This window comes from Hydrogenophaga sp., assembly GCF_011772445.1.
Classification (GTDB): domain Bacteria; phylum Pseudomonadota; class Gammaproteobacteria; order Burkholderiales; family Burkholderiaceae_C; genus Hydrogenophaga.
On sequence record NZ_WVZN01000049.1, the window covers coordinates 1 to 55708 of the forward strand.

Consider the following 55708-nt stretch of genomic DNA (forward strand, 5'->3'; position numbering starts at 1 on the left):
CCCTTCATCGCGTGCGCCCTGGCCGCCGCGCTGGACGCGTTGCCGCCGTCGCTGGCGCAGGCGGCGGCCACGCTGGGCGCCTCGCCCGCGCGCGTGGCCTGGCGCGTGAGCTTGCCGCTGGTGGCGCCCGCGCTGCGGCGCGGCACCGCCTTCGCCGCCGCCACCATGCTGGGCGAGTTCGCGGTCTCGCTGTTCCTCACGCGGCCCGAATGGCTCACGCTCACCACACTGATCCACCAACGCCTGGGCCGCCCGGGCGAGACCAACCTGCAGGCCGCACTGGTGCTGGCGCTGCTGCTGCTGGCGCTCGCCCTGGCGGCCTTCGCGCTCATTGAAGGCGGCGCGCGCCGCCAGACGCCACCCCATGCTCGAACTGCGTGACATCCACCTGCGCTGGGACCGGCGCCCGTTGCTCGACGGCGTGAACCTGCGCGTGGACGCGGGCCAGACCGTGGCGCTGCTCGGGCCCTCGGGCAGCGGCAAGAGCACGCTGCTCAAGGTCGTGGCGGGCATCGAGACGCCCGAACGGGGCAGCGTGTGGTTCGACGGCGAGGACATCACGCGCACGCCGCCGCACCGGCGCGGCTTCGCGCTGATGTTCCAGGACTTCGCCCTGTTCCCGCACCTGGACGTGCGCGACAACGTGGCCTTCGGCCTCATCGAGCAGCGCGTGCCCCGGCGCGAGGCGCGCGAGCGCGCGCAGGCCCTGCTCACGCGCTTCGGGCTGGGGGCGCACGCCCAGGCGCGCGTGTGGACGCTATCGGGCGGCGAGCAGCAGCGCGTGGCGCTGGCGCGTGCGCTCATCACGCAACCGCGCGCCTTGTTGCTGGACGAACCCTTCTCCGCGCTGGACGCCACGCTGCGCGAGCAACTGCGCGCCGAGTTCCGCGAGCGCATCGCCGAGGCCGGCATGGCGGCCATCCTCGTGACGCATGACGAGGCCGAGGCGCGCGCGATGGCGCAGCGGGGCTGGGGGCTGGACCAGGGGCAGTTGCGCCCACTGTGGTGAGCCCAGCCGCGCCTTCACCTCTCAGCGTGGTGAGCTAAGCTGTGCCCGCACCCGATCGGGGTGGTCACCGGAGCACGCGCATGGGCTGGTTTTCCAAGGCACCCACGGGGTTCTTCCTCAGCACCACCACGCCGCCGGGCGTGGAACGCGGCCAGATGCTGGGCGTGGTGCATGGCGAGGCCATCATCGGCGCCAACATCTTTCGCGACATGTTCTCCTCCATCCGCGACGTGGTGGGCGGCCGCGCGGGCGGCTACGAACGGGCCCTGTCGGGCGCGCGCGACGCGGCCGTCGAGGACCTCATCGAATCCGCCAAAGAACTTGGCGCCAACGGCGTCATCGGCATCGACTTCGACTACGAGGTGCTCGGCGAGGCCAACGGGATGATGATGGTCGCGGTGAGCGGGACGGCGGTGAAGCTGTGACGCAGAAGGATGAGATGCGCGCCGGCCTGCTCGAAACGCGCCGCGTGGAACACGGCGCTTCACTGGGCGACCAGGCGCGCACGCATGAAGTGCTGCTGAAGGACGTCATCCGGGGTCTGGACGACGTGGATGCGGGGTGTGTGGTGCCCGCAGCCCGTGCCTTGCTGATGCTCCGCCAGCGTCGCCCCGGCGCCGCTGGTTAAGTTCAGCCCGCTTGCATCGCCGGCCGCGCCTGCACCCGCGCCAGCCAGGCCTGCACGTTCGGGTGCTTGTCGACCGGCGCGCCGATGTAGGCGCTGTAGCCGATCACCGAACCCACCGACAGGTCCACCAGCGAGTACGCCTCGCCCAGCATCCAGGGCTGCTTCGCCAGGCGCGCGTCGAGCAGCGCCAGCAATTGGTCCAGGGCCCGGTAGCCCGCCTGGCCGTGCGCATCGTCCGGCGTGCCCATGTCGCGCGCGGCCTGCAGGCGGATGAGTTGCGCGCCATAAGTGACGTAGGCCCAGGTGCACCACGAGAACGCCTGCAACTGCGCGGGCGTGCCCGGCGCCGGCCACAGGCCGTTCTTCACACCGTACCGCTCGCCCAGCCACAGCTCCATGGCCAGGGCCTCGAACATCGGTGCGCCGTCCACGGTCATCGTGGGCACCTTGCCGTTGGGGTTGAGGGCCAGGAAGCCGGGGCGGCGCTGTTCGCCGGTGGTGATGTCGACCTTCACGCGCTCGTGCGGCACACCCAGTTCGGCGAGGGCGCAGGCGATGGGGGTGGCGCTGGACATGGGGTGCCAGTAGAGGACGAGGGACATGGCGGGCTCCTGAAGTGAAGGGGTTGAAACCGGGCCGGCCGAGCGCCGGATCCGTGGGACGGACTGTCGCAGCCATTGCGGACAGAAACAGCCCTCGATAAGAGCTAGAGTGCACCCCATGCTGACCTCGTCCTCCCGATTGCTGAGGCTGCTCTCGCTGCTGCAGACCCGCCGCCACTGGAGCGGCGCCGAACTGGCCGAGCGGCTGGCGGTGAACCCGCGCACCCTGCGCCGCGACATCGACCGCTTGCGCGAGCTGGGCTACCCCATCCACGCCAGCAGCGGCGTGGCCGGCGGTTACGCGTTTCGCGCCGGCCAGGCGCTGCCGCCGCTGCTGCTGGACGACGAGGAGGCCCAGGCCGTGGCCATCGCCCTGCAGACTGCTGCGGCCGGCACGGTAAGCGGGGTCGAGGAGGGCTCGCTGCGCGCGCTGGTGAAGCTGGAGCAGGTGATGCCCGCGCGCCTGCGCAGGCGCCTGGAGGCGCTGCGTTCGAGCATCCTGCCGCTGGAGAGCCTGCGGCCCACGGTGGACGCGGGGGTGTTGGCCAGCCTGGCGCTGGCCTGCCGCGACCAGTTGCGCCTGGCCTTCGCCTACCGCGACAGCCGGGGCCAGGACACGGCGCGCACGGTGGAGCCGCAGGGCCTGGTGCACACCGGCAGCCGCTGGTACCTGGTGGCCTGGGATCCGGCGCGCGAGGACTGGCGCACCTTCCGCCTGGACCGCATCGAGGGCGCGCCCGCTCTGGGCCAGCACTTCGCGCCGCGCGCGGGGCCTGAAGGCGGAGACCTGCGCGCCTTCGTCTCGCGCTCCATCGGTGTCTCGGCCTACGTGGAGCAGGCGCGCGTGGTGCTGCACAAACCCCTGGCCGAGATGGCGCGGCAGATTCCGCCCACGGTGGCGCGGCTGGAGCCGCTGGACGACGCGCGCTGCGTGATGCACAGCGGCGCGAACCACCTGGAGTCGCTGGCCTACTGGCTGATGGCGCTGGACGTGGAGTTCGAGGTGCTGGAGCCGCCCACGCTCAAGGCCCTGCTGGAGAAGGCGAACGCGCGCGTGGCGCGGGCGCTGGCGCGGTCGGGGAAGCATTGAGATAAATAACTCAATGCTGGAAAGCCCGTCGCGGCGTGGCCTGCTGCGCAGGGCCTCACCCCCCGCGCAGCGCCTTCAACAGCTTCTGCCCCGCGCGACCATCGGCCTCCCAACCCAGGCGCGTCTGCTCCGCGCGCACGGCGGTGCGCGTCTTCTCGCCCAGCAGACCGTCCACCTCGCCGATGTCGTGCCCACGCGCCAGCAACAGGGTCTGCAGCTCGCGGCGCTCGGCGCGTGTCAGGCCCAGGTCGTCGGTGGGCCAGGGCGTCACGAAGGGACCGCCGCCGCGCAGGCGGTCGGCCAGGTGGGCGATGGCCAGGCCGTAGCTTTCGGCCGCGTTGTAGCTGTAGATGGCGTCGAAGTTGCGCGTGACCAGGAAGGCCGGGCCCTTGGCGCCCGCGGGCGTGAGCAGGCCCAGGCTCAGCTCGGGCGGCACGGGCGTGCCGTCGATGCGCGTCACCCCGCGCGCCGCCCACTCGGTGCCGGGGCGCTTGGTGCGCCGGCCCTCGCCCAGCACGGAGAAGCCCTCGGGCAGCTTCACCTCGAAGCCCCAGGGCAGGTCGCTGCGCCAGCCCGCGCGCTGCAGGAAGTGGGCGGTGGAGGCCAGGGCGTCGGGGACGCTGTCGATCAGGTCGGCGCGGCCGTCGCCATCGAAATCCACCGCCAGGCGTTCGTAGGTGCTGGGCATGAACTGCGTGTGGCCGAAGGCGCCGGCCCAGGAGCCCTGCAGTCGCTCAGGCGGGAAGTGCCCGGCCTGCAGCAGGCGCAGCGCGGAATAGAACTCGGTGCGGAAGTAGGCCTGGCGCCGGCCGAAGCACGAGAGGGTGGCCAGCGACTGCACGATGGGCGTCTTGCCGAAGCCCTGGCCGTAGTTGCTCTCCACGCCCCACACGGCCACCACGGTGGCCGGGTCCACGCCGAAGCGCTGCTGCACGCGCTGCAACAGCTCGGCGTTGGCCTGCAGGCGTTGCGCGCCTTCGTCCACGCGCTGCGGGTCCACCAGCACGGTCAGGTAGTCCCAGATCGGCGTCTTGAACTCGGGCTGCGCGTCCAGGTTGCCGATGACCGACATCATGGGCTGCAGGGTGTCGGTGTGGGTGCGGTAGGTGGCCTCGTTCACGCCGTTGGCACGGGCCGTGGGGCGCAGTCCGTCCAGGCACTGGCGAAATTCCTTGTCGGGTGTCTGGGCGAAGGTGGGGGCGGCCAGGGCGGCCAGAGCGGCCGTGAAGCAGAGGGTGGTGAGTCGTTGCATGGGAATGGGGTCGCCCGGAGGCGGAAAAGTTCAGGCGGTCGGCCTGTTCAGGCGGGCCAGGTGCTGCCGTGCTCCGGCACCAGCGCGGGCCAGCCCAGTTCGTGTTCGATGCGCAGGCGCAGCCCGTCGGCCGCGTCCATGTCACCGTGCGTGACGAAGGTGCGCCGGGGCGCCCGCGGCAATTGGCGCAGCCAGGCCATCAGTTGATCGGCGTCGGCGTGCGCGGAACCGGCGGTGAGTTGCACCACCTCGGCCCGCACCGGCCACTGCTGGCCGAAGATGCGCAGGCTGGGGATGCCCGCGGCCAGTTGCGCGCCACGCGTGCCGGGGGCCTGGTAGCCGGCGAGCACCACCATCGAACGGTGGTCGCCCAGGTGATGGGTGAGGTGGTGCAGCACGCGCCCGCCGGTGGCCATGCCGCTCGCCGCCAGGATCACCTTGGGCCCATGGCGCTGGGCGATGGCCTTGGACTGCTCCACGCTGGTGACCATCTGCGCGGTGCGCTCCATCTCGCGGCACTCGGCGGCGCTCAGGCGGTGCTGGCCCAGGTGGCGCTCGTACAGCTCCGTGGTCTGCACGGCCATGGGGCTGTCCAGGTACACCGGCAGGCCGCGCGGCAGATCGCCCCGCGCCTTGAGCCGCGCGATGGCCAGCAACACGGCCTGCGCGCGACCCACCGCGAACACCGGCACCACCGCCGCGCCGCCGCGCGCGGCGGCGCGCGCCAGCGCCGGGCCGAGTTCACCCAGCAGGTCTTCCTTGGGGTGCAGGCGGTTGCCATAGGTGGACTCGCACAGCACCACGTCGGCCTCGGGCGGCGCCTCGGGTGGGTGCATCAGCGCGTCGTCGGGCCGGCCGAGGTCGCCGGAGAAGAGGATGCGCCGCCCACCCACCGTCAGCAGCACGCTGGCCGCGCCCAGGATGTGGCCCGCCCCGCTGAACCGCGCCGTCCAGCCGGGCAGGGGCTCGAAGCTGTCGTGCGCCCCTGCCGTGTGCAGCCGCTTCAGGCTACGGCGCGCGTCGTCCTCGGTGTACAGGGGCAGGGCGGGGCGGTGCTTGCTGAAGCCCTTGCGGTTGGCGTACGCGGCTTCTTCTTCCTGCAGGTGGCCGCTGTCGGGCAGCATCACGTGCAGCAGGTCGCGTGTGGCCGGTGTGCACCAGGCCTTGCCCGTGAAGCCGTCCCTGGCCAGCAGCGGGAAGTAGCCGCTGTGGTCGATGTGCGCATGCGTGAAAAGCACGGCGCCGATCTGGCCCGGCACCACCGGCAGCGGCTCCCGGTTGCGCAGGCGGTACTGCTTGTAACCCTGGAACAGGCCGCAGTCCACCAGCAGGCGCTGGCCTTCGTGTTCGACGAGGTATTTCGAGCCGGTGACGGTGCCCGCGCCGCCGAGGAATCGGATGCTGACGCCCATGCGGGCATCTTAGCCCGGCGCCGCGTGGCACCGGGCTCAGGCCAGGGCGCTGTCCAGCCAGATCATGAAGATGAAGCCGGCGAGCAGCGTCGCGCTGGCCGCGCCTTCGAAGCCGTCGCGGTGCGTCTCGGGAATGATCTCGTGGCTGACCACGAAGATCATGGCGCCGGCGGCCAGCGCCAGGCCCAGCGGGTAGAACACCGGCACGCTGCCCAGCACCACCACGCCCAGCAGCGCGCCCAGTGGCTCGGCCAGGCCGGTGAGCGCGGCGACACCCCACGCCTTCGCGGCGCTCAGGCCCAGGGTGCGCAGCGCCATGGCCACGATCAGCCCCTCGGGCATGTTCTGCAGGCCGATGGCCAGGGCCACGGCGGCACCGTCGTGCACGCTGTCCGCCCCCGCCGGGCCCGCGTAGGCGGCGCCCACGGCCAGGCCCTCGGGCACGTTGTGGATCATCAGCGCCAGCACCATCAGCCAGGCGCGCTGCGAGGCCGCGTCGCGCGGCAACCAGGCGCTGGCGTGCGTGTTCGCCGCCGGGGGCATCACGGCGTGTTCGTGCGGCAGGGCGCGGTCGATGGCGAGCATCAGCCCCATGCCAAGCGCCAGCCCGGCGCCCGACAGCAGCGCGCTCCAGCCGCCGTCACCCACCAGCGCGCGGCTGGCGTCCAGCGAGGGCAAGAGCAGTGCGAACACCGCCGCCGCCAGCATCACCCCGGCCGAGAACGCCATGAAGGCCGACTCCTGCCGCTTGCCGATGCGCTGGACCACGAACACCGGCAGCGCGCCCACGGCCGTGGCAATGGCCGCCAGCAGCGAGGCCTGCACGCCCGCCACCAGCGCACTGCCACCTTCCACCGCCAGCCACCAGGCACGCGTGGGTGCCCAGAAGGTGGAGCCGGCGGCGATGCCCGCCATCAGCAGCAGGCCGGCCGCCAGCGCCAGCAGCGCGTTGCGCAGGGCGTGGGCGGGCACCGGCAACTCGAGCTGCTGCAACTGGGCCCAGACGGGCTGGATCTGACGGATGAGGGCGGGCATGGGTCGGCTCGATGAAAACACGTGGTCAGTTTGGCAAAAACTATCGGAGATGGCCAATCGATGTTGACAATGACGCAGATAGGGCGTGGCTGCGCCATCAACACAAGGAAGGGCAAGCGATGCGACTCAAAGGCTCCTGCCATTGCGGCAAGGTCCGATTCACCGTGGAATCGCACGAGCCGGTGCCGTTCATGCGCTGCTACTGCTCCGTCTGCCGCAAGACCGCGGGCGCGGGCGGCTACGCCATCAACCTGGGGGCGGCCGTGCAGGGCATGAAGGTGAAGGGCAAGCGCCACCTGCGCATCTACCGGGCCCGCCTGCCGGCCGACGATGGCCAGGGCACCCGCAAGAGCAGCGCGCGGCGCTACTTCTGCGGCCACTGCGGCAGCGCGCTGTGGCTGTGGGACCCGACCTGGCCCGAGCTGGTGCACCCGCACGCCAGCGCGATCGACACGCCGCTGCCCGCGCCACCAGAGAACGTGCACTGCATGGTGGGCTCGAAAGCGCCCTGGGTGCGGGTGGAAGGCCGGGCCGCAGACCCGCGCTTCGATGGCTACCCCGACCTGTCGCTGGCCGAATGGCACAGAGACAAGGGCCTGAGCGACTGAGGGGTCAGGGTCGGGGGCGGACCGGTGCATCAGGCCCCTGGGGCAAGCCGTTCGCCTGCTCCCTCGCGCGGTTCAAGCGCTCGTTCAGCGCGGGGTGGGTGGGCGCTGACAGGAGGACCGCACCCGCCAGTGTCGGGGCGTGCAGTTTGACCAGCACGCGCGCCATGGCTTGCGGATCACGGCCCGCCAGTCGCAGCAGCGCGATGCCGCGCGCGTCGGCCAGCAATTCCTGTGCGTGCAGCAGTTCGTGGGCGTCATGGGCCACGGACGAGTCGGGCCTGATCGTGGCCAGGCGGGCGCGCACCTGGGCGATGCCCGTGCTCGCGTCGCCCACGCGCAATTGCATGTCGCAGGCCTCGGCCAGCGCGTCGCGCACCTCCACGTGGGCCAGCTCGTGGGCGAGGACGGCCGCCAGTTCGTCCTCGCCGAGGCCGTGGCGCGGGTCAAGGAGGGCGCGGGTGAGGATCACCACGCCGTGGTCGGCCGCGAAGGCGTTGAGCTCGCGGTCGTCCAGCACCAGCAGCTTCACGGGCGGGCGTTCGCGCAGGCCCGGCGAGACGGCCACCAACTGATCGAGCAGGGTCTGCAGGCGTGCGGGGGGCGCCAGAGCGGGGCGAACCCGCAGCAGCTCGGCGATTTGCGCCTCGTCCAGCGCGCGCTGCTCGGCGGCGCGGCGCGGGTCGTCGTGGCAGGCCGTTTGCGCGTCAGCAGGCCAGGCGATCCCCCATCCTGCCAGCAGCAGAACCGTTCCCAGGAAACGAGGTATACGGTTCATACGATTTATACCGTTCGGCAGGAACGGTTTGTACGCCGATGGGAAGCGCTTGAAAAGCCCCCTTCGCCAAAGAAAAAGCGACGCCGAAGCGTCGCTTTGTCAGGGGTCGTGGTCCGGATCAGCTGAAGAAATCCTTCGCCTTCTCGAACCAGCCCTTGTCGTTCGGGCTGTGCTTGTGCCCGCCCTTCTTGAAGGACTCGTCGAGCTCCTTCAGCAGCTTGCGCTGGTGCTCGGTGAGCTTCACCGGCGTCTCCACCGCCACGTGGCAGTACAGGTCGCCCGGGTAGCTGCTGCGCACGCCCTTGATGCCCTTGCCACGCAGGCGGAAGGTCTTGCCGCTTTGCGTGCCTTCGGGCAGGTCGATGGTGGCCTTGCCCTGCAAGGTGGGCACGTCGATCTCGCCGCCCAGGGCGGCAATGGTCATGCTCACGGGCACCTGGCAGTGCAGGTCGTCGCCATCGCGCTCGAAGATGTCGTGCTTGCGCAGGCGGATCTCGATGTAGAGGTCACCCGCCGGGCCGCCGTTCTGGCCGGGCTCGCCGTTGCCGGTGGAGCGGATGCGCTGGCCGTCGTCGATGCCGGCCGGGATCTTGATCTCCAGCGTCTTCTGGCGCTTGATCTTGCCCTGGCCATGGCAGGTGGTGCAGGGCTCGGGGATGACCTTGCCGCGGCCCTGGCAGGTGGGGCAGGTCTGCTGCACGCTGAAGAAGCCCTGGCGCATCTGCACCACGCCCTGGCCGTGGCAGGTGCCGCAGGTCTTGGCGCTGGTACCGGGCTTGGCGCCGCTGCCGTGGCAGGTCTCGCAGTCGTCCCAGCTGGGAATGCGGATCTGCGTTTCCTTGCCGCTGGCGGCTTCTTCCAGGCTGATCTCCATGGCGTAGGACAGGTCCGCGCCGCGGTACACCTGCCGTCCGCCTGCGCCGCCTCGTCGTGCGCCGCCGAAGATGTCGCCGAAGATGTCGCCGAAGGCGTCACCGAAACCGCCGAAGCCCTCGGCGCCGCCCGGGCCGCCGCGCATGTTCGGGTCGACGCCGGCGTGGCCGTACTGGTCGTAGGCGGCCTTTTTCTGCGCGTCCGAGAGCATCTCGTAGGCCTCCTTGGCCTCCTTGAATTTCTCTTCGGCGCCCTTGGCCGCATCGCCCTGGTTGCGGTCGGGGTGGTGCTTCATCGCGAGCTTGCGGTACGCCTTCTTGATCTCCTCGTCGGAGGCGTTCTTGGGCACGCCGAGCACTTCGTAATAGTCGCGTTTGGCCATGGTCTGTGGGGCTGGTGTTTGAACACGAACGCCGCGTCAGCTTGCGCGGACGCGGCGGTGTGGCGGGCGTCGCGCGTCGCGATCAGCCCTTCTTGACTTCCTTCACTTCCGCGTCGACGACGTCGTCATCGGCCGGCTTGGCGGCCTGCGGCTGGGCGTCGGCGGCCCCGGCCTCGGCGCCGGCCTGTTCGGCCTGCTGCGCGGCGTAGACCTTCTCGCCCAGCTTCTGGCTCGCGGTCATCAGGGCGGTGGTCCTGGCCTCGATCGCCTCCTTGTCCTCGCCCTGGACGGCTTCCTCCAGCGCCTTGATCGCGTCCTCGATGGCCGACTTCTCGCCGGCCTCGAGCTTGTCGCCGTGCTCGCCCAGGCTCTTCTTCACGCTGTGCACCATGGCCTCGGCCTGGTTGCGCGACTGCACGAGCTCGACCTTCTTCTTGTCCTCGGCCGCGTTGAGTTCGGCGTCCTTCACCATCTGCTGGATCTCGGCTTCGGAGAGGCCGGAGTTCGCCTTGATGGTGATCTTGTTTTCCTTGCCGGTGCCCTTGTCCTTGGCGCTCACGTGCAGGATGCCGTTGGCGTCGATGTCGAAGGTCACCTCGATCTGCGGCACGCCGCGCGGCGCGGCGGGAATGCCCTCGAGGTTGAACTCGCCCAGCAGCTTGTTGCCGGCGGCGATCTCGCGCTCGCCCTGGAACACCTTGATGGTCACGGCCGGCTGGTTGTCGTCGGCGGTGGAGAACACCTGCGAGAACTTGGTCGGGATCGTCGTGTTCTTGGCGATCATCTTGGTCATGACGCCGCCCATCGTCTCGATACCGAGCGACAGCGGGGTCACGTCGAGCAGCAGCACGTCCTTGCGGTCACCCGAGAGCACCTGGCCCTGGATGGCGGCGCCCACGGCCACGGCTTCATCGGGGTTGACGTCCTTGCGCGGCTCCTTGCCGAAGAACTCCTTGACCTTCTCCTGCACCTTCGGCATGCGCGTCATGCCGCCGACCAGGATCACGTCGTCGATCTCGCCCACGCTCACGCCGGCGTCCTTGATGGCGGTGCGGCAGGGGGCGATGGTGCGCTCGATCAGCTCTTCCACCAGGGCTTCCAGCTTGGCGCGCGTGAGCTTGATGTTCAGGTGCTTGGGGCCCGAGGCATCGGCCGTGATGTAGGGCAGGTTGATGTCGGTGGCCGCCGCGGACGACAGCTCGATCTTGGCTTTCTCGGCCGCTTCCTTCAGGCGCTGCAGGGCCAGCACGTCCTTGCTCAGGTCGACGCCTTGCTCCTTCTTGAACTCGGAAATGATGTGGTCGATGATGCGCTGGTCGAAGTCTTCGCCGCCCAGGAAGGTGTCGCCGTTGGTGGAGAGCACCTCGAACTGCTTCTCGCCGTCGACGTCGGCGATCTCGATGATGGACACGTCAAACGTGCCGCCGCCCAGGTCGTACACGGCGATCTTGCGGTCGCCCTTGTCCTGCTTGTCCAGGCCGTAGGCCAGGGCCGCGGCGGTGGGCTCGTTGATGATGCGCTTCACGTCGAGGCCGGCGATGCGGCCGGCGTCCTTCGTGGCCTGGCGCTGGGCGTCGTTGAAGTACGCGGGCACGGTGATCACCGCCTCGGTGACCGGCTCGCCGAGGTAGTCCTCGGCGGTCTTCTTCATCTTGCGCAGGATGTCGGCCGACACCTGCTGGGCCGAGATCTTCTTGCCGCGCACCTCGACCCAGGCGTCGCCGTTGTCGGCGGCCACGATGGAGTAGGGCATCAGGTCGATGTCCTTCTGCACTTCCTTCTCGCTGAACTTGCGGCCGATGAGGCGCTTGATGGCGTACAGCGTGTTCTTGGGGTTGGTGACGGCCTGGCGCTTGGCCGAGGCGCCGACCAGCACCTCACCGTCTTCCTGGTAGGCGACGATCGAGGGCGTGGTGCGTGCACCTTCGCTGTTCTCGATCACCTTGGTGTTGTTGCCTTCCATGATGGCCACGCACGAGTTCGTGGTGCCGAGGTCGATGCCGATGATGCGTCCCATGTGAGTGACTCCGAGGATGTGGTTAAAGCTGTTGACGAGGTGTGGATAAGCCTGGGGAATTCAAGGGGGCGGGGCGTGCGCAAGTGCTGCGTCGGGCCCCTGGCCTCACTTGGGTGCCGCCACGGTGACGAGGGCCGGACGCAGCACGCGCTCGGCGATGAGGTAGCCCTTCTGGAGCACCGTGACCACCGTGTTGGGCTCCTGCTCGGCCGGCACCATGCTGATGGCCTGGTGCTGGTGCGGGTCGAACTTCGTGCCGGCGGCGGGCGCGATCTGCACGACCTTGTGGCGCTCCAGCGCGCTCTTGAGTTGCTTGAGCGTGGCCTCGGTGCCTTCGCGCAACTGTTCGCGCGTGGCCTCCTGGACGGCCAGGCCGGCTTCCAGGCTGTCGGCCACGGCGAGCAGGCTTTCGGCGAAGCTTTCCACCGCGAACTTGCGGGCCTTGCTCACTTCCTCTTCGGCGCGGCGACGGGCGTTCTCGGCCTCGGCCTTGGCGCGCAGGTACTGGTCGGCCAGGTCGGTGTTCTGGGCTTTCAGGGTGGCCAGTTCGGCCTCCTGGGCGGCCTGGGCCTCGGCCTCGCCAGCCGCCTGGGCGGCCTCGGCCTCTTCGGCGCTCACGGGCGCTGACTGAGGCGCGCTGTTGTCCTGGGGCGGCGGGGCGTTGGGGGGCGTCTGGCTCATCGTTGAGGGGCTCTTGCGGTTCGTGAAAAGGGGTGTCCAGGGGGCGTTTTGCCCGACAAGTCGGGCAACTGGGGGCGGTGCGGCGGATTTCAAGGGCCGCCCGGATGGGCGGGTGCGACGCGGCAGAATCGGCGGTTTTCACCTCACCGAAGCGACGCATGAAACTCATCCGCCACGGCCTGCCCGGCGCCGAATCTCCCGGTCTGATCGACGCCAGCGGCACGCCACGCGACCTGTCGGGGGTGGTGGCCGACATCGCGCCGGCCACGCTGGGCCCGGATTCTATGGCCCGTCTGGCCGCGCTGGACCCGCTGAAGCTGCCGCCCGTGCCCTCGGGCACCCGCCTGGGCCCCTGCGTGGGCGGGGTGGGCAACCTCATCGGCATCGGCCTGAACTACGCCGACCACGCGGCCGAGGCCGGCCTGAAGGTGCCGGGGCAGCCCATCGTCTTCAACAAGCACACCAGCGCCCTGAGCGGACCGCACGACGAGGTCTGGCTGGCGCCCGGTTCGCAGAAACTCGACTGGGAGGTCGAGCTGGGCGTGGTGATCGGCCGGCGGGCCTTCCACGTGAGCGAGGACCAGGCCCTGGCGCACGTGGCCGGCTACTGCCTGCTCAACGACGTGTCCGAGCGGGCCTACCAGATCGAACATGAGGGCCAGTGGGTCAAGGGCAAGAGCTACCCCACGCATTGCCCGATCGGCCCCTGGCTGGTGACGCCCGATGAGCTGGGCGACCCGCAGGACGTGGACCTGTGGCTGGAGGTGAACGGCCAGCGCCGCCAGAACGGCAGCACGCGCACCATGGTGTTCGGCGTGGCCACCCTGGTGAGCTACCTGAGCCGCTACATGGCCCTGCAGCCGGGCGACGTGATCGCCACCGGCACGCCGCCCGGCGTGGGCATGGGGCACAAGCCGCCGCTGTACCTGAAGGCAGGCGACGTGATGGTGCTGGGCGGGCGGGGGCTGGGCGAGCAGCGGCAGGTGGTGGTGGACAGCCCCGCCGCCTGACATCAGGCCCGCGCGCGTCTCGCGGGATGGCGCTGGTGCCAGCGGCTGGCGAAGCCGCGCACCTCGCCCAGCCGGCGCACCAGGTCAGCGCCCTGTGTCGTGAGCCGGTAGCCCGTGCCGTTGTGGTCCACCAGTTGCGCGGCGCGCAGTTCCTTGAGGCGGGTGTTGAGCGTGTTGGGGGTGACGCCGCCCACGCTGTCCTGCAGCAGCCGGAAGGTCTGCGGGTGGCCGTCGGCCAGGGCCCAGAGCACGCGCATGGCGTAGCGCGATTCCAGCAACTCGAACAGCTGGCTCACGGCTTCGTGGTCCTTGCTCATCGGCGGTCTCCTGGCGGGCCTGCACACGGCGCGTCGCGCTGTTTCAACTCGTGACAGCACTATAGGCAGCAAAGCGCCCGCTACCAAGTTGCTAGCTGTGTGCGGCGCAGCATTGTGGCGCCGCGGTCACCCGGGTTTGCCCCGATGGGCGCGCGGGGTGTGGCGCTTCAGATGGCGTCGTCGCCCAGGCCCTGCGCGGGGCCGCGGCGGTACACCTTGCGCAGCAGACCGATGAGTGTCTGCACCTCGTCCGGCGTGAGCGCCGAGGTGGCCTCGGCCTCGAGTTCGGTGGCCGTGGCCTGGGCCTGGCGGTGCAGCTTCTGGCCGGCAGCGGTGAGGTGCAGGCCCTGGGCCCGGCGATCGCTGGGGTGGGGCTTGCGCACCACCAGCCCGCGCGCCTGCAGCGCCTTGACCATGCCCACCAGGTTGGGCGGCAGGATGTCCAGCGCCGCGCAGATCTGCCGCGAAGTGACGCCCGGGTTGTGGGCGATCACGCTGAGGACGGAGAAGTCCACCGGCCGCAGGCCGTAGGGCGCCATGCGGCGCAGGAACACGGCGATGACGGTGAGCGCGGCGCGCCGCGCGTTGTAGCCCACCAGGGTTTCGAGGAAGCGGGTGTCGGGCAGGCCGTCACCCGCGCTGGCGGCTTCGTCGGCGGGCGCTGCGCCCTTGCGCGCGCCCCGGGGGCGGCGCATGGCGTTGGCGATGGAAGTGTCGGTCATCCGGCGTTCGGCGGGCTCAGGTGCACAGCGCCTTGATGTCCTCGGGCACGGGGATGGCGCGGATGCGCGAGGCGTCGGCCGGGTCGCGCTCGCAGAAGGCGCGCACCTCGGTGCCTTCGCACAGCAGGGTGTCGCCACGCATCACCCGGTGCTGGTGCTTGAACACCTTGGCGCCCCATTCGATGACGCTGGTGTGCACCTGCAGGCGCTCGCCGTAGGTGGCGGGCTTGCTGAACTTGGTGTGGATCTCCAGCAGCGGCGTGCCGATGATGCCGCGCGTCTTCACCAGTTCGCGCCAGGGCTGCACGCCGCACTTGACGAAGAAGTTGAGCGAGGATGCGTCCATCCACTTGCTGAAATTGGGAAAGAAGACGATGCCGGCGGGGTCGCAGTCGCCGAACATCACTTCCACTTCATAGGTCTGGGTTTTGCTCATCTGGGGTTTTGGCAGGAAAAACTGGCGGCGCTCTCGGCGTCGCCGCCCTGGTAACGGGCCACCGAAGGATAGGCGCAGAGCGGGCGGCTTCGTTGCGCGGACCAGTCCGGGGGCAATTCGTTGTTCACGCCGCCGGCGTTGCCCGCACCGCGCGCCGTGGCCTTCACGGCCTGCGGCGCTTCGCCGTGTTCGACCCAGCGCACCAGGGGCGTGAGCAGGTCGAACTGGTCGGTGGACGGGCCGCCGCTGCAATGGTTCATGCCGGGCACGGGAAAGTAGCGCGCGAAGTCGGCCGCGCGGCCCCCCTGGCTGGCGTTCAGGCGCTCCAGCCACTGGCGCGTGTCCTCGGCCGAGAAGATGGCGTCGCTCACGCCGTGGTACAGCACCATCTTGGCGCCGCGCGCGCGCAAGGGCAGCAGGTTGTCGGGCTTCTCATGGCCGGGTGGGCTCATCAGCGAGAGGCCCGATTCGCGGTAGGTGTCGGTGGTGGCCGAGACAGCGCCCAGCAGGGCGTCGATGTCGGCGCTGGCGAAATTCACCGGTGCGGCGGGCGGCGCGGTGAACACCGTGCCCACGGACAGCGGATCGAGCGCAACCGAGTTGACGAACTTCCAGGTGGCCCAATTGGCGCCCGCAATGCCCGCGTCCCACGGGAAGGCGCTGTAGATGGGCTGGCCGCTGCGCGCCTGGCCGCCGGCGTGCACCTGGCTCAGGGCGTCGATCTGCGGCGCGGTGAGGCATTGGCCGTCGCGCGCCTGGCCACCTTTGCAGGCGGGCAGGTCGCGCGCCGGGTTGAAGGCGGCCTGGCAGGCCTGCGTGGCCTGCACCAGGCCGTCGCTCAAGCCGTCCGAGCGCATCGCAGCGCCGCAGCACGGCGCGGGCCACGGTCTGGCGTTCGGCCGCCGTGAGCGCGCTGCCCAGATCGGGGATGCTGGCGTTGGGGTTGAGCGGGTGGCGCACCGTGGTACCGGGGGTGGCGATGGCGGCCCACTTCTGCGCGCCCCACAGTTGCGCCAGGGCCGCGTTGGGCAGGCGGTAGCCGGGCGCGCCGATGAGGTAGCCGTCGTACTGTTCACCCAGGCGGCTGGCCGCCACCATGGCGTGGCGCCCGCCGTTGGAGCAGCCGCCGATGTAGGAGCGGTCCGGGCCTTTGCCGTAAGCGCCCTGGATCAGCGCCTTGGCCATGGGCGTGAGCCTGGCGACGGCCTGGTAGCCGTAGTCCAGGCGCGCCTGCGGTTCGAGGCCGAAGTACGGCGTCTGCGCGCCGGTGTGGCCGGCGTCGGAGCTGATCACGGCGAAGCCCTGCACCAGCGCGCCGGTGAGCGGGCCGCCGCCGAGCGCGCCCTCGGCCGGTCGCACGGCGCCGTCCAGGCCGCCGTTGCCCTGGTAGTAGAAGCGCCCGTTCCAGGCCTGGGGCAGGCGCATCTCGAAGCCGATGGCGTAGTCGCGGCCGTCGCTGCCCTTGCGCTCGTGCATGCGGCCCTTGACGAGGCAGTGCGCGGCCACGGGCTGGCCGGCCAGCTTGAGCTCGCCCGCCGCCACGGGCGCGGCCGATTCGATGCGCGTGGCCGGGTGCCGGAAGGCGCCGGCCAGCGCTTCGCACTGCTGCAGAGGCGCGCCCACGGCCGCGCTCAGGCGGGCCGGGGGCGGTGAGGACGGCGGGCTGGCGCAGGCGCCCAGCAGCAGAGCCGCCGACAGGGTGGCGCCGACGGTGACGGGGTGGATGGTGGCGGTGTGGGGCATGGCGCTTGTCTCCTCGGGTGGCCTTGTCGGCTCTGTGGGGCGCGATCGTTTGGGCGGCGTGCCGCGCTCAGCGCGGCGCCATGCGCAGCGCGCCGTCCAGGCGGATCACTTCGCCGTTGAGGTGCGTGTTGGTCACGATGTGCGCGGCCAGGGACGCGAACTCCTCGGGCTTGCCCAGCCGCGAGGGAAAAGGGATGCTGGCCGCCAGCGAGGCCTGCACCGGCTCGGGCAACTGGCGCATCAGCGGCGTGGAGAACAGGCCCGGCGCGATGGTGCAGACGCGGATGCCGTGCTGCGCCAGGTCGCGCGCCATCGGCAGGGTCATGCCCACCACGCCGCCCTTGGAGGCGCTGTAGGCCTGCTGGCCGACCTGGCCGTCGAAGGCCGCCACGCTGGCGGTGAACAGCATCACGCCGCGTTCGCCGTCTTCCATCGCCTCGAGCCTGGCGCAGGCGGCGGCGAAGAGGCGGCTGGCGTTGTAGGTGCCGATGAGGTTGACGTTGATGACCTTGGCGAAGTCCTCCAGCGGCGCGGCGCTGCCGTCTTTCTGCACCACCCGCTTGGCGGTGCCGATGCCGGCGATGTTCATGAGGATGCGCGCCGGGCCGTGCGCGGCCGCGGCGGCGTCGAGGGCGGCCTGCACGCTGGCGGTGTCGGTCACGTCGCATTTCACCGCCACGGCACAGCCGTTTCCATGTTCCGCGCCGATGTCCCGGGCCACGCGCTGCGCGCCCTCCAGGTTCACGTCCAGCACGGCGACCTTGGCGCCCAGGCGCGCGAGTTCGCGCGCGGTGGCCTCGCCCAGGCCCGAGCCGCCGCCGGTGACCAGCGCGGCCTGTCCTTCGATCTTCATGCGTGTCTCCTCTGTTCGGTGGGTTGGGGAAGCAGGGTGTTCGGCGCCGTGCCCGCGTGCAGCGCGGCGACGAGTTCGGCGCGGTGCTTGAGCACGGCGCGCTGGTTGATGGAGCCCTTGTCGGTGACCTCGCCCTTGTCGATGCTGGGCGGATCGGCCAGCAGCAGCAGGCGCGCCACGCGGTTGGCGCTGCCCGTGGCCTGCGCGGCCAGGTCATCGAGCACCTGCTGGAAGTGCGCCAGAACCTTCGGGTGGGCCAGCACCTGCGCCAGCGGTGCGTCACTGCCCAGGCCGGCGAGGCCGCGCACCGCGCCGGTGGTGAACAGCATCGCGCCCACTTCTCTTTCGTTCAGGCCGGTGATGACGGCGTCCTGCACGAAGGGCGCGCCGGCCGCGATGATCCTGGCGCGCAGCGGGCCCACGCTCACGAAGGTGCCGGTGGCGAGCTTGAAGTCTTCGGCGATGCGGCCGTCGAAGCGCAGGCCCAGGTTCGGGTTCGCCGGATCGATCCAGGTGACCGCGTCACCGGTGCAGAAGAAGCCTTCCTCGTCGAAGGCCTCGGCTGTGGCCTCGGGGCTGCGCCAGTAGCCGGGCGTGATGTTGGGGCCGCGGTAGCGCACCTCGGTCTTGTCGCCGCTGGGCACGAGCTTGAGTTCCAGCCCGGCGGCGGGCAGGCCCAGGTCGCCGGACTTCACCTCGGGCCGGGTGATGTACAGGCCGAAGGGGCCGGATTCCGTCATGCCCAGGCCGGTGCCCATCACCACGCGCTCGCCGATCTCCTGTTCCTCCACCTCGTGCAGGGTGTCCCACACGGGCTGGGCCAGCGCGGCGCCGGCGTAGAAGAACATGCGCACGCGGCTCAGCAGGTTCTTGCGCAGCACGGCGTCGGTCTTCATCGCGTTGGCGATGGCCTCGAAACCGGTGGGCACGTTGAAGTACACGGTGGGCGCGATCTCGCGCAGGTTGCGCAGGGTCTCGCCGATGAGTGCCGGCGTGGGCTTGCCGTCGTCGATGTAGAGCGTGCCGCCGTGCATGAGCACCAGGTCGAAGTTGTGGTTGCCGCCGAAGGTGTGGTTCCAGGGCAGCCAGTCCACCAGCACGGGCGGCGTGTCGGGGTCGGCCAGCACCGGCATGCTCTGCGCCATCTGCCGCTGGTTGGCGCACCACATGCGCTGCGTGTTGATGACGGCCTTGGGCAGCTTGGTGGAGCCCGAGGTGAAGAGGAACTTGGTGATGGTGTCGGGGCCCGTGGCCTGCATCGCGGCGTCCACCGCCGGGGTGGGCGCGGTGGCGCGCAGCGCGGCGAAGCTGGTGGTGGCGCGGCCTGGCACGGTGCCGCTGCCGGTGACGATCTCCACGCCATCGCCGATGGTGGCGAGCAGGGCGCGCTCGTACCGCGGCGCGTCGGCGGCATAGACCAGACCGGGCGTGAGCGTGTTCACCAGATGGCGCAGCTTCTCGAAGTCCTGGCTCACCAGCGAGTAGGGCGGCGAGGCGGGCGACCAGGGGATGCCGGCGTACAGGCAGCCCAGCGCGATCTGCGCGTGCTCCAGGTCGTTCTCGCTGAGGATCAGCACCGGCCGCTCCGCGCTCAGGCCGCGGTCCAGCAGGGCCTGGCCGATCGAGCGCGCGGCGTCCAGCGCGTCGGCGTAGCTCAGGTGCACCCAGTCGCCGGTGCTGCCGTCGGCGTTCCTCGCACGGCGCGCCATGAAGCTGCGCTGGGGTGCCTTGTCGGCCCAGTGCACCAGGTAGTCGGTCATGCGCTGCGCGTAGGGCTGCAGCGGCAGGGCGGCGCTCAGGTAGGTGGTGCCGTCGGCGGTCTGGCGCACGCGGGCTTCGGTCACGCCGAAGTCGAGCGCGCGGTAGCGCGGGGCCACGGCACTCATTGCTTCTTCACCTTGGGGCCGCGGCCTTCCAGGAACTCGCGCACGCGGGCCTTGGCCTCGGGCGCGTCCTGCACGATGGCCGAGATCAGTGCCTCGGTGAAGAAGCCGTGGTCGGCGGGCTGGTCGGCGATGCGCGGCAGCGCCTGCATCAGCGCGTAGTTGGTGAGCGGCGCATTGGCGGCGATGCGCGTGGCCAGCTCCAGCGCCTTGTCCAGCGCGGTGCCCTGCGGCACGAGGTACTGCGCCAGCCCGGCGCGTTCGCCTTCTTCGGCGCTGAGCACGCGGCCGGTGAACATCATGTCGGCCATGCGCGCGGTGCCGATCAGGCGCGGAATGCGCACCGAGCCGCCACCGCCGACGAAGATGCCGCGCGAGCCTTCGGGCAGCGCGAAGAAGCTGGACGCGTCGGCCACGCGGATGTGGCAGGCGCTGGCGAGCTCCAGGCCGCCGCCGACCACGGCGCCGTGCAGGGCCGCGACGACGGGCACGGGGCCGCGCTCCACCTGGTCGAGCGCGTGGTGCCACATGCGCGAATGGTGCAGGCCGGCGGCGGCGTTGCGTTCGCTCAGCTCGGACAGGTCCAGGCCGGCGCAGAAGTGGTCCCCGTTGCCATGGATGACGGCGGCGCGCACGCTGTGCGGCATGCCCTGGAAGACGTCGCGCAGGGCGAGCACCAGGCCGTCGTTGAGGGCGTTGCGCTTGCCCGGGCGGTTGAGGGTGATGAGGGCGATCTGCTGCTGGTCTCCGCGCAGCTCGATCGTCAGGTCGTTGGTCTGGATGGGCATGGAAATGAAGGCTTCGCGGCTTCTTGTGAGGGTGGGCGATTATTGTTATAAACGATAACCAAATTCAACCGCTTCCCTCTGAAATTGGGTGCGGGTTTACCCTGATTTTTGGGTGATGAGGAGACTGAATGGCGGTGTTCAATCGCAGGCCGTCGTGGCTGGCAGGCCAAGGGCTTGGGCCCTGCCTGTGGGGGCTTCACTGCGCCGCCCCTCGCTGCGCGAGGGGTCCACTGCGGTGCTCGGGTGGCCGGCCCGGCGGCATAACTCGCTGCGCGCGCTTTGCGCGCTCCGCTCAGACAGATGCCGCCAATCGGTTCACGAAGCGCGCTGCGCGCGCGGGCCGGCCACCCTGCGCTCCTCGTCGTCGCACAGGCGCCCCCACAGGCAGGGCCCAAGCCCTTGGCTCGCGAGGTGCGGGCAGGCGGACGTTGCAACCTCGGGGTTTCGTTGATCGCCGGGATGTTGGTGCACTCACGATGGCGTGCTCGGGTGCCCCGCGTCAGGGATGTGCCCCTGGCCTTGGCGGCGCCTATGCGGTGCCGAGGCCAGGGGCACAGCCCTGACATCGCAAGCCAAGGTGGAGCGCCATCGCCACACCGACCAACCCAGCATCCCAGCAACAAACCAGCAACGAGAAGAGAGCCCACCATGGACCACCAGAACCTCATCGCCATCGACATCCACACCCACGCCGAGGTGAGCTGCTGGAACCCCTTCGACAACTACGGCGAGGAATACGACCGCGCGGCGGACAAGTACTTCGGCAGCAACCGCCGCCCCACCATTGCCGAAACGATCGCCTACTACCGCGAACGCAAGATCGGCCTGGTGATGTTCACCGTGGACAGCGAATCGAAGCTGGGCCGTCGCCGCATCCCCAACGAGGAAATCGCCCAGGCCGCGCGTGAGAACAGCGACATGATGGTCGCCTTCGCCAGCATCGATCCGCACAAGGGCAAGATGGGTGCGCGCGAGGCCGAGCGTCTCATCAAGGAAGAAGGCGTCAAGGGATTCAAGTTCCACCCCACGGTGCAGGGCTACCATCCCTACGACAAGATGGCCTGGCCGATCTACGAGGTCATCAACGCGCACAAGCTGCCTACCATCTTCCACACCGGCCACAGCGGCATCGGCAGTGGCATGCGCTGCGGCGGCGGCTTGCGGCTGGAGTACAGCAACCCCATGCACCTCGACGACGTCGCCATCGACTTTCCCGACATGCAGATCGTGATGGCCCACCCCAGCTTCCCCTGGCAGGACGAAGCCCTCAGCGTGGCCACGCACAAGCCCAACGTGTGGATCGACCTGAGCGGCTGGAGCCCGAAGTACTTTCCCAAGCAGCTCGTGCAGTACGCCAACACCCTGCTCAAGGACCGTGTCCTCTTCGGCAGCGACTACCCGCTCATCACGCCCGAGCGCTGGATGAAGGACTTCGAGGTCGCCGGCTTCAAGCCCGAGGTCATGCCCGGCATCCTCAAGGGCAACGCCGTGCGCCTGCTCGGACTGGCATGAAGGCCTTTACCTCCCTCGCCGACATCGAGGCGCTGGAGCGCCGCCCGCTGGCCGAGGTGGCGCCGCAGCGCACACCGTACGGGCTGATCCGCGCCGCCGCCGAGCGCTTCGCCGAGCGCGAGGCCTTCACCTTCCTGCCCGACGCCGACCTGGCGAGCGAGCCGCGCCGCGTGAGCTACCGCGAACTGCTGGCGATGGTGCACCGCGCCGCCAACGCCTTTCGCGCGCTGGGCATCGGGCCCGGGGACAGCGTGGCCCTGCTCGCGCCCAACACGCCCGAGGCGCACGCCGTGCTGTGGGGCGCGCAGCTTGCGGGCCGCGTCTGTCCCATCAACACCCTGCTGCAGCCGGACCACATCGCCGCGCTCATGCAGGCCGCGAACGCCAAGGTGCTGGTGGCGCTGGGGCCGAACGCGGAGTTTCCGGTGATCTGGGCGTCGGCGCTGAAGGTGCAGGCGCTGTACCCGTGCGCCTTGGTGCCCATGGAGGTGAGCGAGGGCGTGCCCGGCCTGGTCTCGTTGCAGGCACTGATGGCCGCGCAGCCCGAGACCTTGTCGTTCGAGCCCGACCTGGACCCCGATCGCGTGGTCGCGCTGTTCCACACCGGCGGCACCACGGGCGCGCCCAAGCTGGCGCAGCACACCGCCGGCAACGAGGCGCACACCGCCTCGTTCGCGCACGCCTACTACGACTGCGACGAGCGCAGCGTCGAGGTGAACGGCTTCCCGCTGTTCCACGTGGCCGGGGCCTTCGTCTATGGCCTCGCGCTGCTGGCCACCGGCGCGCGCCAGGTGCTGCCCACGCTCACGGGCATGCGCAACACCGGTTTCGTGCAGAACTACTGGCGCTTCTGCGAACGCGAGGGCGTGACGCACCTGGCCTGCGTGCCCACGGTGCTGGCCAGCTTGCTCGGTGTGCCCATCGACGCCGACACCTCGCGCATCCGCGCGGCTTACACCGGCGGCTCGCCGCTGCCCACCGAACTCGCGCAGCGCTTCGAGGCCGGCACCGGCATTCCCGTGCGCAACATCCTGGGCATGACGGAGTGCGCCGGGCTGGTCAGCATCGAGCCGCTGCTGGCACCGCGCGAGCCGGGCTCGGCGGGCTGGCGCCTGCCCTACACGGACGTGTTCGTCGTGCCGTGGCGGGACGGCGAAGCGAAGCTCGACGAACGCTGCGCGGCCGAGGAGACCGGCGTGGTGGTGCTGCGCGGACCGCACATGAGCCCGGGCTACCTCGACGCCACGCGCAACGTCGGCATGTTCGAGCAAGGCTGGATCGTCTCGGGCGACCTCGGCCACCTCGACGCCACAGGCCGCGTGCACATCACCGGCCGCGCCAAGGACCTGATCATCCGCGGCTCGCACAACATCGACCCTGGCCTGGTGGAGGACGCCTTCCTGGCGCACCCCGCCGTGGCCCAGTGCTCGGTGGTGGCCGAGCCGGACGCGCACTCGGGCGAGGTGCCCGTGGCCTTCGTGGTGCTGCGCCCGGGCATGTCCATCGCGTCGGACGCGCTGCTGCGCGAGGTCGCGCCCCGGGTGTATGAGCGGCCCGCCGTGCCCAAGCGGGTCGTGGTCATCTCGGCGCTGCCGCTCACCGCCATCGGCAAGGTGTTCAAGCCCGCGCTGCGGCTGCACGCCATCGAACTCAAGCTGGCCGACCTGGCGCGCGAGCTGGCGCCGCGGCGCGAGGTGCAGGTGGACGTGGTGGAGGAGGGCGGGCGCCAGCGCGCCACGGTGCGCTTCTCGGGCCCGGCCGATGCGGGGTTGGCCGAGGCGCTGAAGGCCGCGCTGGCGGCCATTGCCGTGCCGACCGAGGTGGTGTTCGACGCCGGCGGCTGAGGTGACGGGCCGGCCTCACCAGCCGCCGCGTTGCAGCCAGCGTTCCACCTGCTCCAGCTTGTCCACGCCCCAGAAGGGTTCGCCATCGACGATGAGCGTGGGCGAGCCGAACACGCCCTGCGCCAGCGAGGCGTCGACCTCGGCGCGCAGCAGTGCCGCCGCTTCCTCACCACCGGCCGCGCGGGCGATCGTTTCGCCCACCACAGGCACCAGCGCGTCCGGCGTGGACAGGTCCAGCCCTTCACCCCAGTACGCGCCATAGATCGCGTGCACCACCTCGCCCGCGCGTTCGGGCGCGTGGCGGTTCGCCCAGGCCAGCGCCCGCCCGCAGGCCAGCGGGTTCATCACCGCGTCGCGCGGCTGGCGCTTCATGGCCACGCCATGCTCGCGCGCGTAGCGGCGCACGTCGCGCTCCACGTAGTCGCCCTTGAGCGGCGTGTCCATCAGGGGCTTCAGGCCCATCACCTTCATCACCGCCACGCCCAGCAGCATGGGGTGCCAGGCCACACCGCGGCCGTGGCGCGCGGCGATGGCCTCGATGCGCAGCGAGGCGAAGTAGCCGTAGGGCGAGATGAAGTCGAGGTGGCAGTGCAGCGGGGCGGACATGGCCGGCGATGATGCCGCATCGACCCGAAGGTTTCATGCCGGAATGCGATAGCAGGAAGTCGGATCCGGGGCTGGCGCAGGGCGTGCGCCTGCGGCACAGTACCGGCGCTTGTGTCTGACGTGGCACATGTCCCTGGCGCGCCCGCCTCGGCGGGCGCCGCCCCTGACCCCTTTCTCGACAGGATCCTCTCCATGACCCTCATCCGTCGCCGCAGCGCGATCGTGGCCGCCGCTGCATTGGGCGCCAGCACGCTGGCCGGCAAGGCCCTGGCCCAGCCCACCGTCACCCTGCGCCTGCACCAGTTCCTGCCGCCGCAGGCCACCATCCCGGCGCGCGCCATCGCGCCCTGGGCGCAGAAGATCGAGAGCGAGTCGGGCGGCCGCATCAAGGTGCAGCAGTTCCACTCCATGTCCATGGGCGGCTCGCCGCCGCAGCTGTTCGACCAGGCGCGCGACGGCGTGGCCGACATCGTGTGGACGGTGCTGGGCTACACCCCGGGCCGCTTCAACAAGTCCGAGGTGTTCGAGCTGCCCTTCATGAGTGGCAAGGCCGAGCCGGCCTCGCGCGCCTTTCACGAGTACGTGGCGAAGCACGCCGCCGACGAATTCCGCCAGGTGCACCTGCTGGCCGCGCACACGCACGGCCCGGGCCTGTTCCACAGCAAGTCGGCCATCACCGGCCTGGACAGCCTGCGCGGCCTGAAGGTGCGCGGCGGCTCGCGCATCATCAACAACCTGCTGGCCAAGCTGGGCGCCGCGCCCGTGGGCATGCCGGTGCCGGCGGTGACGGAGGCGCTGTCCAAGGGCGTGATCGACGCCACCACCATTCCCTGGGAGGTGACGCCCTCGCTCAAGATCGCCGAGCTGGTGAAGCACCACACCACGTTCTCCGGCCCCACGGGCCTGTTCACCCAGACCTTCGCGCTGGTGATGAACCGCGGCAGCTACAACAAGCTGCCGGCCGACCTGAAAGCGATCATCGACAGGAACTCGGGCGTGGAAACCGCGGCCCTGTTCGGCCGCGCGATGGACGAGGGCGACAAGGACGGCCTGGCCGTGGCGCAGAAGTCGGGCAACAGCATCGTCACGCTGGACGCCGCCGAAACCCAGCGCTGGAAGACCACCGCCGCCGCGGTGGAGGCGGACTGGGTGAAGGAAGTGCAGGGCAAGAGGATCGACGGTGCGAAGCTGGTCGCCGAGGCCCGCGCCCTCATCTCGAAACACGCCAAGTGAACCGAGGGGCTCCGGCACGCGCCGGAGCCCCATCCAGAAGTGCCGCGGAACCGGCTTCGCCGGGCCGCAGGCACTGCCCCCTTGAGGGGGTTGCGCGAAGCGCGGCGGGGGTGTTTCTTATCTCCAGACCTCGCGCGCGGTTTCCACCACCAGCGCCAGCTTTTTCCGCTGGTCCTCCACCGCGATGTTGTTGCCGTGCACGGTGCTGGAGAAGCCGCACTGCGGCGACAGGCAGAGCTGCTCCAGCGGCGCGTACTTCGCGGCCTCGTCGATGCGGCGCTTGAGGTCGTCCTTGCTTTCGAGCTGGCCGAACTTGGTGGTCACCAGGCCCAGCACCACGGTCTTGCCGGGCTTCAGGTAGCGCAGTGGCCGGAAGTCGCCCGAGCGGGTGTCGTCGTACTCCATGAAGTAGGCGTCCAGGTTCATCTCGGTGAGCAGGGCCTCGGCCACGGGCTCGTAGTTGCCGGCCGCGGCGTGCGTGCTCTTGAAGTTGCCGCGGCACAGGTGCATGGCCAGGGTCATGCCCTTCGGCTTCTTGGCCACCACCTTGTTGATGAAGGCGGCGTAGCGGTGCGGCAGCTCATTGGGGTCGTCACCGCGCTGGCGGGCGGCCTCGCGCATCTTCTCGTCGCACAGGTAGGCCATGTTCGTGTCGTCCATCTGCACATAGGTGCAGCCGGCGTCGGCCAGGCTCTGCAACTCGTCCGCGTAGGCCTGGGCCACGTCGTCGTAGAACACCGGGTCGAGCTCGGGGTAGGCGTCCTTGCTGATGCCCGCGCGCCCGCCACGGAAGTGCAGCATGGTGGGGGAGGGGATGGTGACCTTGGGCGTGAGGCCCGGCCGGCCCAGCGCCTTCACCTGCGCCTGCAGGTACTGGAAGTCGGCGAGCTGGATGTTCTTCGCGTGGCGCACCTTGTCGATGACGCGGATCACCGGCGGGGCCAGTTCCTCGGTGCCATCGGGCTTTCTGATGGTGACCGGGATGTCGGTCTTCACGCCGCCGAGCTGTTCCAGGAAGTCGATGTGGAAGTAGGTGCGGCGGAACTCGCCGTCGGTGATGGACTGCAGCCCCACGTCGGCCTGGAACTTCACGATCTCGGCGATCGCGCGGTCCTCGACCTCGCGCAACTGGGCGGCCGTGATCTCTCCCTTGGCCTTCTGTTCGCGCGCCTGCAGCAGGTAGGCGGGACGCAGAAAGCTGCCGACGTGGTCGGCCCTGAAGGGGGGATTGAGGCTCATGTTCTTGTCTCCTGAGGGTTGGGAAATGGACGGCGCCGACGGTAGCCGAAGCCCCGGCGGCTGGCAACAGCCATGATTTCATTGAATACATGAATCGCTGATTCCGACTCAATTTGAAGGATTTCATTGGGAAAAATGATTGTTCTGTATACATTGCGTATCCATGAACACCGCGCCCAACCACTTTCCCCTGAATGCCTGGTACGCCGCCGCCTACGACGTGGAGGTGGGCCGCAGCCTGCTGGCGCGCACCGTCTGCAACCAGAAACTGGTGCTGTACCGCCAGACCGATGGCCGCCTGGCCGCCCTGGAGGACGCCTGCTGGCACCGGCTGCTGCCGCTGTCCCTGGGCCGGCTGGAGGGCGACGAGGTGGTCTGCGGCTACCACGGCCTGGTCTACAACGCCGAGGGCCGCTGCACCCACATGCCCAGCCAGGAAACCATCAACCCCTCGGCCTGCGTGCGGCGTTTTCCGGTGGTGGAGAAGCACCGCTTCGTGTGGATCTGGCCGGGCGACCCGGCGCTGGCCGACGAGTCGCTGATCCCGGACCTGCACTGGAACCACGACCCCGAGTGGGCCGGTGACGGCAAGATGATCCGCGTGAAGTGCGACTACCGGCTGGTGGTGGACAACCTGATGGACCTGACGCACGAGACCTTCGTGCACGGCAGCAGCATCGGCAACCGCGCCGTGGCCGAGGCGCCCTTCGTGGCCACGCACGGCGAGCGCACGGCCACCGTGACGCGCTGGATGGAGAACATCGAGGCGCCGCCGTTCTGGGCCGGGCAGATCCAGCAGGCGCGCGGGTACCGGGGGCCGGTGGACCGCTGGCAGATCATCCGCTTCGAGGCGCCGTGCACCGTGGCCATCGACGTGGGCGTGGCGCCCACGGGCACGGGCGCCCCGCAGGGCGATCGCAGCCAGGGCGTCAACGGCATGGTGCTCAACACCATCACGCCCGAGACGGACAACACCTGCCTCTACTTCTGGGCCTTCGCCCGCAACTACTGCCTGGGCGAGCAGCGCCTGACGCACCAGTTGCGCGAGGGCGTGGCGGGCATCTTCCGCGAGGACGAGCTGGTGCTGGAGGCGCAGCAGAAAGCCATCGAAGAGCACCCGGACCACCGGTTCTACAACCTCAACATCGACGCCGGGGCCATGTGGGCGCGGCGCCTCATCGACAAGATGGTGGAGGCGGAACGCGGCACGCCCGGCGCGGGCTCCAGCGTCATCCCCATTCGCCGCGCGGGCTGAAGCCATGGCCACCCACAACCCCATGCCGGACGCCGCGCCCGAAAGCGCCCAGGTCCGCGCCCTGCTGCAGTTGCGCGAGCTCATTCTCTCCGGTGAACTGCCCGGCGGCTCGCGCATCGCCGAACTGAACGTCGTCGAGCGCCTGGGCGTGTCGCGCACCCCCGTGCGCGCCGCACTGCAGCGCCTGGAGCAGGAGGGCCTGCTGCGCGCCTTGCCCGGTGGCGGCCACGTGGTGCAGACCTTCACCGAGCGCGACATCGCCGACGCCATCGAGCTGCGCGGCACGCTGGAAGGCCTGCTGGCCCGCCTGGCCGCCGAGCGCGGCGCGCCCGCCGCCGTGCTCACCGAGGCGCGCGGCGTGCTCGAGCGCATCGACGCCGTGCTGGCCGCGCCCACGCTCGACGCCGAGGCCTTCTCCGAGTACGTGGCGCTCAACAGCCGCCTGCACGAACTGCTGGCCGAAATGGCCGACAGCCCCACGGTGGAGCGCCAACTGGAGCGCGTGTGCGCGCTGCCCTTCGCTTCGCCCTCGGGCTTCGTGCTGGCCGAGGCCGGTTCGCGCGAGGCCCGCGACATGCTCGTCGTCGCGCAGGACCAGCACCGCCAGGTGCTCGACGCCATCGAACGCCGCGAGGGCGCGCGCGCCGAGGCCATCCTGCGCGAGCACTCGCGCCTGGCGCAGCGCAACCTGCGCGCCGTGCTCGCCGGCCACACCGAAAGCGCTGTCCACGCTCCCGCCCTCAGGCTCATCCGCCGACGCTGACATGGACCACCCCCGCCACGCTTCGCGTGACCCCCTCAAGGGGGCGGCACCCACGGCCTGGCAAAGCCAGTTCCGTGGTGCCCCTGGGTTCGACCCAGGCGCTCGACAGGCTCCTTCACCTTCACATGTATGAAAAGCAACCCGCTCTGGCAAACCGCGCGCGTGGCCGCGCTGCGCGACCTCACCCCCACCGTGCGCGAGTTCCTGCTGCAGCCGCTGGACGGCGCGGCCATCGCCTGGCCGCCCGGCGCGCACCTGCAGGTGCGCGTGCCGGTGGCGGGGCGCGAGCAGACCCGCTCCTACTCGCTCGTGGGCCAGCCGGCCGACACGCCCGGCGCCTACCGCATCGCGGTCAAGCGCCTGGACCAGGGGCGCGGTGGCTCGCTCGCCATGTGGTCCCTGGCCGAGGGCGATACCCTGGCCGTGAGCGCGCCGCAGAACCACTTCCCGCTGGACATCGACGCGCCGGTGAACCTGCTCGTGGCCGGCGGCATCGGCATCACGCCGATGGTGTCCATGGCCCAGGCGCTGGCGAGGCGCGGCCGCGCGGTGCGCCTGCTGTACGCGGCGCGTGAGGCGGGGGAGCTCGCCTACGCCGAGCGCTTGCGCGACACGCTGGGCGAGGGCCTGGTGCTCGCGGCGTCGGGGCAGGGCCAGCGGCTCGACCTGGCGGGCGAGATCGCCGCGCTGCCACCCGGCGCCCCGTGCTACGTGTGCGGTCCCACGGGCCTGCTGGGCGCGGCACGCGCGCTGTGGGCGCAGGCCGGTCGCCCCGCCAGCGGGCTGCGCTTCGAAACCTTCGGCAGCGGCGGCCAGCGGCCCACGCAGGCCTTCGCCGTGGCCGTGCCCCGGCATGGTGCGTCGCTCACCGTGTCCGCGGGCGAATCCCTGCTCGACGCACTGGAGGCCGCCGGCATCGAGGTGATGAGCGACTGCCGCCGCGGCGAATGCGGCCTGTGCGCGATGGACGTGCTGGCCGTGGAGGGCGAGATCGACCACCGCGACGTGTTCCTGAGCGAACACGAGAAACAGTCCAACCAGCGCATCTGCGCCTGCGTCTCGCGTGTCGCGGGGCGCATCACCCTGGACAGCGCCTGGCGCCCCGAGGCCGAGACGCTGCCCCACTGACAAACCCTGTGAGGGTTGTCACTGGTTTCATAACATAACGGCATAGCTGAAAGTCCGCCATCGGACTGGCTGCAGGCCAAGACCGCATGCACAGTGTGGGTGTTCAGTTCCCGTCACACGCCCGTGCCAGTGAGCACCCCCGAACAAAAGGGCCGGGCACAACCCGATCGGAGACAAGGATGAAACTCTTGAAGCGACGCACCGCGATGGCGGTGCTGGGGGCGGTGGCCGCGGCCACGATGGCGGGCAACGCCATGGCGCAGACGGTCACGCTGCGGCTGCATCAGATGCTGCCGCCGCAGGCCACGATCCCGGCGCGTGCCCTCACGCCGTGGGCCCAGAAGGTGGAGGCCGAATCGGGTGGCCGCATCAAGGTGCAGCTGTTCCACGCGATGCAACTGGGCGGCGCGCCCCCGCAGCTCTTTGACCAGGCCAGGGACGGCGTCGTCGACTTCACCTGGACGGTGCTCGGCTATACCCCCGGCCGCTTCCCCAAGACGGAAGTCTTCGAGCTGCCCTTCATGAGCGGCAGCGCCGAGGCCTCCTCGCGCGCCATCCAGGAGTACGTCGAGAAGTTCGCCGCCGACGAGTTCAAGGACGTCAAGCTCATCGCCGTCCACACCCACGGCCCGGGCCTGTTCCACACCAAGACGCCCGTCACCGGCCTGGAAAGCCTGCGCGGCATGAAGGTGCGCGGCGGCTCGCGCATCATCAACAACATGCTCACCAAGCTGGGCGCCACGCCCGTGGGCATGCCGGTGCCGGCCGTCACCGAGGCCCTGTCCAAGGGCGTCATCGACGGCACCACCATTCCCTGGGAAGTGACGCCCGCGCTGAAGGTGAGCGAGCTGGTGAAGAACCACACCACCTTCGCCGGCAAGGAAGGCCTGTACACCCAGACCTTCGCCTTCTCCATGAACAAGGCCGCCTACGAGAAGCTGCCGGCCGACCTGAAGGCCGTCATCGACAAGAACTCGGGCGTGGAGACCGCCGCCATGTTCGGCCGCGCCATGGACGACGGCGACAAGGCCGGGCGCGCCATTGCCGAGAAGGCAGGCAACAACATCGTGGCGCTGGACGTGCAGGAAACGCAGCGCTGGCGGCGCACCGCCGCGGCGGTGGAGACCGACTGGGTGAACGAAGTGAAAGCCAAGAACATCGACGGCGCGAAGCTGGCGGCCGAGGCGCGAGCCTTGATCGCGAAGCACAGCAAGTGACCTGGCCCAGGGGGGCCGACGGCCGTCCTCGCGAGAGGGCGGCTTTTTTGTTGAGGGGTGCGCTTGTCCGATGTTGGACAATCGCGCGTCTCCATTTCTCTCGCAGAAAGCCATTCGCATGATTGCATTCGTCTACCGGCTGTCCCAATGGGCGGCCATCATCGGCGGGCTGGCCCTCGTGGCCCTCACGCTGATGATCGTGGCCAGCGTGAGCGGCCGCGCCATGCTCAACCTCGGCCTTGGCCCCGTGCCCGGCGACTTCGAACTCGTCGAGGTCGGCACCGCGATCGCGGTGTTCTTCTTCCTGCCCTGGACCTACCTCAAGGGAGGGCATGCCACGGTGGACCTGCTCTACATGCACCTGCCGAAGTGGGCGCAGAAGGGCATCGTGCTGGTGAGCGACGTGGTCATGCTGATCGTCTGGCTGGTGCTCACCTGGAAGCTCTACGAAGGCATGGTCGAGAAGAAGGAGTACTTCGAGACCACCTTCATCCTGCAGATGCCGATCTGGTGGGCCTACGCGGCCTGCCTGGTGGGCGCGGTGATCGGCTGCCTCGCCTACATCGCCAAGACGGCGACCATGTTCGGCCTGGGCAAGGAGCCCGAGGGCTGGACCACCGAAGCGGGAGCGCACTGATGACTGGCATCGAACTCGCCGCCTGGTCCTTCCCCATCCTGCTGCTGCTCATCTTCGTGCGCGTGCCCATCGGGCTCGCCATGCTCGTCTGCGGCCTGGTCGGCGCCTGGCTGATCTACGGCACCGCCGACCCGATCCTCAACCAGATGAAGCAGCTGACCTACAGCACCTTCTCCAATTACAACCTCTCGGTCATCCCGCTGTTCCTGTTGATGGGGCAGTTCGCCGCGCTGGGCGGTCTGTCGCGCGCGCTGTTCAAGGCGGCCGAGGCCTGGATCGGCCACCGCAAGGGCGGCGTGGCCATGGCGGCCGTGGGCGCCTGCGCCGGCTTCGGCGCCATCTGCGGCTCCTCGCTGGCCACCGCGGCCACCATGGGCCAGGTGGCCCTGCCCGAGCTCAAGCGCGCGGGTTACGCCGGTGGCATCTCCACCGCCACGCTGGCGGCGGGCGGCACGCTGGGCATTCTGATCCCGCCCTCGGTGGTGCTGGTGATCTACGCCATCCTGACGGAGCAGAACATCGCCAAGCTCTTCCTGGCCGCCTTCGTGCCGGGCGTGCTGGCCGCCATCGGCTACGTCATCGTCATCGCCATCTACGCCCGCGTTCGCCCGAAAGAGATGGGCACCATGCCACCCGTGCCCATGGCCGAGCGCTGGAAGGCCACGCTCAAGGTCTGGCCCGTGCTCACCATCTTCCTGGTGGTGGTCGGCGGCATCTACCTCGGCATCTTCACGCCCACCGAGGGCGCGGCCGTGGGCGCCTTCGGCACCGGCCTGGCGGCCTGGGCGGCCGGCGGCCTGAACCGCAAGACGCTGGCCGGCGCCGTGCTGGGCACCGCCGTGGCCACCGGCATGATCTTCATGATCGTGCTCGGCGCGGGCGTCTACAACACCTTCCTGGCGCTGTCGCAACTGCCGCAGGAGGCCGCCACCATGGTCGCCGGCTCGGGCCTGAGCCCGATGGTGGTACTGATCGCCATCCTGGTCATCTACGTCATCCTCGGCTGTTTCATGGACTCGCTGTCCATGATCCTGCTGACCATTCCGGTGTTCTTCCCGGTGGTCACTGCGCTGGACTTCGGCATGTCGCCCGAGCACTTCGCCATCTGGTTCGGCATCCTGGTGCTGATCGTGGTCGAGGTGGGCCTGATCACGCCGCCGGTGGGCATGAACCTGTTCGTCATCAACAGCATGGCCAAGGACGTGCCGATCCTGGCCACCTACCGCGGCGTGCTGCCCTTCGTGCTGAGCGACTTCGTGCGCACGGCGATCCTGGTGGCGTTCCCGGTGATCGTCACCTTCGTCCTCTAGCAGGATGGGATCATCCCTGCCGCGCTTCGCGCGACCCCCTCAAGGGGGCGATGCCTGCGGCCCGGCAAAGCCGGTTCCGCGGCATCTCTGGATCGCGCGCCGCCAGCTCTTGCTGGGTGCGCTGGCCCTGGGCGCGCTGCCGGTGGGCTGGGCGCAGGCCTTCCCGTCGAAGAACCTGCGCCTGGTCGTGCCCTTCGCGGCCGGCGGTGTGGGCGATCTCACCGCGCGCATCGTCGCCGCGCGGCTGGCCGAAGGCCTGGGCCGTTCGGTGGTGATCGAGAACCGCCCCGGCGCCGGTGGCGTGGTGGCGGCCGAGACGGTGGCGCGTGCCGAGCCCGACGGCCACACGCTGTTCCTCATGTCCAACGGCACCGCGGTCACGGCGGGCCTGTTCAAGTCGCTGCCCTTCGACACGCTGAAGGACTTCGCGCCCATCTCCACCCTGGGCACCTTCGACATCGCCGTGGTGGCCCACCCCGAGGCGCCGTTCAAGACCTTCGCCGAGTTGCTGGCCTGGGCGAAAGCGAACCCCGGCAAGCTCAACATCGGCAGCATCAACATCGGCAGCACGCAGCACCTGGCGGCCGAGCTGTTCAAGAGCAGCGCCGGCATCGACGCGCAGACCGTGCCCTTCAACGGCACGCCCAACCTCATCGGTGCCCTGCGCGGGCGTCAGGTGGACGTGGGCGTGGAGATCCTCTCGCCGGTGCTCACTCAGATCCGCGGTGGCGCGCTGCGTGCCCTGGCCGTGGCAGGCGAGAAGCGCTCGGTGGTATTGCCCGACGTGCCCACGGCCGCCGAATCGGGCGTGAAGGGCTTCGTGGCCTCCTCGTGGAACGCCATCGCCGCGCCAGCGAAGACGCCGCGCCCGGTGATCGATCGCCTGCAGCGCGAGATCGCCGCCGCCGTGGCGGACGCCGAGGTGCAGAAGAAGCTGCGCGAGCTCAACATCGACCCGCGCGCGTCCACGCCCGAGCAGGCGGCGGCGCTGCTGGCCAGCGACATCCAGCGCTGGAGCGCGGTGATCGAGCGCGCGGGCATCCCCAGGCAGTGAGGCGGGGCGCCACGCGCCTGGCGCCGGCGCGGGCAGACGGGTCCACCCAGGGCCGGCGCGTCGGCGAAACAGGCTATGTGCTGGCCATGTCTTCGACCATGCGGATGATCGCTTCGAGCTGGGTCAGCGTGTGGGCGGGCGCGCTGTGCCGCTGCTGGGCTGCGCTCCCGTCGGCAGGGTCGCTGCCGTTCGACCGGTCGTCGTCCACCACCACGGTCAGGTCCTCGTCCGTCGCTGACAACCGGTCGCCTGTGGACGCGTCTGCCGCGTTCTCACCGCGCAGGCCCAGCTTGCGCGCACCCAGCAGACCACCCGCGACGATGGCGTTCAGCAGGACCTCGACGAAGGGAATGAAGGCGGCCCGGGTGGAGAACGCGGCAATGAGGATCAGGCCCAGCAGGGTCGAAAAAACCTGCGTTTCCAGCGGGATGTCCGACCCGGTCGCGGTGCCGTTGAAGACCGCCGCGTGGCTGTCGTTCCACCCGCTGCCGTTGCGCGGCGCCGCGCCGTCCATGTCCGTTTCCCGGAAGGGCATGGTGGTGGAGAACAGGGTGTACATGTGCAGGATCGCATAGGAGAACATGAGCAGCGAGAGCGCGTTGCCCGCGATCTCGCTGGCGGTGCGCATGCGCAAGGCCAAGGGGGCACTGTTGATGAGTTTGTGCGGCGTCTTGCCCGCCCCCTTCAGCACCATGGCACCGATCTTCTTCTTGCTGAGTTCCCAGCGGCCCGCTTCGGTGCGCAGAAGCCCGGCGCGCTCCACGTACCTGGCCTGAAGCGTCTCCACCTGGTCGATGGCCTCGTCCAGCAAGGGCAGGACCTTCTCCCTGAACACCTTCGCCCGCCGCTTTTTTTCGTGTTCGCCCACCGCACTGGCGCGGATGTTGCGCTGGATGGTGTTGCGCAGGCGCACGAGCTCGCTGTGGAGTGAGACGACGAATTCCAGTTTCTCCAGCGCCGCCTGGAGTTCTTCCGGCCAGGTCTGGTTCAGCCCCGGCTTGTCGGGCCCGTGCTGCACCGTGGCGTTGGTGAACAGGTGGCCGGCCAGGGTCATGATGCCGGCGATCTCGCCGCAGACCATCCACACCAGCGCGTCCGTGAGGTTGAACAGGCCGGCGCGCAAGGCCACGGACCCGGGCATGTCCATGAATGACCGGCGCTCGAGCGGTGTGAGGCCGCCGGCCAGGAAGTACAGGAGCGAGAAGGAGAAGAAGGACGCATGGAAGCCCCAGGTGCGCGCGGCAGCGCCCAGGATGGGGTGCCGGCGGCTGTCGAATGGCAGAGGCGTGCCCTTGCGGGCCTCGGCGCCTGCGCGGGCAAGCACCGCGTCGGCGATCTCCTGGATGGCCAGCTGGATGTCGCTGTCGTCCTGTCCATCGGCCCGCCGCACCAGGGCCATGCACCACAGGGTGATGGCGTTGTCCAGGGCCGCCTTGTCAACGGGCTGAGGCCCGCCGTGGTTCGCGGCCAGGCTGCCGGCCACGATCTTGGTGCTGGTGGGGTGCAGGATGGAGGCGAGCAGGGTGTAGCCCGTGGCGCCTGCCAGGAAGAGTCGGGGGCCGTGTTCCGGGAACACCGCCGCCAGCCAGCCGAACAGGTTGACGCAGACCTTGGCCGGCAGGAAGGACACGGAATAGCCGAGGGTGCCGGCTTCCAGGGCGGCCCGCGCCTTGTTCAGCAGCGTGACCTGCGCCGTGGTTGCCGGCGTGTTCACCGCGGCGACGGCGTCCAGGGTCTGCTGCATCAGGCCGTGGATGTATTGCTCGGGGTTGCGCGCCCATAGGCGCGCGGCTTTTCGGGGCAGTCCCGTGTACGCGGCAAAGTCACTGGCGTCTTGGGGTCGTCGCCTGGGGTTGTTGATGACTTGCTGGTTGCGTTCGGGGCTGTACTTCTTGCCGAGGCTGCCGGGCTTCATGTGCGCCTCCCTCAGACCATGGCCGCGTGGGGCGCGCGGTCGGCATCGCGTCGCCTGTCGCCGCCAGCCGTGCCTGCCCAGGCGAACATGCCCGCCAGCAGGGTGGCGCGCCACTGCGTCACCTGCCCGGCCATGCCACGCAAGGCCCTGGCCAGCCATTCGCCGTTCATGTCGTCGCGCAGGGGCACGCCGAGCATCAGCATCACCGAGCCGCTGTCATCGCGGTAGCCGAAGCGGATGCCCGGCTCGTGCCACAGCAGGTACTGCAGCGAGAGCAACTGCTCGTAGACCCTGGCCGGCTCGTCGGCTGTCGCCCGGCCCATCTCGGCCAGCACCAGCAGGGAATCGTTCAGTTCCTGGTGCAGTACCTCGACGCTCACATCGCCGAGTACAACGGGTTCTTCCCGGCCCATGGCCTCGCTGTCGTCCAGCCGCAGTTCCAGGCTGGCCTGGCGGCAGAGGTCCTCAACAAACGTTGCGATCAAGATCTGTCTCCTGTGACTTGAGCACACGCGGCTTGCGTGTGGCCCTGTGTCCGGGAGCGCACCAATGGGGTTCCGATGGCTGTCGGCTATGTGGCCAACAGTCATGGAAATGTCATTGACTTGAGGGTGCCGTTTTCAGTTCAAGGCAGCGCCGTGTCAGGCCGCGCGCCGTGCGCGGCTGTGAGCAGGAAGCGCTCCAGTTCGGCGGCGTGAACCGGTTTGTGCAGCAGCGTGAAGCCGTGCCGCTTCGCCTGTTCGATGCGCTCGGCCGACATGTCGCCCGTGATCATGCACACCGGCAGCGAGCCGGGGTGCCGCTCGCGCAGGCGCAGCAGCAGTGCCAAGCCGTCCATGGACGGGTCGAGCATGTAGTCGCAGATCAGGGCATCGATGTGTCGGGGCTCGGCCTCGAACAGGCGCAGCGCTTCGGTGGCACTGCGCGCGATGAACACCCGATGTCCCCAGGATTCGAGCAGGCTGGCGGTGGCCAGCAGCACCTGCTCGTCGTCTTCGATGAGCAGGATGTGGCGATCCGAGGCGGTCGGTGCCTGCACGGCGGCCTCGCGCGGCGTGTGCTGTCCCTGCGGCTGGCCGCGCGGCAGGCGAACCGAGAACATCGATCCGCATCCCGGGGTGGATCGCACGTCGAGCCGGGCGCCGATGTCGGCGGCGGCCCGGCGCACGATGGACAGGCCCAGGCCCTCGGCGCGTTCGCCTGGCGCCACGCGCGGCGCCTCGCCGCGGTGGAACGTCTGGAAGATGTTGTCGAGCTGGTCGGGGTCGATGCCGATGCCGGTGTCCCAGACCTGCAACTCGAGCTCTGCACCGCGCGAGCGTGCGCCCAGCACGATGCGCCCGCGATCGGTGTAGCGAATGGCGTTGCTCACGAGGTTGGCCAGCACGCGGTGCAGCACTGTCGCGTCGCAGAGCACCCAGGCGCGGCTGGGCACGGCGCGCAGCGCGAGGCCTTTCTCGGCGGCCAGGGGCGCGAACTCCGACATCAGTCCGTCAAACGCCGGTTGCAGCGCGATGGGCCCTGAAGGCACCGCCTGTTGCCTGACGTCCCGTAACGAGGCGCCCAGCAACATGTCCAGCAGCCGCATCAGGCCGTCGAGCGAGGCACGCATGCGCTGCACGATGGGCATGAAGGGCTCGCTGGGCAAGGGCGGGGGCGCGCGGCTCAGGCTCTGGATGGCGGTAAGGAACAGACCAAGCGCGTGAATGGGCTGGCGCAGGTCGTGGCTGGCGGACGCGAGGAACACCGACTTGCCCCGATCGGCCGCCTCGGCGCGGGCAGTCTGCCAGCGCAGGTCGGCGACCAGCCGGTCGATGCGTTGCTGCGCCTCGTAGCGGTAGCTCACGTCCTGCAGCAGCACCGCCTGACAGGGGCGGTTTTCGTCCATGAAGGTGATGGCCTGGACGTGCAGCGGTGACCTGTTGCCCGTGCCTGGCCACAGGGAGAGGTGCATGTCCTCTCGGCCAGCCCCCTCCAGCAGGCCATCGAGCGGCGGCACGCCCAGCATCTCCAGCGCATGGACCAGCGGTTGGCCGATGAGCTGCCCGCGTTCCAGGCAGATGTGGCGGCAGGCGATCGGATTGGCGTCGGTGATGATGCCCTGATCGCTCAGCAGGATGCCTTCGATGCCGGCCTCGAACAGCGCATTGAGGCGGTCCAGGGTCTGACGCAGGGCCTGCATCCCCTGGTGTCGCAGCGTGACGTCGCGCGCCAGCGTGGCCATCTTCGGCGGGCCGCCGGGCTCGTCGAACACGGGGCACAGGACGATGTTCAGGACACGGTCCTCGACTTTCTTCAGGTCGGGGATGATGCGCTCGTAGCGCACCGCTTGCCGGCTGCGGAAGAACTCGCCGCGGAAGGGCGCGGTCAGGAAGTAGTTGTCGGCCATCACCTGCCGCAGGGGCTTGTGCGTCGCCGCCTCGGGGGTGGTGGCGTGGTGGCGAGCGTAGGCGCGGTTGACGTACAGAAGGATTTCCTCGTGGCTGACCATGGAGACCAGCTCCTGCAGTTGGTCCAGCGTGTCACTGAGGCGCTGCAGCGTCAGTGCGCGCCGGCCGTGCACGTGTTCGGCGGGCGTGAGGTCGACGAAGGTGCAGATCCAGTCTTCGCGGCCGGGCAGCGGCGCGAAATCCACGTGCAACAGGCGCGGTGTGTTCGAGCCGGGTGCCGGATCGAGGCGCAAGCGGCCATGAAAGGCCTGGCCCCTGGCCAGGCGGGCGCTCACCCCGTCACCGCTCGCCTTGAAGCACTTGTGAAAGCCCGACTGCTCCCGTTCGGAAGGTCGCAGCAACGCGCCCAGCGCCGCATTGCACGTGAGCCGCCAGGGCGTGGGGCGCAGCAGGGCGGCGGGGCCGCCGATCTGCTCGACCCAGTCAGGCGGCTCAAGAGGGGCGCTCATGAAACTTCCTGCTCCAACACCTGCTGGAGCGCGTCGTGCCGCACCGGCTTGTGCAGCAGCGACAGACCCAGGGCGCGGATCTCCTGGGCCACCGGTGTGGACGTGTCGGCGGTGAAGACGTGCACCGGCACGGGCCGCGGCAGGCAGGCGCGCACGGTGTCGATGAACTGGCTCGCGGTGATTTCGCCGCCCAGGTGGTAGTCGGTGAGCACGAGGTCGATGCGGTCGCCGTGCAGAACGGCCAGCGTGATCGCCTGGTCGGCGTCGGCCGCGCACCAGACCGTGTGTCCCCAGGCCTGCAGCAGCTGCTGCATGGCGCTGAGCACCTGCGGATCGTCGTCGATGACCAGCACATGGCGCGCGATGTGCCCGGCGGGCGCGGCAAGGCTCGCCGGTGCGCTGGGCGCGGGTGTCGGCGCCAGCGGCACCGCCTGGCCGCGGGGCACGGTGATGGAGAACATGGAGCCACGTCCGGGCGTGGAACGAACCCGCAGCCGGGCATCGAGCAGGCGGGCCGAGCGCTGCACGATGGACAGGCCCAGGCCGAGTCCGCGCAGCCCGCCGGTCGGGGAGCTGGCGGGACTGACCTGGTAGAACTCGCCGAAGATGGCGTCGAGCTGGTCGGCCGCGATGCCGATGCCGGTGTCCCAGACCTGGATCTCGATGGCGGCGCCGCGCGGCCGTGCGCCCACCAGCACGCGGCCGCGCGGCGTGTAGCGGATCGCGTTGGAGACCAGGTTGTCCATGATGCGGCGCAGCACCGCCGGGTCGGTGTGCGCCCAGGCGCTGGTCTGCATCAAGTCCAGCCGCAGGCCTTTGCGGATCGCCGAGTCGGCGAGGTCCTCGTCCAGTTCGCTGAACATCAGCTCCAGTGAAACCGGCACAGGCGTGACCACCACCGCGTTCGCGTCCAGCCGGGAGACGTCGAGCAGCGAGTTCAGCAGGCGGCTCAGCGCGTCCAGCGAGGCGCGCATGCGCCGCCCGAGTTCGTCGAGCGTGGTCAGCGGCATCGTGGGGTGGCGTGTCAGGGACTCCAGGCTGGTCAGGAACAGGCCCAGGGCGTGGATGGGCTGGCGCAGATCGTGGCTGGCGGCGGACAGGAACAGCGATTTGGCGCGGTCGGCGGCCTCGGCACGGTCCTTCTGCGCGCTCAGGTGGGCGATGAGTTCGCGGATGCGGGCCTGCGCCTCGCGGCGGTCGCGCACGTCGCGGATGATGGTCATGCGCATGGCCCGCCCCTGGCGCTGCACCGTGCGGTCGATCAGCTCGACGGCGATGCGCGCGCCGTGCCGGTCGATCAGGCCGCACTCGTGCGCGTCGTGTGATGCCCCGGCGTTCGCGCTGCGGTACGCGGCCCGCTCCTCGGGCGCGATCAGGTCGTCGAAGCGGCGCTCCCGCAGCGCCTCCGCCGGCGTGTCGAGCAGGCGGCAGGCGGCCGGGTTGGCATCGACGATGCGCTGGTCCACGTGGACGATGATGGCGTCGCTGCTCGCGGCGACGAAGCGGCGCACCCGCTCCTCGCTCGAGCGCAACTGGGCCATGGTGGCGTGGTAGGCGGTGGTCTCCAGCGCGTCGAGCAGGTGGCCGCTGGGGCGCCCCGCTTCATCCACGAGCGTGCGCAGACTGCCCTCCAGTACCCGCTCCAGGCCCTGGGCGTCGATGACGCGCCAGGCGAACGGCATGGTCTGACCCGGCGTGCCTTCGCGCAGTCGCGCCTGGATGTTGTCGAACAGTTTCTGCCCGAACAGGCTGAGCGCATCGCGGCCGACGAGGGGGCGCTCGCGCGGGGTGATGAGCTCGAGCAGGGCGCCGCCGGCGAAGGCGCAGCGCAGATCCGCCCCCGTGTCGAGCTGGATCATCAGCAGGGGCAGGCTGTCGACCATCTCTTGCAGCAGTTGCAGGCGGCGATCGGTGGCCTCGTGCGCCGCGCGCAGTTCGCCGATGTCGGCCAGCAGGCAAACATGCGCGGGCGGCTCGGCCCGCCAGTGGCCGGCGCAGTGCAGGTGGATGGCGCGGCCTTGCGGGTCGTCCCGCAGGCGCAGGTCCAGCGCGAAGGATTGCGGATGACCGAGCGCGGCGAGCAGGGCCGCGCGTGAATCGGGCGTGAGGATGGACAGGTCGGCCCACCGCCCCCCGGCGCGCGCTTCGAGCGCCCGGCTGCCGGCGCTCAGCTCACCGGGCGAACCACCGAACGCGACCGTGAACCGGGTGCCCGGCAAAGGGATCTGTGCGATCGGTGGCAGCGCATCCACGGTGGCGTCGGTTCGGTGGGGGGTATCCCTGATTCTGATGAGTGGACCGGCGCTTGGGAAGCGGGTCCACGTCCCGCTCGCGTCTTGCCCTGTCGGGCGCCACGGAAGGTGCGGACTCAGGGCGCGAGCTGCGAGAGGTGGTGCGCCAGGGCCCTGAGGTCCTCGTCCTTCAGGCCATGCAGGGACGCCGCCATGATGGTGTCGCGCCCCGTGGCCTGGCCGTTCAGGAACTGCCGCATGGAATGCAGCAGGTAGTCCTCCCGCTGGCCGGCCAGGCGCGGCATCTGCTCGCGCCCGGCGTAGCTGGGCAGGTGGCAACTCGCGCAGCGGTTGCCGTCGGCCAGTTGCTGGCCGCGCGCGAACAGCGCGGCGTCGCGTGGGCCGGGCTGCGGCTGGAGGGTCTGGGCCGCGAAATGCTTCGCCATGGCGGAGAGGTCCGCGTCGCTCACGCCGTCCAGCAGGCCCTTCATGGCGGGGACGTCGCGCAGGCCCTCGCGGATCATCACGAGCGAGTTCTCCAGGAACAGCGGCGGCTGGCCCGCGAGCGTGGGCGTGTTGGCCAGCGGCGCAGGCGCCCCGCCCGCACCGTGGCAGGCCGCGCAGGCGGTCAGGCGCTCGTCGAGGGACTGGCCCGCCGCGCCGCCCGCCAGCAGCGCGATCGAGAGCAGGGTCAGCGCGCGCCGCATCAGCCGCCGTAGCTCACGCGGTAGATCGCGCCGAGCTGCTCGTCCGACACCAGCAGCGAGCCGTCCTTCATCTGCAGAAGGTAGGCGGGCCGGCCCCAGAAGCTCTGGTCGGCCTCGTTCATGAAGCCGGTCATGAAGGGCACGATCTGCGCGTTTTTGCCATCGGCCGTGGCCTTCACCATCACCACGTCGTAGCCGATCTTCTTCGTGCGGTTCCACGAGCCCTTGCGCGCGTTGAAGAGCGCGCCGCGGTACTCGGGCGGGAACATGGTGCCGTTGTAGAAGGTGACGCCCATGCTGGCCGCGTGCGGGCCCATCAGCGCCACCGGCGGCTCCACGCCGCCGCAGGCGTTGGCCTTCTTCACGTCGGGGTCGGCGGTCTTGCCTTCGTGGCAGTACGGGAAGCCGTGGTTGAGGCCGGTGGCGCGCATCCGGTGCAGGGTGTCGTTGGGCGTGTCGTCGCCCAGCCAGTCGCGGCCATGGTTGCTGAACCACAGCTCGCGCGTCTGCGGGTGCCAGTCGAAGCCCACGCTGTTGCGCACACCGGTGGCCACCACCTCCATGCCCGAGCCGTCGGGGTTGTAGCGGCGGATCTGCGCGTACTCGGGCGAGGGCAACTCGCAGATGTTGCAGGGCGCGCCAAAGGGCACATAGAGCTTGCCGTCGGGCCCGAAGGCGATGTACTTCCAGTTGTGGTGCTGCTCCTTGGGCAGCTTGAACGCCGCCGTCATGTCCACCGGCTGGGCATTGGGGTTGCTGGCGATGCCATCGAAGCGCAGCACCTTGTCGATGGCCATCACGTAGAGCGAACCGTTGCGGTACGCCACACCCGCGGGCTGGTTGAGCTTGTCCACCACCGTGCGCACCGTGCGCGCGCCGCCGCTGTCGGTCACCTCATAGACGCGGCCGATGCCGCGCGTGCCCACGTAGTACTTGCCGTTGTCGCCCGCCGCGATGGCGCGCCCGCCCGGCAGGCCGGTGGCCCACACCTCCACCTTGAAGCCCGGCGGCAGCTTGATGCGGTTGACGGGAATCTGGTCGGCCGGCGTCACGGTCATCTTGCCGGCCAGCGGCGCCAGGGTGGAGCTGGCCATGCTCGCGGGCATGCCCTGTTTCCAGGCGGGTGGCGGGGCGGCGGATGCGGCCGGTGGCGCGGACGCGGCCGGCGCCTGCGAGCCGGTCTGTGCGCAACCGAAGAGGGCGAGCGCCACGGCGGCGCCCGCCACGCCGGGACGGGCGAGGGTCTTGAGCATGGGTTGTCTCCTGAATGCTGTGGTTCTTCGTGGGCGGGCCGGGGTCCGGCCGCCGACGGCATCGTAGGGGCAAACCGCCGTTCGTGCACCCGGTGCGGTGGCCACGCCCGCTATCGCAGCGATAGCCTTTGTTCGGGCCGCCCGCGCGCGCGCTCAGAAATCGGTGCTGACCGTCGAGCGCGTGAACGCCTCGTTGTGGTCGATGAGCTCGTCCAGCGCCTTGGCCGCTTTCGTCTCGTCGCCATCGGCGATGGCCTGGGCGATGCGCGCGTGCAGCACGGCGATGGAGGGCGTGTCGTCGGCCTGGCGGTGGTGCATGAACCAGAAGCGGCGCGACAGGCCGTGCATGAGGCCCATGGCGCCGCTCGCGAACTCGTTGCGCGCCGCGCGCAGCGAGAGGTCGTTGAAGAGCTTGTCCGCCCGCATGAAGCGGACCTGGTCCTTGGCCTTGGCGGCGGCGTTGAACTCCTTGGCCAGTTCGGCGAACTGCTGGCGTTCCGCGTCCGTCGATCGCCGAGCGGCGCAGCGCGCCACCAGGCGCTCCACCTCGCGGCGCGTCTCCAGCAGGCGCAACTGGCGCTTGATGTCCAGCTCGGAGACCAGCACGCCGCGCTGCGGCAGGATCTGCACCAGGTGCTCACGCGCCAGGCGCTGCAAGGCCTCTCGCACCGGCGTGCGCCCGATGCCCAGGCGGGCCGAGAGCTCGGCCTCGCTGAGCGCGGTGCCGGGCAGCAGCTCGAGCTGCACGATCAGCTCCTCGATGCGTTCGTAGGCCTGCGCGGTGAGGCTGCGCGGGCGGGCCGCGGGCGCCGCCGTGGCGGGTTTCGGTGCCCTGGCGGCCTTTGGGGCCGGCTTCGCGGCCCGGCGGCTGGTGGTCCCTGTGGTTTTTTTTGCCGTCGCTTTGCTCATGGGCGCGATTCTCCGGAAAGTTCTCCGTGGTAGGCATGTTGCACGATGCGGGCGTAGGCCTCGTCGACCGGCCCGCCGGGCCAGGCCTTGGCCAGACGGGTCACCGCCAGCCCGTCCGAGACCAGTTGCTGCAACTGCGCTGCTTCCACGCCGAAACTTAGCAGATCGCCGGCCAGCCCCAGCCGGCGCACCAGCGCGCGCGTGAGCACCGGCGCCTGCCGGGCCAGCGCCTCGGTGTCGCCGCCCTCGGCGCCGGCCAGCCGCGCGATCTCGGCCAGCTCGTCGCGCCGCGTGTCCACCAGCGCGTCCATCACGTAGGGCAGCATCACCGCGTTGGTGCTGCCGTGGCTCGCGTGCGTCAGGCCCGCGAGCGCGTAGGCCAGGCCGTGCACCGCGTTCAGGCCGGCGGTGGCGTAGGACATGGCGGCGTACAGGCTGGCGCGGGCCATGGCGTTGCGCGCGGCGCGGTCGTTCGGCCGATCGAACGCGGTGGCGAGGTGGCCGAAGGCCAGCGCCGTGGCCTGACGCGCGAACTGCACCGTCAGCTCGTTGCGCCCGCTGTAGCCCGGGTCGGGGTCGTCGCCGTTGTCGAACAGCGCGGCGTCCAGCGTCAGCCAGGACTCGATGGCGTGCGTGAGCGCGTCCAGCCCCGCGTCGGCCGTCACGCGCGGCGGGCAAGTCCAGGTGAGCTCGGGGTCGATCAGCGCGACCACCGGCCGCAGCACGTTGGCCATCAGCGCCACCTTGGTCGCGCTGCCGGGTTGCACCAGGATCGCCCCGGGCGTGATCTCCGAGCCGGTGCCCGCCGTAGTGGGCACGGCCACCAGGGGCAGCGGCGCGGCGGGCCAGTTGGCGCGGTTCAGCAGCTCGGCCACCGGGCGGCCGCTGGGCAGGGTCACGCTGAGTGCCTTGGCGAGGTCGATGTTGCTGCCGCCGCCCCAGGCGATCAGGTGGTCGGGGCGCGCGCGCTGCTCGCGCACCCAGGCGGTGGCGCGGTCGGCCAGCGTGGTGGAGGGGTCGGGCTCGCCCCCGTCGAACACGCGCACGGTGAGGCCCTGGGCGCGCAAGGCCGCCAGCACCTCGGCCAGGGCGGGGCTGTTCTGGTGGAACCAGGCATCGGTGACGACGAGCGCCTCACGCCAGCCCAGGCTGTTGCACAGCGGGGCCAGGCGGTGGCGCGCGCCGTCGGCGCAAATGATCCGGGGTGGCGCGCAGAGGGTGATGGGGGCGTCGGGGGGGGTGGTGGCGGACGTGTCGGTCATCGGGGTCACATCAGGGTCAGAACGGATGGGCGTGGCGGCATGGCTGTGAAACCATTGAAAGATCAGTGATATGTTACTTGTATGGCAAATCCATCAATACACCGATCGGCACAAACCCTCGACTGCAGGTTCGCGGGGCAGGGCGCGCCGCTGCTGCTGGTGCACGGCATCCAGGGCACGGCCGACGCCTGGTTGCCCGTGCTGCCCGCGCTGCTGGGTCGCCGCTGCGCCTGGCCCAACCTGCCGGGGCGCGGCCTGTCACCGCGCTGGAGCGCCGCCGAGCCGCTGCCGCGCGAGCGCTACTACCACCTGGACCACTACGCCGACCTCGTGCACGCGCTGGCGATGGACCTGGCCGAGCGCACCGGCCAGGCGGTGGCCCTGGCCGGCTGGAGCATGGGCGTGAGCGTCATCCTCAACCTGCTGGCGCGCCACGGCGACGCGGGCCTGGAGCGCCTGGTGCTCATCTCCGGCACCGCCTGCGCCACGCCGGGCGCGGTGTGGTTCCGCGGCGAGACGCCCGAGGCCCTGGAGCGGGAAGCCCGCGAGCGCGCCGAGCGCCTGCAACTCAAGGCCGTGGCCGACGCCGACGCGGTGGCGGCCAGCTGGGCCTCGGTGCGGCACCTTGACCTGCGCGAGACGGCGCGCGGCATCCGCCTGCCCACGCTGGTGGCGCACGGCGAGCTGGACGACGAGTGCCCGCTGGCCCATGGCCGCTGGCTGGCCGATCACGTGCCCGCTGCGCAGTGGTTGCCGCTGCCCGGCGTGGGGCACTCGGCCATGGCCCAGGCCGGCGCCACCCTGGGGACTTCCATGAGCGCCTTCCTGGGCTCTTGACATGCCTATGGTCGACTTCTACTATTCGACTAGTATGTCAGTTGAATTGCACAGGAGACAAGCCCCATGATGACCGACAAGCAGAGACGATTCCGGGAGCAGTACAAGGGCCGCATCAGCCCGTTCTACAACGGCATCGTGCACACCAGCGTGATGTTCGCCGCCGGCATCGCGGCGCTCTGGTACTGCAGCACGCAGTTGAACAACCCCACCTGGGAGTGGCTGCTGGTGCTGCCCGTGTTCCTGGCGGGCAACTTCGTCGAATGGTTCATGCACAAGTACGTGATGCACCGGCGCATCGACGTCTTCGCGCTGCGCGCCATCTACGAACGCCACACGCGCGAGCACCACCAGTACTTCACCGACAACGACATCACCATCGACACGGTGCGCGAGTTCCGCATCGTGTTCTTCCCCTGGCGCGTGCTCATCGTGCTCGGTGTGTTCGGCACCGGCCTGGGCTGGATCGCGGCGCAGATCTTCAACCCCAACGCGGGCTACATCCTGTTCATGACCATGGTCTGCCACTACCTGGTCTACGAGGTGTTCCACCTGTGCTGCCACGTGCACGAAAACTGGTTCGTGCGAAACATGCCCTTCATCAACACCATCCGCCGCCACCACACCGCGCACCACAACCAGGGAATCATGATGCACAAGAACATGAACCTGAGCTTTCCCATCTTCGACTGGATCATGGGAACGAGCGACCTGGACCGCGGCCTGATCGGCACGCTGTTCAACGGCTACGACGAGCGCTACATCAAACCCGAGTTGAAGCCCATCGTCGCGCGCTTTCGCAACGAAGAAACGCAGGAGAGGCGCGTCACGCTCGATGGCCCCGAGCTGACGTCCGAAGAGAAGCAGGTACTGGCCTGAACCCGCAGGCCACGGCCTGACAACACCACCACCCGCAGGAGACAAAACCCATGAAACGTCGTCAACTCATCGGCACCGGCCTGGCCGGCGCCGGCTTGCTCGCCAGCGCCAGCGCCAACGCGCAGACCGGCCCCACCTACAACTGGAAGATGGCCACCGGCTGGGCCGGCGGCCCCTTGATGGACATCGGCGCCAAGGCCTTCGCCGAGCGCATGGCGCAGCTCTCCGGCGGACGCTTCAAGATCCAGACCTTCCCCGGCGGCGGCCTGGGCAATGCCCTGAAGGTGCCCGAGACCGTGAAGAACGGCCTGGCCGAGTGCGGCCACACCTGGATCGGCTACGACTGGGGCAAGGACGTCACCACCGCGCTGTTCGGCGGCTACGCCGGCAGCTTCGACGCCGAGCGCATGCTGCACTGGCTCTACGAGGGTGGCGGCGTGGAGCTGCAGCGCGAGTTCCGCGAAGGCGCCGACGGCGTCATCTCCTTCCCGCTGTTCATGCGCACGGCCGAGGTCTTCGTGCACTCGCGCAAGCCCGTGAAAACGCTGGAAGACCTGAAGGGCCTGAAGCTGCGCACCGCCGGTGCCTGGCTGGAGATGTCGAAAGAGCTGGGCGCGGCGCCCGTCACCACGGCCGGCGGCGACATCTTCCCCATGCTCGAGCGCGGCGCCATCGACGCGGTGGAGTGGGGCACGCCCTGGGAGAACGTGTCCTCGGGCTTTTACAAGGTGGCGCGCTACCTCAGCTACCCCGGCGTGCACCAGCCCTGCGCGCCGTTCGAGCTCGTCATCAACAAGGGCGTGTGGGACAAGATGCCCGAGGCCGACCGCAAGCTGGTGGAGGTGGTGGCCAAGCTCGTCACCTTCGAGAGCTGGGCGCGCATCGGCGCCGAGGACGCCAAGGCCTTCGAGTTCTACAAGAAGAACGGCGTCACCCTGATCGAGCTGGACGAGGAGGTGCAGTTCGCCACCCGCAAGATCGGCCTGGACTGGGCCGACAAGACGGCCAAGGAAGGCAAATCCAAGTGGTTCGCCAAGGTGCACCAGAGCCAGCAGGCGTTCGACGCCGCCTGGCGTGATGCGGACGACTGGCGCAAGGTGAAGATCAAGCGCGTCTGATGCGAATGGGTGGCGCGCACCGTCCCCGGTGCGCGCCAGCGAATGGCGGCGCGTGCCGCCGTCTCTTGACTGGGGACTTCCTTGAACCGATTCATTGACCTCGCCGAGCGCTGGGTCGTGGGCATTGGCGTGCTCGCGGCCTTGCTGCTGGTGCCTCTGGTGCTGGCCACCACCTGGGAGGTGATCTCCCGCTACGCGCTGGACGCACCCACCATCTGGGCCTACGAGATCGGCTACACGCTGACCGGCGCCCACTTCCTGCTCGCGCTGGCCTACACCCTGCGCCAGGGCGAGCACATCCGCATCGACGTGCTCAGCGTGTTCCTGTCGCCCCAGGCGCGCCGCCGCATCGACGCCCTGGTGTACGCCCTGGTGCTGCCCATCCTGGTGTGGCTGAGCTGGACGCTGTGGCACTACATGGCCGAAGGCTACGCGCGCGGCGAAACCTCGGGCCAGTCGGCGCTGAACCTGCCGGTGTGGCCGTTCCGCGCCGTGTTCACCCTGGCCTTCGCCACGCTGGCGCTGCAGGTGCTGTGCGAACTGCTGAAGTCCTTCGTCCACCGCGATCCGAAGGTGCAGCAGCCATGATGGACTACCTGCCGTTCTTCATGCTGCCCGTCACCTTCGGGCTGATGTTCCTCGGTGTGCAGGTCGCCTTCGCGATGCTGCTCACCGCCACCGCGTTCGGCCTGATGACCTTCGGGCCGGCCGTGGTGCACCAGTTCGTCGAGAAGGTCGACGACCTCGCCTCCAACTTCGTTTTCGCCGCAATTCCGCTGTTCGTCTTCATGGGCGCGGTGCTGGAGAAATCGGGCATCGCCGACCGCCTGTTCGAGGCCATCCACATCTGGACGCGCCGCCTGCCCGGTGGCCTGGCCATCGCCACCGTGCTCATGTGCATCGTGTTCGCGGCCTCCAGCGGGGTGATCGGCGCCACCGAATCGGTGGTGGGCCTGCTCACCATCCCCATCATGCTGCGCTACGGCTACGACAAGCGCCTCATCAGCGGCGTCATCTGCGCCGGGGGCTCGCTGGGCACCATCATTCCGCCGTCGGTGGTGGTGATCGTCATGGGCCCGCTGGCCGACGTGTCGGTGGGCGACCTGATGTACGGCATGGTGTTCCCCGGCCTGATGATGGCCGGCCTGTACCTGGTCTACATCCTGGTGCTGTGCATCGTGAAGCCCGGGCACGGCCCGCGCATCCCGCCCGAGCCGGGCGACCCGACGTTCATGCAGAAGCTGGGCATCTCGGCGCGCAACCTGGTGCCGCCGCTGCTGATGATCGTCGCCGTGCTGGGCTCCATCCTGGGCGGCGTGGCCTCGCCCACGGAGGCGGCGGCCATCGGCTGCGTGTGCTCGGTGCTGCTCACCGTGCTGTACCGCCGCTTCACCTGGTCCGGCCTCTACGACTCGCTGCTCAAGACCGTGCGCGTCACCGCCATGATCATGGCCGTGCTGCTGGGCGGCACGCTGTTCACCGGCGTGTTCGTGGGCGGTGGCGGCATCAGCCTGGCCAGCACGGCCATCGACCAGTTGCAGATGGGGCCCTGGGGCCTGGTCTTCCTGCTGCTCGCGATCCTGTTCATCGCCGGCTTCTTCCTGGACTGGATATCGATCGTGCTGATCTTCCTGCCGATCTTCACGCCACTGGTGACGGCCGCGGGCTTCGATCCGGTGTGGTTCTGCATCCTGTTCCTGATCGTGATCCAGACCAGCTACCTGACGCCGCCGATGGCGCCCGCGATCTTCTACCTGCGCGCCGTGGCGCCACCCGAGATCACCATGCGCCACATGTACGCCGGCATGGTGCCCTTCATCCTGCTGCAGGTGGTGGTGCTGGCCGCGACCATGCTCTGGCCGCAGATGGTGACCTGGCTGCCCGGCTGGGCGATGCAACTGCGCTGAGGGAGACGAGACATGGACCAACGACCTGTCGAGCGCGTCCAGACCGACGTGCTCATCATCGGCGGCGGCGCCACCGGCGTGGCCGCGGCCTGCACGGCGGCGCGCGCCGGCCTCTCGGTGCTGCTGGTGGAGCGCTACGGCTTCTGCGGCGGCGGCGCGGTGGCCGGTTTGTCCGGCACCATCTGCGGCCTGTACGAAGCAGCCGAGCATCCCGTGACGCCGAGAAAACTGGTGCACGGCTTCGTGGACGACTTCATCGCGCAGATGGAGTTGCGCGGCGGCCTGACCGAGCCGGTGCTCTACGGCAAGACCTTCACCCGCGTGCACGAGCCCCTGGCCTGGCGTGAAAGCGCCGACGCCTTGCTGGCGCAGGCCGGCGTGCGCGTGCTGTACCACGCGTTGGCCACCGGCGTGCACCGCGACGGTGACCTGGTGGGCGGCGCGCTGGTGTGGACCAAGTCCGGCCTGCTCGACGTGCGCGCGCCCATCACCATCGACGCCAGCGGCGACGCCGACCTGCTGGCCATGGCGGGGTTTCGCACCTGGTGCGGGGCCGACGGCGTGGTGCAGAACCCCACCATGATCTTCCGTCTGCAGGGCGTGGACACCGCGCGCTTCCTGGCCGAGTACGGGCAGGACACGATCATGCCGGTGGCCGTGAGCGAGCGCATCCTGGCCGCGCAGCAGGCCGGCATGGACCTGCCGCGCGCCAAGATCTGGCTCTTCACCACCACGCGCCCCGGCGAACTGCTGTGCAACTGCACGCGCGTGCGCGGCGCCGACGGGCGCGAGCTCAACGCCGCCATCGCCGAGGACCTGAGCGAGGCCGAGCCGCAGGGCCGCGCGCAGGTGCGCCAGTACGAGCGCTTCTTCCGCGAGCACCTGGTGGGCTGCGAGAACGCCTGGGTCAACGACACCGGCGTGCAGGTGGGCGTGCGCCAGACGCGCCAGGGCGCCGGCACCGCCGTGCTGCGCAACACCGACGTGGTGGCCGGCAGCAAGTTCGCCGACGGCGTGGCGCGCTCGCCCTGGCCGATCGAGCTGCACGCCGGCGCCAAGCCGCGCGTGGAATGGCTCATCGGCGACTTCTACGAGGTGCCCTACGGCTGCTTCGTGCCCGAGGTGGGCGAAGGCCTGCTCTTCGGCGGGCGCTGCCTCTCGGCCGAGCACGAGGCCGTGGCCTCGGCGCGCGTCACCGCGCAGTGTTTTTCCTACGGGCAGGCGCTCGGCGTGGCGGCCACCCTGGCCGTGCGCGAGCGGCGCCAACCCCGCGCCATCGACGGCCGCCAGGTGCGCGCCGAACTCAACCGCCAGGGCGCGCGCCTGGACGACTGACCGCCTTCACACAGCACCTCACGACATGACCTACCGCAGCAACTTCGAACCCGGGTCCACCCGCTGGGCCGTGCGCGTCGCGCAATGGACGGCCATGGGCATCCCCGAGAGCGACTTCGACAAACCCAAGATCGCCGTCGTCAACACCTCCAGCGGCCTGTCGGTCTGCTTCTCGCACCTGGACCGCATCTCCGGGATGGTGCAGGACGCCATCCGCGCCGCGGGCGGTCTGCCCTTCGAGATCCGCACCGCCGCGCCGTCCGACTTCATCACCAGCGCCGGGCGCCAGGGCCGCTACCTCATGCCCACGCGCGACCTCATCGTCAACGACATCGAGGTGCAGGTGGAGGGGGCCGAACTCGACGGGATGATCCTGCTCTCCAGTTGCGACAAGACCACGCCCGCCCACCTGATGGCCGCCGGCCGCCTGGACGTGCCCAGCCTGGTGCTGGCCTGCGGCTACCAGCTGGGCCGCCAGTGCGGTGAGCACCACGTCGACATCGAGGAGGTCTACAAGGCCGTGGGCACCGTGAAAGCGGGCCAGCTCTCGCTCGATGGCCTGCACGGCATGTGCCGCGCCGCCATCGACGGCCCCGGCGTTTGCGCTGGCTTGGCCACGGCCAACTCCATGCACTGCCTGGCCGAGGCCCTGGGCATGGCGCTGCCGGGCAATTCGCCCATCCGCGCCGACGGCCCGCGCCTGCACGCCCTGGCCGCGCAGGCCGGCGCGCGCATCGTCGACATCGTGCGCGAGGACCTGCGGCCGCGCCAGATCCTCACCCCCGCCGCGCTGCGCAATGCGGTGCGCACGGCGGTGGCCACGGGCTGCTCGGTCAACGTCATGCGCCACCTCATCGCCATCGCCACCGAGGCGCAGTGCCCCGTCGACGTGATCGCCGAGTTCGAGGCCTGCGCCGACACCGTGCCCATGCTCACGCAGATCCGCCCCAACGGGCCCGACCGCATCGAAGACCTGGACGCCGCCGGCGGCGTGCGCGCGGTGATGCAGCGCCTGGGACCGCTGGTGGACGGCAGCGCCCGCAGCGTGTCCGGACGCAGCATGGGCGAGGAGCTGGCCGAGCCGCTCACCATCGACGACAAGGTCATCCGCACGCTGGACGAGCCCTTCGCGCGCGAGCCGGGGCTGATGGTGATTCGCGGCTCGCTCGCACCCGACGGCGCGCTGGTGAAGCTGGCGGCCGTGCCCGCCGGCATCCGCCGCTTCGCGGGCGAGGCCAGGGTGTTCGAGGACGAGGCCGTGGCCATCGACGGCCTGCGCACCGGCGCCGTGCAGCCGGGCCAGGTCATCGTGCTGCGCATGCTGGGCCCGCGCGGCGGCCCGGGCACCGTGTTCGCGGCCAGCTTCATGGCGGCCCTGGTGGGCGCGGGGCGCGGCGCCGACGTGGCCGTGGTCACCGACGGCGAACTCTCCGGCCTCAACAGCGGCATCACCATCGGCCAGGTGATGCCCGAAGCGGCCGAGGGCGGCCCGCTGGCGGCCGTGCGCGACGGTGACCGCGTGGAGATCGACCTCAACGCGCGCCGCATCGAACTGCTGGTGCCCGCCGAAGAGATCGCCGAGCGCCTGCGCGGCTTCAAGCCGCCGGTGCCGCAGGGCCGCTTCGGCTGGTTGCACCTGTACGGGCAACTGGTACAACCGCTGTCCAAAGGCGCGGTGCTGGGTGAGCGCGCGCCGCTGAAGTGAGCCACCAGGAGACACGATGACCATCATGGCCGAACGCGCCGAGCGCTTCGTCGAGCTGCACCGCCAGGGTTGCTTCGTCGTGCCCAACCCCTGGGATCGCGGCTCGGCCGTGCTGCTGGCGGGGCAGGGCTTCCAGGCCCTGGCCAGCAGCAGCGCCGGCCACGCCTTCGCCCTGGGCCTGCCCGATGGTGGCCTGGGCCGCGAGCGCACGCTGGCGCACCTGCGCGACATCACCCAGGCCACCGCGCTGCCCATGACGGCCGACCTGGAGAACGGCTTCGGCGACAGCCCGCAGGACTGCGCCGACACCATCCGCCTGGCCGCCGAGGCCGGCGTGGTGGGCGGCTCCATCGAAGACGCCACCGGCCGCGCCGACGACCCCATCTACCCCTTCGACGCCGCCGTGGAACGCGTGCGCGCGGCCGTGCAGGCGGCGCGCGCGCTTCCGTTCCCCTTCGTGCTCACCGCGCGGGCCGAGAACCTGCTCTGGGGCCGCCACGACCTGGACGACACCATCCGCCGCCTGCAGGCCTTCGCCGAGGTGGGCGCCGACGTGCTCTACGCCCCCGGCCTGAAAACCGCCGAGCAGGTGGAGCGCGTGGTGCGCGCCGTGGCGCCGCGGCCGGTGAACGTGGTCATGGGCCTGGCCGGCGGCGCGCTCACGCGCGCCGAGCTGGAGCGCCTGGGCGTGCGGCGCATCAGCGTGGGCTCGTCCCTGGCGCGCGCGGCCTATGCGGCGCTGCTCCAGGCCGCCGAGGAAATGAACGGGCCGGGGAGCTTTGGGTACGCGGCCAAGGTGCCGGGGCTGGGGGCGTTCAACCAGATGATCCGGGCGGCGGGCGGCGAGGCGCCCACCTGACACGGGGCGGCCAGCGGGCTCAGGCCCGCAGCAGATTCGCCGCCTGCGTGTGCAGCCAGGCCTCGTACAGCGTCCAGGCGCCGGCGCCGATGAACAGCACACCCACCAGCACCAGCAGCAAGGGCAGGCCCACCAGCACCAGCAGAGCGCCGAACACATAGGCCATGGTGGTGGGCATGCCGTAGATGGCGCGCGTCTGGTCGTTGCGCATGGCCAGTGCGCGAAAGCTGCCGTTCTTCATGCGCCCGGCCAGCGTCACGCGCTCGCCGTCCTGCACGTCCGGCATGTTCATGAGCTTGATCTCGGCGGGCTGGCCGTCCACGCGGAAGGCGATTACCTGCTTGGTGTGCACGTTGCCGCCGTTCTTGCCGATGTGGCCCGAGGTTTCGGAGGAGTGGCGAATGCCGCTGACGGTGCCGGAGAGGGTGGTGAGGGACATGGTCGCGTGCCGTGTGATGGAACTGGGCGCGACGATAGGCAGCCGGGCGCGGCGCGGCACCTCCCAAATGGGGGCCGCGTGTCCAGGGCCGCTCTCAGCGCGGCCCGATTGGGCGCGGCAGATCGCGGCGGATGCGCTCGATCAGCGCCGACTGGCGGTGCGTGCCCGTCTTGCCGAACACCGCCTTGAGCCGCGTGCGCGCCGTGCCGTAGGTGATGCCCAGGGCCTCGGCCGCCTCGCGCAGGCTCAGGCCCTCGCACAGCGCGTGGGCCAGGCGCGCCTCGGCTGGCGTCAGGTGGTACAGGCCGCGCAATGCCTCGGCGGGCGGTCCCACGTGCAGGGCACCGGCGGGGCCCAGCGACACCAGCACGCAGCGCCGCGCGCTGTGCCAGGACGACACGGGCAGCGTCCAGCCCGAGGCCCGCAGCGCCAGCGGCAGGTGGCTGGCTCCGCGAGCCAGGGTGAGCGTGTCGGGCACCGAGGCCGCGTGCAGCGCGTCCGCCGCGTGCGCCGTCAACCAGGCGGTGAAGCGCGCGCGCAGCGCGGGCTGGGTGGGCTCCACCACGCCCTGGCGCACTTGCAGGCCGTCGCGGCGCGCCAGCCAGTCCAGCGCGGCTTGGTTGCCGTGCAGCAGCCGGCCTTGGTCGTCCAGCAGCAGCAGGGCGTCGGTCAGGCCGTCGAGCATGGCGGCCAGGCCTTCGCGGCTGGTGCGCAGCGTGTCCAGGTGCTGGCGTACCCGCAGCGCACGCACGAAGTGCACGCTGAGTTGCTCGAACAAGCGCACCTCGCCCGCGTTGAAGCGCGGCAGGTCGGGCGCGCGCAGCAGCGTGACGTTGGCGATCGCGCGGCGGTCGCTGGTGAGCGTGTTGCCGATGCTGTAGTGAAAGCCCTGCGGCACCATCCACTCGTGGTAATAGCTGGAGCGGTAGAGCACGCCGCGCTGGCGGGTGAAGGCGTCGAGGCGCTCGTTGGTCCGTACCAGGCCCTGGCGGTGCAGCGCGGCCGAGTGCACGTTCCAGGGGTTGTCGGGCGCGAAGTAGAAGCGGTTGAACTGGCCCAGCCAGTAGGGCGACACGCCAGCCAGGTGTGCCTCGCCCACCTCGCGCGTGGCGAAGTCGAGCACGTAGAAGGTTTCGGCCTCGGTGCGGAAGGCGGTCTTGAGCTGGCCCAGCACCGACGGCCAGTGCGCGGCGTCCAGCGCGGCGTCGTAGATGGACTCGGTGAGGGCGTCGGTGGCGGGCGCGGTCATTTGCGTTCGCTTGTAGCACCAGCAGCCTGAGGGTTCAAGATGTCGGCGCAACGACATTTGCCCGCCGGCCCATCGGGTAAGCCCCGCTGGTCACGCGTGGGTGCTGCTGCCTACGATGCCCGCATGAGCCTCTACAACCAGCACCTGGACCGCAACCCCGCCAACTTCGCGGCCCTCTCGCCCCTGAGCTTCGTCGAGCGCACGGCCGAGGTGTTCGGCGACATGCCCGCCGTCATCCACGGCGCGCGGCGCCACACCTGGGCGCAGGTGCGCGAGCGCTCCGCCCGGCT

The 55708-nt window shown here is 70.2% G+C and carries 52 protein-coding genes and 1 pseudogene (1 of these 53 cut by a window edge); 26 read left to right on the forward strand and 27 right to left on the reverse strand.

What is annotated here, in order from left to right; genetic code table 11:
- From GTO19_RS21830 to GTO19_RS21845, 4 genes are all read left to right on the forward strand, one after another.
- Positions 1-381: ABC transporter permease subunit (locus GTO19_RS21830; RefSeq protein ID WP_291024943.1), on the forward strand; the 381-nt coding region annotated here is incomplete at its 5' end.
- Positions 365-1009 carry an ABC transporter ATP-binding protein gene (locus GTO19_RS21835; RefSeq protein WP_291024945.1) on the forward strand — a complete coding sequence of 215 codons (645 nt, stop codon included), beginning with the start codon at positions 365-367 and terminating at the stop codon, positions 1007-1009. The genes GTO19_RS21830 and GTO19_RS21835, both read left to right, overlap by 17 nt.
- A 155-nt stretch (positions 1010-1164) precedes the next feature.
- Positions 1165-1434 carry a heavy metal-binding domain-containing protein gene (locus GTO19_RS21840; RefSeq protein WP_050980735.1) on the forward strand — a complete coding sequence of 90 codons (270 nt, stop codon included), beginning with the start codon at positions 1165-1167 and terminating at the stop codon, positions 1432-1434.
- Complete coding sequence (locus GTO19_RS21845) at positions 1431-1637, forward strand: hypothetical protein (protein WP_291031295.1); 207 nt, start codon at positions 1431-1433, stop codon at positions 1635-1637. The genes GTO19_RS21840 and GTO19_RS21845 overlap by 4 nt, the downstream gene beginning before the upstream one ends.
- Positions 1638-1639: 2 nt before the next feature.
- Here the strand turns inward: GTO19_RS21845 and GTO19_RS21850 are convergent, their stop codons facing one another.
- Entirely contained in the window at positions 1640-2239 is a 600-nt protein-coding gene (locus GTO19_RS21850) for a glutathione S-transferase family protein (protein WP_291024950.1), read from the reverse strand.
- Between the two features lie 118 nt (positions 2240-2357).
- Between GTO19_RS21850 and GTO19_RS21855 the strand changes: the two genes are divergently transcribed.
- Entirely contained in the window at positions 2358-3329 is a 972-nt protein-coding gene (locus GTO19_RS21855) for a YafY family protein (protein ID WP_291024953.1), read from the forward strand.
- A gap of 55 nt (positions 3330-3384) precedes the next feature.
- On the opposite strand, the gene GTO19_RS21860 is transcribed toward GTO19_RS21855, so the two are convergent.
- Genes GTO19_RS21860 through GTO19_RS21870 form a run of 3 tightly spaced genes read right to left on the reverse strand, consistent with a single transcriptional unit; the run spans position 3385 to position 7028 of the window.
- Complete coding sequence (locus tag GTO19_RS21860; protein ID WP_291024955.1) at positions 3385-4581, reverse strand: lytic murein transglycosylase; 1197 nt, start codon at positions 4579-4581, stop codon at positions 3385-3387.
- 47 nt (positions 4582-4628) lie between these two features.
- Complete coding sequence (locus GTO19_RS21865; RefSeq protein WP_291024957.1) at positions 4629-5993, reverse strand: MBL fold metallo-hydrolase; 1365 nt, start codon at positions 5991-5993, stop codon at positions 4629-4631.
- A 36-nt stretch (positions 5994-6029) separates the two neighbouring features.
- Positions 6030-7028, reverse strand: coding sequence for a ZIP family metal transporter (locus GTO19_RS21870; RefSeq protein ID WP_291024959.1), 999 nt, complete (start codon positions 7026-7028; stop codon positions 6030-6032).
- Positions 7029-7147: 119 nt separating this feature from the next.
- Between GTO19_RS21870 and GTO19_RS21875 the strand changes: the two genes are divergently transcribed.
- Entirely contained in the window at positions 7148-7636 is a 489-nt protein-coding gene (locus tag GTO19_RS21875; RefSeq protein WP_291024962.1) for a GFA family protein, read from the forward strand.
- A gap of 4 nt (positions 7637-7640) precedes the next feature.
- On the opposite strand, the gene GTO19_RS21880 is transcribed toward GTO19_RS21875, so the two are convergent.
- The 4 genes from GTO19_RS21880 to grpE form a co-directional block, all read right to left on the reverse strand.
- Entirely contained in the window at positions 7641-8411 is a 771-nt protein-coding gene (locus GTO19_RS21880) for a M48 family metallopeptidase (protein WP_291024964.1), read from the reverse strand.
- Between the two features lie 118 nt (positions 8412-8529).
- Entirely contained in the window at positions 8530-9666 is a 1137-nt protein-coding gene (gene dnaJ / locus GTO19_RS21885) for a molecular chaperone DnaJ (RefSeq protein ID WP_291024966.1), read from the reverse strand.
- A gap of 82 nt (positions 9667-9748) precedes the next feature.
- Positions 9749-11683, reverse strand: a complete 1935-nt coding sequence (gene dnaK / locus GTO19_RS21890; protein ID WP_291024968.1) for a molecular chaperone DnaK — start codon at positions 11681-11683, stop codon at positions 9749-9751.
- Between the two features lie 105 nt (positions 11684-11788).
- Positions 11789-12364 carry a nucleotide exchange factor GrpE gene (gene grpE / locus GTO19_RS21895; RefSeq protein WP_291024970.1) on the reverse strand — a complete coding sequence of 192 codons (576 nt, stop codon included), beginning with the start codon at positions 12362-12364 and terminating at the stop codon, positions 11789-11791.
- Positions 12365-12522: 158 nt separating this feature from the next.
- Between grpE and GTO19_RS21900 the strand changes: the two genes are divergently transcribed.
- Entirely contained in the window at positions 12523-13374 is an 852-nt protein-coding gene (locus tag GTO19_RS21900) for a fumarylacetoacetate hydrolase family protein (protein ID WP_291024972.1), read from the forward strand.
- Between the two features lie 2 nt (positions 13375-13376).
- Here the strand turns inward: GTO19_RS21900 and GTO19_RS21905 are convergent, their stop codons facing one another.
- The 7 genes and pseudogenes from GTO19_RS21905 to GTO19_RS21935 form a co-directional block, all read right to left on the reverse strand.
- Positions 13377-13691 carry a helix-turn-helix domain-containing protein gene (locus GTO19_RS21905; protein WP_291024974.1) on the reverse strand — a complete coding sequence of 105 codons (315 nt, stop codon included), beginning with the start codon at positions 13689-13691 and terminating at the stop codon, positions 13377-13379.
- 167 nt (positions 13692-13858) lie between these two features.
- Positions 13859-14413, reverse strand: a complete 555-nt coding sequence (locus tag GTO19_RS21910; RefSeq protein WP_291024976.1) for a MarR family winged helix-turn-helix transcriptional regulator — start codon at positions 14411-14413, stop codon at positions 13859-13861.
- Between the two features lie 16 nt (positions 14414-14429).
- The gene (locus tag GTO19_RS21915) at positions 14430-14849 is read right to left on the reverse strand and encodes a thioesterase family protein (RefSeq protein WP_291024979.1); all 420 of its coding nucleotides are present in this window, start codon (positions 14847-14849) and stop codon (positions 14430-14432) included.
- Positions 14846-16592 (reverse strand): annotated as a pseudogene (locus GTO19_RS21920) (tannase/feruloyl esterase family alpha/beta hydrolase). Before GTO19_RS21920 ends, GTO19_RS21915 begins: the two are co-directional and overlap by 4 nt.
- Positions 16593-16659: 67 nt before the next feature.
- The gene (locus GTO19_RS21925) at positions 16660-17445 is read right to left on the reverse strand and encodes an SDR family NAD(P)-dependent oxidoreductase (RefSeq protein WP_291024982.1); all 786 of its coding nucleotides are present in this window, start codon (positions 17443-17445) and stop codon (positions 16660-16662) included.
- Entirely contained in the window at positions 17442-19331 is a 1890-nt protein-coding gene (locus GTO19_RS21930; protein WP_291024984.1) for a feruloyl-CoA synthase, read from the reverse strand. Before GTO19_RS21930 ends, GTO19_RS21925 begins: the two co-directional genes overlap by 4 nt.
- The gene (locus tag GTO19_RS21935; RefSeq protein WP_291025074.1) at positions 19328-20110 is read right to left on the reverse strand and encodes a crotonase/enoyl-CoA hydratase family protein; all 783 of its coding nucleotides are present in this window, start codon (positions 20108-20110) and stop codon (positions 19328-19330) included. Before GTO19_RS21935 ends, GTO19_RS21930 begins: the two co-directional genes overlap by 4 nt.
- Before the next feature lie 654 nt (positions 20111-20764).
- Here GTO19_RS21935 and GTO19_RS21940 point away from each other — a divergent pair.
- On the forward strand, positions 20765-21628 hold the full coding sequence (locus GTO19_RS21940) for an amidohydrolase family protein (protein ID WP_291024985.1): 864 nt from the start codon (positions 20765-20767) through the stop codon (positions 21626-21628).
- Positions 21625-23472: an AMP-binding protein gene (locus GTO19_RS21945; protein WP_291024987.1), complete on the forward strand. Its 1848-nt coding sequence runs from the start codon at positions 21625-21627 to the stop codon at positions 23470-23472. Before GTO19_RS21940 ends, GTO19_RS21945 begins: the two co-directional genes overlap by 4 nt.
- 15 nt (positions 23473-23487) lie before the next feature.
- Here GTO19_RS21945 and GTO19_RS21950 read toward each other — a convergent pair whose 3' ends face one another.
- Positions 23488-24078 carry a 2-hydroxychromene-2-carboxylate isomerase gene (locus tag GTO19_RS21950; RefSeq protein ID WP_291024988.1) on the reverse strand — a complete coding sequence of 197 codons (591 nt, stop codon included), beginning with the start codon at positions 24076-24078 and terminating at the stop codon, positions 23488-23490.
- Between the two features lie 192 nt (positions 24079-24270).
- Here GTO19_RS21950 and GTO19_RS21955 point away from each other — a divergent pair, with 192 nt between their 5' ends.
- The gene (locus tag GTO19_RS21955) at positions 24271-25311 is read left to right on the forward strand and encodes a TRAP transporter substrate-binding protein (protein WP_291024991.1); all 1041 of its coding nucleotides are present in this window, start codon (positions 24271-24273) and stop codon (positions 25309-25311) included.
- 117 nt (positions 25312-25428) lie between these two features.
- On the opposite strand, the gene GTO19_RS21960 is transcribed toward GTO19_RS21955, so the two are convergent.
- Positions 25429-26550 (reverse strand): 5-methyltetrahydropteroyltriglutamate--homocysteine S-methyltransferase, encoded by a 1122-nt coding sequence (locus tag GTO19_RS21960; RefSeq protein ID WP_291024993.1) that lies wholly within the window; start codon positions 26548-26550, stop codon positions 25429-25431.
- A gap of 163 nt (positions 26551-26713) precedes the next feature.
- Here GTO19_RS21960 and GTO19_RS21965 point away from each other — a divergent pair, with 163 nt between their 5' ends.
- The 7 genes from GTO19_RS21965 to GTO19_RS21995 all read left to right on the forward strand — a co-directional run bounded on the left by GTO19_RS21965 (position 26714) and on the right by GTO19_RS21995 (position 33914).
- A complete protein-coding gene (locus GTO19_RS21965) occupies positions 26714-27805 on the forward strand; it encodes an aromatic ring-hydroxylating dioxygenase subunit alpha (RefSeq protein ID WP_291024995.1) in 1092 nt (363 codons plus the stop codon).
- Positions 27806-27809: 4 nt separating this feature from the next.
- On the forward strand, positions 27810-28568 hold the full coding sequence (locus tag GTO19_RS21970) for a GntR family transcriptional regulator (RefSeq protein ID WP_291024998.1): 759 nt from the start codon (positions 27810-27812) through the stop codon (positions 28566-28568).
- 129 nt (positions 28569-28697) lie between these two features.
- Positions 28698-29696, forward strand: a complete 999-nt coding sequence (locus GTO19_RS21975) for a PDR/VanB family oxidoreductase (protein WP_291025000.1) — start codon at positions 28698-28700, stop codon at positions 29694-29696.
- A gap of 179 nt (positions 29697-29875) precedes the next feature.
- On the forward strand, positions 29876-30913 hold the full coding sequence (locus GTO19_RS21980) for a TRAP transporter substrate-binding protein (protein WP_291025001.1): 1038 nt from the start codon (positions 29876-29878) through the stop codon (positions 30911-30913).
- Between the two features lie 118 nt (positions 30914-31031).
- On the forward strand, positions 31032-31550 hold the full coding sequence (locus tag GTO19_RS21985; RefSeq protein WP_291025003.1) for a TRAP transporter small permease: 519 nt from the start codon (positions 31032-31034) through the stop codon (positions 31548-31550).
- Positions 31550-32860, forward strand: coding sequence for a TRAP transporter large permease (locus tag GTO19_RS21990; protein WP_291025005.1), 1311 nt, complete (start codon positions 31550-31552; stop codon positions 32858-32860). Before GTO19_RS21985 ends, GTO19_RS21990 begins: the two co-directional genes overlap by 1 nt.
- 109 nt (positions 32861-32969) lie before the next feature.
- Positions 32970-33914 carry a tripartite tricarboxylate transporter substrate binding protein gene (locus GTO19_RS21995; protein WP_291025007.1) on the forward strand — a complete coding sequence of 315 codons (945 nt, stop codon included), beginning with the start codon at positions 32970-32972 and terminating at the stop codon, positions 33912-33914.
- Between the two features lie 73 nt (positions 33915-33987).
- Here the strand turns inward: GTO19_RS21995 and GTO19_RS22000 are convergent, their stop codons facing one another.
- The 8 genes from GTO19_RS22000 to GTO19_RS22035 form a co-directional block, all read right to left on the reverse strand.
- Positions 33988-35829 carry a hypothetical protein gene (locus GTO19_RS22000; RefSeq protein ID WP_291025009.1) on the reverse strand — a complete coding sequence of 614 codons (1842 nt, stop codon included), beginning with the start codon at positions 35827-35829 and terminating at the stop codon, positions 33988-33990.
- Positions 35830-35840: 11 nt separating this feature from the next.
- Positions 35841-36314, reverse strand: coding sequence for a CesT family type III secretion system chaperone (locus tag GTO19_RS22005; protein ID WP_291025011.1), 474 nt, complete (start codon positions 36312-36314; stop codon positions 35841-35843).
- 140 nt (positions 36315-36454) lie between these two features.
- Complete coding sequence (locus tag GTO19_RS22010) at positions 36455-38728, reverse strand: ATP-binding protein (RefSeq protein ID WP_291025014.1); 2274 nt, start codon at positions 38726-38728, stop codon at positions 36455-36457.
- Positions 38725-40980 carry an ATP-binding protein gene (locus GTO19_RS22015; RefSeq protein ID WP_291025016.1) on the reverse strand — a complete coding sequence of 752 codons (2256 nt, stop codon included), beginning with the start codon at positions 40978-40980 and terminating at the stop codon, positions 38725-38727. Before GTO19_RS22015 ends, GTO19_RS22010 begins: the two co-directional genes overlap by 4 nt.
- A gap of 116 nt (positions 40981-41096) precedes the next feature.
- A complete protein-coding gene (locus GTO19_RS22020; RefSeq protein WP_291025019.1) occupies positions 41097-41666 on the reverse strand; it encodes a c-type cytochrome in 570 nt (189 codons plus the stop codon).
- Positions 41666-42919: a PQQ-dependent sugar dehydrogenase gene (locus GTO19_RS22025; protein ID WP_291025021.1), complete on the reverse strand. Its 1254-nt coding sequence runs from the start codon at positions 42917-42919 to the stop codon at positions 41666-41668. Before GTO19_RS22025 ends, GTO19_RS22020 begins: the two co-directional genes overlap by 1 nt.
- 153 nt (positions 42920-43072) lie before the next feature.
- Positions 43073-43828 (reverse strand): GntR family transcriptional regulator, encoded by a 756-nt coding sequence (locus GTO19_RS22030; RefSeq protein WP_291025023.1) that lies wholly within the window; start codon positions 43826-43828, stop codon positions 43073-43075.
- Positions 43825-45090, reverse strand: a complete 1266-nt coding sequence (locus GTO19_RS22035) for an iron-containing alcohol dehydrogenase (protein WP_291025026.1) — start codon at positions 45088-45090, stop codon at positions 43825-43827. Before GTO19_RS22035 ends, GTO19_RS22030 begins: the two co-directional genes overlap by 4 nt.
- Positions 45091-45171: 81 nt before the next feature.
- Here GTO19_RS22035 and GTO19_RS22040 point away from each other — a divergent pair, with 81 nt between their 5' ends.
- From GTO19_RS22040 to GTO19_RS22075, 8 genes are all read left to right on the forward strand, one after another.
- On the forward strand, positions 45172-45927 hold the full coding sequence (locus GTO19_RS22040; RefSeq protein WP_291025028.1) for an alpha/beta hydrolase: 756 nt from the start codon (positions 45172-45174) through the stop codon (positions 45925-45927).
- Between the two features lie 66 nt (positions 45928-45993).
- Entirely contained in the window at positions 45994-46806 is an 813-nt protein-coding gene (locus tag GTO19_RS22045) for a sterol desaturase family protein (protein ID WP_291025031.1), read from the forward strand.
- Between the two features lie 50 nt (positions 46807-46856).
- The gene (gene dctP / locus GTO19_RS22050) at positions 46857-47924 is read left to right on the forward strand and encodes a TRAP transporter substrate-binding protein DctP (RefSeq protein WP_291025034.1); all 1068 of its coding nucleotides are present in this window, start codon (positions 46857-46859) and stop codon (positions 47922-47924) included.
- A gap of 81 nt (positions 47925-48005) precedes the next feature.
- The gene (locus GTO19_RS22055; protein ID WP_291025036.1) at positions 48006-48512 is read left to right on the forward strand and encodes a TRAP transporter small permease subunit; all 507 of its coding nucleotides are present in this window, start codon (positions 48006-48008) and stop codon (positions 48510-48512) included.
- Positions 48509-49831, forward strand: a complete 1323-nt coding sequence (locus GTO19_RS22060; protein ID WP_291025038.1) for a TRAP transporter large permease subunit — start codon at positions 48509-48511, stop codon at positions 49829-49831. Before GTO19_RS22055 ends, GTO19_RS22060 begins: the two co-directional genes overlap by 4 nt.
- A gap of 12 nt (positions 49832-49843) precedes the next feature.
- A complete protein-coding gene (locus GTO19_RS22065) occupies positions 49844-51166 on the forward strand; it encodes an FAD-dependent oxidoreductase (RefSeq protein ID WP_291025040.1) in 1323 nt (440 codons plus the stop codon).
- A gap of 25 nt (positions 51167-51191) precedes the next feature.
- Positions 51192-52871, forward strand: a complete 1680-nt coding sequence (locus tag GTO19_RS22070; protein WP_291025042.1) for a dihydroxy-acid dehydratase — start codon at positions 51192-51194, stop codon at positions 52869-52871.
- Positions 52872-52887: 16 nt separating this feature from the next.
- A complete protein-coding gene (locus GTO19_RS22075) occupies positions 52888-53730 on the forward strand; it encodes an isocitrate lyase/phosphoenolpyruvate mutase family protein (protein WP_291025045.1) in 843 nt (280 codons plus the stop codon).
- A 19-nt stretch (positions 53731-53749) separates the two neighbouring features.
- Here GTO19_RS22075 and GTO19_RS22080 read toward each other — a convergent pair whose 3' ends face one another.
- Complete coding sequence (locus GTO19_RS22080) at positions 53750-54169, reverse strand: hypothetical protein (protein ID WP_291025048.1); 420 nt, start codon at positions 54167-54169, stop codon at positions 53750-53752.
- Between the two features lie 94 nt (positions 54170-54263).
- Positions 54264-55418, reverse strand: coding sequence for a hypothetical protein (locus GTO19_RS22085; protein WP_291025051.1), 1155 nt, complete (start codon positions 55416-55418; stop codon positions 54264-54266).
- A 123-nt stretch (positions 55419-55541) separates the two neighbouring features.
- Here GTO19_RS22085 and GTO19_RS22090 point away from each other — a divergent pair, with 123 nt between their 5' ends.
- Positions 55542-55708, forward strand: the start of a protein-coding gene (locus GTO19_RS22090; protein ID WP_291025053.1) for an acyl-CoA synthetase. Its footprint extends 1483 nt past the window's final position; the window shows 167 of its 1650 coding nt (coding positions 1-167); it begins with the start codon at positions 55542-55544; the stop codon falls past the right edge of the window.

Coding starts and splice junctions, on each gene's coding strand:
- GTO19_RS22025 (WP_291025021.1), bottom strand. CDS start 42,919: ATGCTCAAGACCCTCGCCCGTCCCGGCGTGGCGGGCGCCGCCGTGGCG.
- GTO19_RS21980 (WP_291025001.1), top strand. CDS start 29,876: ATGAAACTCTTGAAGCGACGCACCGCGATGGCGGTGCTGGGGGCGGTG.
- GTO19_RS21940 (WP_291024985.1), top strand. CDS start 20,765: ATGGACCACCAGAACCTCATCGCCATCGACATCCACACCCACGCCGAG.
- GTO19_RS22075 (WP_291025045.1), top strand. CDS start 52,888: ATGACCATCATGGCCGAACGCGCCGAGCGCTTCGTCGAGCTGCACCGC.
- GTO19_RS21990 (WP_291025005.1), top strand. CDS start 31,550: ATGACTGGCATCGAACTCGCCGCCTGGTCCTTCCCCATCCTGCTGCTG.
- GTO19_RS21840 (WP_050980735.1), top strand. CDS start 1,165: ATGCTGGGCGTGGTGCATGGCGAGGCCATCATCGGCGCCAACATCTTT.
- dnaK (WP_291024968.1), bottom strand. CDS start 11,683: ATGGGACGCATCATCGGCATCGACCTCGGCACCACGAACTCGTGCGTG.
- GTO19_RS22035 (WP_291025026.1), bottom strand. CDS start 45,090: ATGACCGACACGTCCGCCACCACCCCCCCCGACGCCCCCATCACCCTC.
- GTO19_RS22030 (WP_291025023.1), bottom strand. CDS start 43,828: ATGAGCAAAGCGACGGCAAAAAAAACCACAGGGACCACCAGCCGCCGG.
- GTO19_RS22080 (WP_291025048.1), bottom strand. CDS start 54,169: ATGTCCCTCACCACCCTCTCCGGCACCGTCAGCGGCATTCGCCACTCC.
- GTO19_RS21985 (WP_291025003.1), top strand. CDS start 31,032: ATGATTGCATTCGTCTACCGGCTGTCCCAATGGGCGGCCATCATCGGC.
- GTO19_RS21860 (WP_291024955.1), bottom strand. CDS start 4,581: ATGCAACGACTCACCACCCTCTGCTTCACGGCCGCTCTGGCCGCCCTG.
- GTO19_RS21835 (WP_291024945.1), top strand. CDS start 365: ATGCTCGAACTGCGTGACATCCACCTGCGCTGGGACCGGCGCCCGTTG.
- GTO19_RS21925 (WP_291024982.1), bottom strand. CDS start 17,445: ATGAAGATCGAAGGACAGGCCGCGCTGGTCACCGGCGGCGGCTCGGGC.
- GTO19_RS21915 (WP_291024979.1), bottom strand. CDS start 14,849: ATGAGCAAAACCCAGACCTATGAAGTGGAAGTGATGTTCGGCGACTGC.
- GTO19_RS21950 (WP_291024988.1), bottom strand. CDS start 24,078: ATGTCCGCCCCGCTGCACTGCCACCTCGACTTCATCTCGCCCTACGGC.
- GTO19_RS21970 (WP_291024998.1), top strand. CDS start 27,810: ATGGCCACCCACAACCCCATGCCGGACGCCGCGCCCGAAAGCGCCCAG.
- GTO19_RS22040 (WP_291025028.1), top strand. CDS start 45,172: ATGGCAAATCCATCAATACACCGATCGGCACAAACCCTCGACTGCAGG.
- GTO19_RS21875 (WP_291024962.1), top strand. CDS start 7,148: ATGCGACTCAAAGGCTCCTGCCATTGCGGCAAGGTCCGATTCACCGTG.
- dctP (WP_291025034.1), top strand. CDS start 46,857: ATGAAACGTCGTCAACTCATCGGCACCGGCCTGGCCGGCGCCGGCTTG.
- GTO19_RS21900 (WP_291024972.1), top strand. CDS start 12,523: ATGAAACTCATCCGCCACGGCCTGCCCGGCGCCGAATCTCCCGGTCTG.
- GTO19_RS21870 (WP_291024959.1), bottom strand. CDS start 7,028: ATGCCCGCCCTCATCCGTCAGATCCAGCCCGTCTGGGCCCAGTTGCAG.
- GTO19_RS21975 (WP_291025000.1), top strand. CDS start 28,698: ATGAAAAGCAACCCGCTCTGGCAAACCGCGCGCGTGGCCGCGCTGCGC.
- GTO19_RS22020 (WP_291025019.1), bottom strand. CDS start 41,666: ATGCGGCGCGCGCTGACCCTGCTCTCGATCGCGCTGCTGGCGGGCGGC.
- GTO19_RS21965 (WP_291024995.1), top strand. CDS start 26,714: ATGAACACCGCGCCCAACCACTTTCCCCTGAATGCCTGGTACGCCGCC.
- grpE (WP_291024970.1), bottom strand. CDS start 12,364: ATGAGCCAGACGCCCCCCAACGCCCCGCCGCCCCAGGACAACAGCGCG.
- GTO19_RS22045 (WP_291025031.1), top strand. CDS start 45,994: ATGATGACCGACAAGCAGAGACGATTCCGGGAGCAGTACAAGGGCCGC.
- GTO19_RS21865 (WP_291024957.1), bottom strand. CDS start 5,993: ATGGGCGTCAGCATCCGATTCCTCGGCGGCGCGGGCACCGTCACCGGC.
- GTO19_RS22010 (WP_291025014.1), bottom strand. CDS start 38,728: ATGAGCGCCCCTCTTGAGCCGCCTGACTGGGTCGAGCAGATCGGCGGC.
- GTO19_RS21960 (WP_291024993.1), bottom strand. CDS start 26,550: ATGAGCCTCAATCCCCCCTTCAGGGCCGACCACGTCGGCAGCTTTCTG.
- GTO19_RS21930 (WP_291024984.1), bottom strand. CDS start 19,331: ATGAGTGCCGTGGCCCCGCGCTACCGCGCGCTCGACTTCGGCGTGACC.
- GTO19_RS22060 (WP_291025038.1), top strand. CDS start 48,509: ATGATGGACTACCTGCCGTTCTTCATGCTGCCCGTCACCTTCGGGCTG.
- GTO19_RS22000 (WP_291025009.1), bottom strand. CDS start 35,829: ATGAAGCCCGGCAGCCTCGGCAAGAAGTACAGCCCCGAACGCAACCAG.
- GTO19_RS21955 (WP_291024991.1), top strand. CDS start 24,271: ATGACCCTCATCCGTCGCCGCAGCGCGATCGTGGCCGCCGCTGCATTG.
- GTO19_RS22070 (WP_291025042.1), top strand. CDS start 51,192: ATGACCTACCGCAGCAACTTCGAACCCGGGTCCACCCGCTGGGCCGTG.
- dnaJ (WP_291024966.1), bottom strand. CDS start 9,666: ATGGCCAAACGCGACTATTACGAAGTGCTCGGCGTGCCCAAGAACGCC.
- GTO19_RS21880 (WP_291024964.1), bottom strand. CDS start 8,411: ATGAACCGTATACCTCGTTTCCTGGGAACGGTTCTGCTGCTGGCAGGA.
- GTO19_RS21945 (WP_291024987.1), top strand. CDS start 21,625: ATGAAGGCCTTTACCTCCCTCGCCGACATCGAGGCGCTGGAGCGCCGC.
- GTO19_RS21910 (WP_291024976.1), bottom strand. CDS start 14,413: ATGACCGACACTTCCATCGCCAACGCCATGCGCCGCCCCCGGGGCGCG.
- GTO19_RS22085 (WP_291025051.1), bottom strand. CDS start 55,418: ATGACCGCGCCCGCCACCGACGCCCTCACCGAGTCCATCTACGACGCC.
- GTO19_RS22065 (WP_291025040.1), top strand. CDS start 49,844: ATGGACCAACGACCTGTCGAGCGCGTCCAGACCGACGTGCTCATCATC.
- GTO19_RS21905 (WP_291024974.1), bottom strand. CDS start 13,691: ATGAGCAAGGACCACGAAGCCGTGAGCCAGCTGTTCGAGTTGCTGGAA.
- GTO19_RS21855 (WP_291024953.1), top strand. CDS start 2,358: ATGCTGACCTCGTCCTCCCGATTGCTGAGGCTGCTCTCGCTGCTGCAG.
- GTO19_RS21850 (WP_291024950.1), bottom strand. CDS start 2,239: ATGTCCCTCGTCCTCTACTGGCACCCCATGTCCAGCGCCACCCCCATC.